The sequence below is a fragment of the Streptomyces noursei genome, assembly GCF_001646665.1.
In the GTDB taxonomy this organism is placed as follows: domain Bacteria; phylum Actinomycetota; class Actinomycetes; order Streptomycetales; family Streptomycetaceae; genus Streptomyces; species Streptomyces lavendulocolor.
This window is the reverse complement of sequence record NZ_LWBU01000279.1, coordinates 482,946-540,616: the sequence shown is the minus strand read 5'-3', so window position 1 is coordinate 540,616 and position 57,671 is coordinate 482,946. Positions and strand designations below refer to the sequence as shown.

41 protein-coding genes and 2 pseudogenes (2 of these 43 cut by a window edge) are annotated in these 57,671 nt (G+C 73.7%); 23 read left to right on the top strand and 20 right to left on the bottom strand.

All coding sequences use genetic code 11. The features are described 5' to 3' along the window. Positions 1-1,478, bottom strand: partial view of a hydrogenase maturation protein gene (locus A4V12_RS21005; RefSeq protein ID WP_064070870.1) — the 5' portion only. It extends 247 nt beyond the left edge of the window; only the first 1,478 of its 1,725 coding nucleotides appear in the window; the start codon lies at positions 1,476-1,478; its stop codon lies beyond the left edge, outside the window. A 264-nt stretch (positions 1,479-1,742) separates the two neighbouring features. Here A4V12_RS21005 and A4V12_RS21000 point away from each other — a divergent pair, with 264 nt between their 5' ends. The 5 genes from A4V12_RS21000 to A4V12_RS20975 all read left to right on the top strand — a co-directional run bounded on the left by A4V12_RS21000 (position 1,743) and on the right by A4V12_RS20975 (position 10,947). Then, positions 1,743-2,126, top strand: a complete 384-nt coding sequence (locus tag A4V12_RS21000) for a hypothetical protein (RefSeq protein ID WP_064070869.1) — start codon at positions 1,743-1,745, stop codon at positions 2,124-2,126. Between the two features lie 454 nt (positions 2,127-2,580). Continuing rightward, entirely contained in the window at positions 2,581-4,041 is a 1,461-nt protein-coding gene (locus A4V12_RS20995; protein ID WP_064070868.1) for a sigma-70 family RNA polymerase sigma factor, read from the top strand. A 177-nt stretch (positions 4,042-4,218) separates the two neighbouring features. Further along, complete coding sequence (locus A4V12_RS20990; protein WP_064070867.1) at positions 4,219-6,600, top strand: non-reducing end alpha-L-arabinofuranosidase family hydrolase; 2,382 nt, start codon at positions 4,219-4,221, stop codon at positions 6,598-6,600. Between the two features lie 42 nt (positions 6,601-6,642). Beyond that, positions 6,643-8,832, top strand: a complete 2,190-nt coding sequence (locus tag A4V12_RS20985) for a carbohydrate-binding protein (RefSeq protein WP_064070866.1) — start codon at positions 6,643-6,645, stop codon at positions 8,830-8,832. A 501-nt stretch (positions 8,833-9,333) separates the two neighbouring features. Beyond that, positions 9,334-10,947: a serine/threonine-protein kinase gene (locus tag A4V12_RS20975; RefSeq protein ID WP_064070864.1), complete on the top strand. Its 1,614-nt coding sequence runs from the start codon at positions 9,334-9,336 to the stop codon at positions 10,945-10,947. Between the two features lie 15 nt (positions 10,948-10,962). On the opposite strand, the gene A4V12_RS20970 is transcribed toward A4V12_RS20975, so the two are convergent. After that, positions 10,963-11,676 (bottom strand): B3/B4 domain-containing protein, encoded by a 714-nt coding sequence (locus tag A4V12_RS20970; RefSeq protein WP_064070863.1) that lies wholly within the window; start codon positions 11,674-11,676, stop codon positions 10,963-10,965. A 137-nt stretch (positions 11,677-11,813) separates the two neighbouring features. Then, positions 11,814-12,650 (bottom strand): EamA family transporter, encoded by an 837-nt coding sequence (locus A4V12_RS20965; RefSeq protein WP_064070862.1) that lies wholly within the window; start codon positions 12,648-12,650, stop codon positions 11,814-11,816. Positions 12,651-12,776: 126 nt separating this feature from the next. Between A4V12_RS20965 and A4V12_RS20960 the strand changes: the two genes are divergently transcribed. Together A4V12_RS20960 and A4V12_RS20955 are read left to right on the top strand one after the other, a co-directional pair. Next, a complete protein-coding gene (locus A4V12_RS20960) occupies positions 12,777-13,361 on the top strand; it encodes a helix-turn-helix domain-containing protein (protein ID WP_064070861.1) in 585 nt (194 codons plus the stop codon). Positions 13,362-13,536: 175 nt separating this feature from the next. Continuing rightward, positions 13,537-14,748, top strand: coding sequence for a serine hydrolase domain-containing protein (locus A4V12_RS20955; RefSeq protein ID WP_064070860.1), 1,212 nt, complete (start codon positions 13,537-13,539; stop codon positions 14,746-14,748). A gap of 99 nt (positions 14,749-14,847) precedes the next feature. Here the strand turns inward: A4V12_RS20955 and A4V12_RS20950 are convergent, their stop codons facing one another. Beyond that, positions 14,848-15,525 (bottom strand): hemerythrin domain-containing protein, encoded by a 678-nt coding sequence (locus tag A4V12_RS20950; RefSeq protein WP_064070859.1) that lies wholly within the window; start codon positions 15,523-15,525, stop codon positions 14,848-14,850. A gap of 230 nt (positions 15,526-15,755) precedes the next feature. Between A4V12_RS20950 and A4V12_RS20945 the strand changes: the two genes are divergently transcribed. From A4V12_RS20945 to A4V12_RS20930, 4 genes are all read left to right on the top strand, one after another. Then, positions 15,756-16,712, top strand: coding sequence for a Rieske 2Fe-2S domain-containing protein (locus A4V12_RS20945; protein ID WP_079137199.1), 957 nt, complete (start codon positions 15,756-15,758; stop codon positions 16,710-16,712). Positions 16,713-16,950: 238 nt separating this feature from the next. Next, positions 16,951-17,325: a hypothetical protein gene (locus A4V12_RS20940; RefSeq protein WP_064070858.1), complete on the top strand. Its 375-nt coding sequence runs from the start codon at positions 16,951-16,953 to the stop codon at positions 17,323-17,325. A gap of 190 nt (positions 17,326-17,515) precedes the next feature. Continuing rightward, positions 17,516-17,863 carry an ArsR/SmtB family transcription factor gene (locus A4V12_RS20935; protein WP_064070857.1) on the top strand — a complete coding sequence of 116 codons (348 nt, stop codon included), beginning with the start codon at positions 17,516-17,518 and terminating at the stop codon, positions 17,861-17,863. A gap of 229 nt (positions 17,864-18,092) precedes the next feature. Next, a complete protein-coding gene (locus A4V12_RS20930; protein ID WP_064070856.1) occupies positions 18,093-19,508 on the top strand; it encodes an amidase in 1,416 nt (471 codons plus the stop codon). Positions 19,509-19,522: 14 nt separating this feature from the next. On the opposite strand, the gene A4V12_RS20925 is transcribed toward A4V12_RS20930, so the two are convergent. Further along, complete coding sequence (locus tag A4V12_RS20925) at positions 19,523-23,827, bottom strand: nSTAND1 domain-containing NTPase (protein WP_064070855.1); 4,305 nt, start codon at positions 23,825-23,827, stop codon at positions 19,523-19,525. Between the two features lie 34 nt (positions 23,828-23,861). Then, positions 23,862-24,233 carry a CU044_2847 family protein gene (locus A4V12_RS20920; protein WP_064070987.1) on the bottom strand — a complete coding sequence of 124 codons (372 nt, stop codon included), beginning with the start codon at positions 24,231-24,233 and terminating at the stop codon, positions 23,862-23,864. Between the two features lie 260 nt (positions 24,234-24,493). On the opposite strand from A4V12_RS20920, the gene A4V12_RS20915 reads away from it, so the two are divergent. Further along, a complete protein-coding gene (locus A4V12_RS20915) occupies positions 24,494-25,513 on the top strand; it encodes a LacI family DNA-binding transcriptional regulator (protein ID WP_064070854.1) in 1,020 nt (339 codons plus the stop codon). A 70-nt stretch (positions 25,514-25,583) separates the two neighbouring features. Here the strand turns inward: A4V12_RS20915 and A4V12_RS20910 are convergent, their stop codons facing one another. The 3 genes from A4V12_RS20910 to A4V12_RS20900 all read right to left on the bottom strand — a co-directional run bounded on the left by A4V12_RS20910 (position 25,584) and on the right by A4V12_RS20900 (position 28,936). After that, positions 25,584-26,543 (bottom strand): carbohydrate ABC transporter permease, encoded by a 960-nt coding sequence (locus A4V12_RS20910; RefSeq protein ID WP_079137196.1) that lies wholly within the window; start codon positions 26,541-26,543, stop codon positions 25,584-25,586. Further along, a complete protein-coding gene (locus tag A4V12_RS20905; RefSeq protein ID WP_064070853.1) occupies positions 26,540-27,538 on the bottom strand; it encodes a carbohydrate ABC transporter permease in 999 nt (332 codons plus the stop codon). Before A4V12_RS20905 ends, A4V12_RS20910 begins: the two co-directional genes overlap by 4 nt. Before the next feature lie 81 nt (positions 27,539-27,619). Then, positions 27,620-28,936: an ABC transporter substrate-binding protein gene (locus tag A4V12_RS20900; RefSeq protein WP_064070852.1), complete on the bottom strand. Its 1,317-nt coding sequence runs from the start codon at positions 28,934-28,936 to the stop codon at positions 27,620-27,622. A 280-nt stretch (positions 28,937-29,216) separates the two neighbouring features. Between A4V12_RS20900 and A4V12_RS20895 the strand changes: the two genes are divergently transcribed. Further along, positions 29,217-31,682 carry a glycoside hydrolase family 2 protein gene (locus tag A4V12_RS20895; protein ID WP_064070851.1) on the top strand — a complete coding sequence of 822 codons (2,466 nt, stop codon included), beginning with the start codon at positions 29,217-29,219 and terminating at the stop codon, positions 31,680-31,682. After that, positions 31,679-32,707: a LacI family DNA-binding transcriptional regulator gene (locus A4V12_RS20890; protein WP_064070850.1), complete on the top strand. Its 1,029-nt coding sequence runs from the start codon at positions 31,679-31,681 to the stop codon at positions 32,705-32,707. Before A4V12_RS20895 ends, A4V12_RS20890 begins: the two co-directional genes overlap by 4 nt. 129 nt (positions 32,708-32,836) lie before the next feature. On the opposite strand, the gene A4V12_RS20885 is transcribed toward A4V12_RS20890, so the two are convergent. The 4 genes and pseudogenes from A4V12_RS20885 to A4V12_RS20870 all read right to left on the bottom strand — a co-directional run. Continuing rightward, positions 32,837-33,823 carry an acetylxylan esterase gene (locus tag A4V12_RS20885; RefSeq protein ID WP_064070849.1) on the bottom strand — a complete coding sequence of 329 codons (987 nt, stop codon included), beginning with the start codon at positions 33,821-33,823 and terminating at the stop codon, positions 32,837-32,839. Between the two features lie 318 nt (positions 33,824-34,141). Further along, entirely contained in the window at positions 34,142-35,767 is a 1,626-nt protein-coding gene (locus A4V12_RS20880; protein ID WP_064070848.1) for a cellulase family glycosylhydrolase, read from the bottom strand. A 355-nt stretch (positions 35,768-36,122) separates the two neighbouring features. Beyond that, entirely contained in the window at positions 36,123-37,385 is a 1,263-nt protein-coding gene (gene manA / locus A4V12_RS20875) for a mannose-6-phosphate isomerase, class I (RefSeq protein WP_064070847.1), read from the bottom strand. Between the two features lie 283 nt (positions 37,386-37,668). Next, positions 37,669-38,595 (bottom strand): annotated as a pseudogene (locus A4V12_RS20870) (ROK family protein); the annotation flags it as partial. A gap of 220 nt (positions 38,596-38,815) precedes the next feature. Here A4V12_RS20870 and A4V12_RS35385 point away from each other — a divergent pair. Continuing rightward, positions 38,816-39,482 (top strand): annotated as a pseudogene (locus tag A4V12_RS35385) (family 1 glycosylhydrolase); the annotation flags it as partial. A 192-nt stretch (positions 39,483-39,674) separates the two neighbouring features. On the opposite strand, the gene A4V12_RS20860 reads toward A4V12_RS35385, so the two are convergent. Then, a complete protein-coding gene (locus A4V12_RS20860; RefSeq protein ID WP_064070845.1) occupies positions 39,675-40,565 on the bottom strand; it encodes a LysR substrate-binding domain-containing protein in 891 nt (296 codons plus the stop codon). A 126-nt stretch (positions 40,566-40,691) separates the two neighbouring features. Between A4V12_RS20860 and A4V12_RS20855 the strand changes: the two genes are divergently transcribed. Further along, the gene (locus tag A4V12_RS20855; RefSeq protein WP_064070844.1) at positions 40,692-41,738 is read left to right on the top strand and encodes a hypothetical protein; all 1,047 of its coding nucleotides are present in this window, start codon (positions 40,692-40,694) and stop codon (positions 41,736-41,738) included. Positions 41,739-41,803: 65 nt separating this feature from the next. Here A4V12_RS20855 and A4V12_RS20850 read toward each other — a convergent pair whose 3' ends face one another. Next, positions 41,804-42,787, bottom strand: a complete 984-nt coding sequence (locus A4V12_RS20850) for a helix-turn-helix domain-containing protein (RefSeq protein ID WP_199831334.1) — start codon at positions 42,785-42,787, stop codon at positions 41,804-41,806. A 130-nt stretch (positions 42,788-42,917) separates the two neighbouring features. Here A4V12_RS20850 and A4V12_RS20845 point away from each other — a divergent pair, with 130 nt between their 5' ends. Next, on the top strand, positions 42,918-44,351 hold the full coding sequence (locus A4V12_RS20845; RefSeq protein ID WP_199831333.1) for an aminopeptidase P family protein: 1,434 nt from the start codon (positions 42,918-42,920) through the stop codon (positions 44,349-44,351). Positions 44,352-44,547: 196 nt separating this feature from the next. Here A4V12_RS20845 and A4V12_RS20840 read toward each other — a convergent pair whose 3' ends face one another. After that, entirely contained in the window at positions 44,548-45,504 is a 957-nt protein-coding gene (locus tag A4V12_RS20840) for a quinone oxidoreductase family protein (protein ID WP_064070842.1), read from the bottom strand. A gap of 296 nt (positions 45,505-45,800) precedes the next feature. Between A4V12_RS20840 and A4V12_RS20835 the strand changes: the two genes are divergently transcribed. Beyond that, positions 45,801-46,601 (top strand): hypothetical protein, encoded by an 801-nt coding sequence (locus A4V12_RS20835; RefSeq protein WP_064070841.1) that lies wholly within the window; start codon positions 45,801-45,803, stop codon positions 46,599-46,601. A gap of 35 nt (positions 46,602-46,636) precedes the next feature. Here A4V12_RS20835 and A4V12_RS20830 read toward each other — a convergent pair whose 3' ends face one another. Together A4V12_RS20830 and A4V12_RS20825 are read right to left on the bottom strand one after the other, a co-directional pair. Next, positions 46,637-47,620 (bottom strand): phosphatase PAP2 family protein, encoded by a 984-nt coding sequence (locus A4V12_RS20830; RefSeq protein WP_064070840.1) that lies wholly within the window; start codon positions 47,618-47,620, stop codon positions 46,637-46,639. After that, positions 47,602-48,507, bottom strand: coding sequence for a YihY/virulence factor BrkB family protein (locus tag A4V12_RS20825; RefSeq protein ID WP_064070839.1), 906 nt, complete (start codon positions 48,505-48,507; stop codon positions 47,602-47,604). Before A4V12_RS20825 ends, A4V12_RS20830 begins: the two co-directional genes overlap by 19 nt. A 178-nt stretch (positions 48,508-48,685) precedes the next feature. Here A4V12_RS20825 and A4V12_RS37625 point away from each other — a divergent pair, with 178 nt between their 5' ends. After that, on the top strand, positions 48,686-48,841 hold the full coding sequence (locus A4V12_RS37625; RefSeq protein WP_159028882.1) for a hypothetical protein: 156 nt from the start codon (positions 48,686-48,688) through the stop codon (positions 48,839-48,841). Positions 48,842-49,188: 347 nt separating this feature from the next. Next, a complete protein-coding gene (locus tag A4V12_RS20820; RefSeq protein ID WP_234372265.1) occupies positions 49,189-50,046 on the top strand; it encodes an arylamine N-acetyltransferase family protein in 858 nt (285 codons plus the stop codon). On the opposite strand, the gene A4V12_RS20815 is transcribed toward A4V12_RS20820, so the two are convergent. Beyond that, positions 50,007-51,584, bottom strand: a complete 1,578-nt coding sequence (locus A4V12_RS20815; RefSeq protein ID WP_064070838.1) for a mucoidy inhibitor MuiA family protein — start codon at positions 51,582-51,584, stop codon at positions 50,007-50,009. The genes A4V12_RS20820 and A4V12_RS20815 overlap by 40 nt on opposite strands. Before the next feature lie 7 nt (positions 51,585-51,591). Continuing rightward, the gene (locus A4V12_RS20810; RefSeq protein ID WP_064070837.1) at positions 51,592-53,661 is read right to left on the bottom strand and encodes a DUF4139 domain-containing protein; all 2,070 of its coding nucleotides are present in this window, start codon (positions 53,659-53,661) and stop codon (positions 51,592-51,594) included. Positions 53,662-54,044: 383 nt separating this feature from the next. Here A4V12_RS20810 and A4V12_RS20805 point away from each other — a divergent pair, with 383 nt between their 5' ends. The 3 genes from A4V12_RS20805 to A4V12_RS20795 all read left to right on the top strand — a co-directional run. Beyond that, positions 54,045-54,470 (top strand): peptidoglycan-binding protein, encoded by a 426-nt coding sequence (locus A4V12_RS20805; RefSeq protein ID WP_079137193.1) that lies wholly within the window; start codon positions 54,045-54,047, stop codon positions 54,468-54,470. 234 nt (positions 54,471-54,704) lie between these two features. Continuing rightward, a complete protein-coding gene (locus tag A4V12_RS20800) occupies positions 54,705-56,858 on the top strand; it encodes a S1 family peptidase (RefSeq protein ID WP_064070835.1) in 2,154 nt (717 codons plus the stop codon). Between the two features lie 326 nt (positions 56,859-57,184). Further along, on the top strand, positions 57,185-57,671 hold the 5' portion of the coding sequence (locus tag A4V12_RS20795; RefSeq protein ID WP_064070834.1) for a DNA/RNA non-specific endonuclease. Its footprint extends 1,397 nt past the window's final position; only the first 487 of its 1,884 coding nucleotides appear in the window; its start codon is at positions 57,185-57,187; its stop codon lies beyond the right edge, outside the window.

Genomic DNA, 57,671 nt, shown 5'->3' with positions numbered 1-57,671 from the left:
GCCATCCCGGTGACCTCGGCCGTGAAGCGCGAGGGGGCGCACTCGACCACCCGGTCGACGAGGCCGACGTCCTGGGCATGGGCGGCGGTGACCGGGAGCGCCTCCTCGGTGAGCTGCTCGGCCATGGCGGCGCCGACCCGGCGGGGCAGGCTGTAGGTCCAGTACTCCGAGCCGTACAGCCCCATGCGCCGGTAGTGCGGGTTGAGCACGGAGCCGGAGCGGCACCACACCTCGTCGGCGGCCAGGGCCAGCATGACGCCCCCGGCGGCGGCGTTGCCGCCGATCGCGCTGACGACGAGGCGGTCGGTGGTGGTGAGGATCGCCTCGACGAGGTCGTCCATGGCGTTGATGTTGGCCCATGACTCGGCAGCCGGATCGGCCGCGGCCTCGATGACGCCCAGGTGGATGCCGTTGGAGAAGAAGTCCCGGCCACCGCCCAGGACCAGCACGGTGGTGGGCCGGGCGCACGCCGCCCGGTAGGCGTCCAGCAGACGCCGGCAGTGCTCGGTGGACATCGCGCCGCCCGGGAACGAGAACGACAGGACGCCCACCGGGCCGTCCTCCCGGTAGCGGATGTCCGACCAGGTGCTGTCGTCGTCGGCGGGTGGGAGTGCGGGGGAGGGCAGCTCGGGCAGGCCGGCCAGTTCCGGGCAGCCGCTCAGCGCGAGGGTGGCGGGCAGCTTGCAGGCGCGCGGAGCGCCGGGTCCGGTACGCGCCCGCAACTCGGGAATCCACACCGCCCCGTCGGCGGTGGCCCGGCAGATTGCGCCCGCCCGGGTGGCGAGCAGCTCGCCCGGGCGGCCGCGCAGCCCGCGCTCGGGGTGGCCGCCGTGGAGGAACCACTCCCCGCCGAGGAGGTCGTCCAGGACACCTGGCTGGGAGTCGGCGGCACGCAGCGTGCGCAGCACCGAGTCGGTGCTGTCGTCGGCCCACGCGATACGGCGGGCCGCCTGGCGCATCGGGGGCCTGGTGCGCGCACCCGCCGCCTTGGGGAGGGTGCCCTGGTCGAGGGGAACGTACCGGCCGGAGGCGAAGCGTTCGACCGCCAGGAGCACCGCTTCGACGGCGGCGTCGGCCAGTTCGTTGCGATACAGATCGCTCTTGGCCACCGGCGGGACGGGGAACGTCGCCGTCGCCCAGACGGGCCCGGCGTCCATCTCCTCCTCCGCCTGGAGCACGGTGACGCCCCACTCCCCGGCAGCCTCTTGGACGGCCCAGTCCAGGGAGGACGGCCCCCGGTCGCCCACGGGGCCCGGGTGCACGATCAGGCAGGTCCGGGCTGTCCACACGTCACGTGGGACGACCGCCTTCAGCATGGGCGCCACCACCAGCTCGGGCGCGTGCCGGCCGACGGCGGCACGAACGTCACCGCCATGGCGTGTCACCTCGACGGCGACGGTGTGCCCCCGCTCGCGCAGCTCGGCGTGCACGCGCTGGGTGAGACTGTTGTAGGCACTGGCGACGAGCAGGATGCGCATGGCGACCCTCCCGGGTGCGGCGGTCGGTGGTGACGCGAACCGGCTGCCTGAGATGGTCCGGCACGGGCTCACCGGGCCGTCGACACGAATCCCGCGCATCACTCGTAAGGGTCGCGGTTCGTGCCACATGGTCGGTAGGGACAGCCGTATGGCCACAGACCTCCGGACCTGGTCGATATGCCGATTTTGCGGGGAAGTGGAAAAATTTCTACTGCCATGGCACGGGAGACGTGCCTCCACCGCAGCGGACAGGCAGGTCGGCGCATGCCCAAGGAACAGAAGCCATCGGAGCCGTCACACGGCCAGGGGGCGAGCCGGCACAAGGGATCCGAGCACCACGGTTGGTCCCCCGACGTCGACGAGACCCGGCAGCAGGAGAACCCGAGCGCCCGCCGCTCCTTCCGGCCACAGGACGCCCCTCCGCCCGGCCCGGGCCGCAAGACCTCCAAGGAGGAGCGCGCCTCCGTGCCCGGCGACGAGGCCGAGAGCGGCACCACGCGGGGTGAGGAGTACGGGGAGAAGTCGGAGAAGGGCATGCGGGACACCGGCCGCAAGGGCCGTTCCGGACGTCCCTCCGGAACGAAGGATGACACCGCGTTCACCGGTGTCGACCCCAACGACTCCGAGAGCGGCCCCCGCCAGGGCTGACGCCCCGACCCACCCGGCCCACCGAGACGGCCGGCCCGGCCGGCAACCGCGCGGCCCGGCGCGGAACGCGGCGCCGGGCAGCTGAATGCAGCCGCGGGAGTGGCCGGCCTTGGGGGGACTGCCCGGAAGGGCGCACATCCCCTGACGGCGCCCTTCGCGATGTCCGGCAGAGCGCTCGCGACCAGCGCAGAAGCGCGGCGCGAAGCGCTTGAGCGCAAGGCGTGAGTCCGACGCTGCCCGAGCATGCCGCCTTCGCAGCGCGCCGGGGGAAGCCGACGTCTTCCGATGACGTCGCATGCTGAAAGTGCGGCGATTCCGGAGCCCGCCGAGAAAGGCGACTGCCCCGCACGTCGCATGATCGTCACCCCGGGGGGACGACGTCGTGGTCCACACGTTTAGGGTGATCCGCCGAACTCGGCGGATCACCCGCCTGAAGAAGATGGGACCAGGACTCATGGACGCGGATCACGTGGAGCTGGTCGTCGCGGCGCAACGCGGTGACGAGCGGGCGCGCGAGGAACTCGTCTCCGCATATCTTCCGTTGCTGTACAACATCGTGGGACGGGCGCTGAACGGCCATGCCGACGTGGACGACGTGGTCCAGGAGACGCTGCTGCGCGCGGTACGCGACCTGCCCGCCCTGCGGGCTCCGGAGAGCTTCCGCTCGTGGCTCGTGTCGATCACGCTCCGGCAGGTCACTACGTACTGGCAGCGGCAGCGCACACTCGCCGATCGGACCGCGCTCATCGACGAGGCGCTCCCGGTGCCGGACGCGGCCCCTCTGGAGGACACGACGATCCTGCGGCTGCGCATGTCGGACGAGCGCGGACAGGTGGTCGAAGCCGCCCGTTGGCTCGACGAGGAACACCGGGTGCTCCTTTCGCTGTGGTGGCAGGAGTGCGCCGGACTGCTCAGCCGCCAGGACATCGCCGACGCGACCGGCGTCGGCGTCTCCCACGCGGGAGTTCGCCTGCAGCGCATGCGCGAGCAGCTGGAACTGAGCCGGACGATCGTCGCCGCGCTGGCGGCCGACCCGCGCTGTCCGGGCCTGAGCGCGACCGTCTCCGGCTGGGACGGTGCGCGAACGTCCGTGTGGCGCAAGCGGATCGCTAGGCACACGCGCGACTGCGCGACATGCAACGCGACGGCGGCCGAGCGGGTACCGGCCGAGTTGCTGCTGACCGGCCTCACGCCACTGGCCGTGCCGGCGGCGCTCCTCGGGGCGCTGGTCGCCAAGGGCTTGCTGTCGGGTACGACGGTGACGACGGCAGCAACCGCGAGCGCCACGGGTACGGCGGCAGGGGGCGGCGCTCTGCTCGGCAAGCTCCACGCGGTGACCGCCCATCCGATCGCGGCCCTCGCCACCGGTGCGGTGCTCGTCACCGGGACCGCCACGTACGTCGCCTGGCCCGAACCGGAGCACCGGACGCCCGTCGTCACCGCCGGGCCGACGGCCGGTACGCCCACCCCGGCTCCCTCGGCCACGCCGTCGCCGTCGGGCCCGGCCGTGGTTCCGCTGGGCGTGCGGTCCCTGGAGTCCGTGGAACGGCCCGGCCAGTTCCTCTCGCACGACGGCGACTTCGCGACCCTCAGCAGCGTTCGGGCCACCTTCACCGTCAGCGAGGGGCTCGCGGACAGCCGGTGTGTCACGTTCCGGGCGGCCGACGGCCGCTATCTGCGCCACCACTATCTGCGGCTGCGCCTGAGCGCCGACGACGGCAGCCGGCTGTTCCGGGAGGACGCCACCTTCTGCCCGCGCCCCGGGACGGTCGACGGATCGGTGACTCTGTACGCGCACAACTACCCGGGCTCCGCCCTGCGCCCCCGCGACGGATCGATCCGCCTCGACGGCTTCAACGGCACGCGTGCCTTCACCGGCCAGGCCTCTTTCGTCGTCCGCGCGCCGCTGACGTGAGCGCAGGGACCTGACGTCACGACCGCGCCCCGCATTACGCTTTTCCGCTGCGAGATCCGTCACTGCGCGGGCGCGCACATTTTTCGTTACGCCGTCCCGCCGTCCCCGGCCTCCTCTTCAGGGGCGCCCATTCACGGGCTCCCCCGCTGACCTGTCCCCTGAAGAAGGCCACTCCCCATGACCAGACACACCGACGAACCCCGGAAGGGCCTGCACCGCCTCCGCCGGCCCCGCCGGACGCTGACGATCGGCCTGACGGCCTCGGCGCTCGTGGCCGGTGTCGTGACGTTGCTTCCCCACTCCGCCGGGGCCGCGAGCCTGCAGGCCGAGGCGTCCTCGTCGGGCCGGTACTTCGGCACCGCGACAGCCGCCGGCCGGCTCGGCGACGCGACGTACACCACGATCGCGGACCGGGAGTTCAACATGATCACCCCGGAGAACGAGATGAAGTGGGACGCGATCGAGCCGTCCCGCGGGACGTTCCGGTTCGGTGCCGCGGACCGGATCGTCGCCCACGCCCTGGAGCGCGGCCAGCGGTTGCGCGGCCACACCACGGTGTGGCACTCGCAGTTGCCGGACTGGGTGAACGCGATCAAAGACCCGAGCACGCTGCGCAGCGTCACGAACAACCACATCACCACCACCATGGGCCGCTACAAGGGCAAGATCTACGCCTGGGACGTGGTCAACGAGGCCTTCCAGGACGGCGGCAGCGGTGCGCTGCGCGAGTCGGTGTTCAAGAAGGTGCTCGGCAGCGGCTTCATCGAGGAGGCGTTCCGCACCGCCCGCGCGGCCGACCCGGCCGCGAAACTCTGCTACAACGACTACAACATCGAGGACTGGTCCGCCGCCAAGACCCAGGGCGTGTACCGCCTGGTCAAGGACTTCAAGGCGCGTGGTGTCCCCATCGACTGCGTCGGCTTCCAGAGCCACTTCGGGGCGGGCGGCCCGCCGGCCGGCTTCAGGACGACCCTCGCCAACTTCGCCGCCCTCGGCGTCGACGTGCAGATCACCGAACTGGACATCGCCCAGGCGTCCCCCACGCACTACGCGAGTGCGGTCAACGCCTGCCTCGGCGTGAAGCGCTGCACCGGGATCACGGTGTGGGGAGTCCGCGACAGCGACTCGTGGCGCGCGGACGAGAAGCCGCTCCTCTTCGACGCGGCCGGCAAGCCGAAGCCCGCGTACGACGCCGTCAAGAAGGCGTTCGCCGCCGGGTCGGGCACGACCCCGGCCGACCCGGGCGACGGCACCGGTGAGATCAAGGGCGTGTCCTCCGGCCGCTGTATCGACGTCCCCGACTCCTCGACCGCCAACGGCACGCAAGTACAGCTGAGGGACTGCAACGGGCAGGCGAACCAGAGCTGGACGTACACCGCTGCCAAGCAGCTGAAGGTGTTCGGCAACAAGTGCCTGGACGCGAAGGCGAAGGGCACGGCGAACGGCACCGAGGTGGTGATCTGGGACTGCAACGGCGGCACGAACCAGCAGTGGGACATCAACACCAACGGTTCGATCTCCGGCGTCCAGTCCGGCAAGTGCGTGGACGCGATCGGCGCCGGCACGTCCAACGGCACCAGGATCCAGCTGTACACCTGCGCCGGCGTCGGCAACCAGAAGTGGACCGCCCCCTCCGGGTCGGCCGGTGGCACGTGCGCGCTGCCGTCCACGTACAAGTGGAGCTCGACCGGCGCCCTCGCGCAGCCCGCCAACGGCTGGGCCTCGCTGAAGGACTTCACCCACGTCCCTTACAACGGCAAGCACCTCGTCTACGGGTCGATGTGGACGGGTACCTCGTACGGCTCGATGGCGTTCGCCCCGTTCACCGACTGGTCCGGCATGGGGACCGCAACGCAGACGAAAATGAACCAGAACGCGGTCGCGCCCACCCTCTTCTACTTCGCGCCGAAGAGGATCTGGGTGCTGACGTACCAGTGGGGGGCTTCGCCCTTCAGCTACCGCACCTCCGCCGACCCGACCGACCCCAACGGCTGGTCCGCGCCGCAGCCCCTGTTCACCGGCAGCCTGCCCGACTCCCGGACCGGTCCGATCGACCAGACGCTGATCGGCGACGACCAGAACATGTACCTCTTCTTCGCCGGTGACAACGGCAAGATCTACCGGGCGTCCATGCCGATCGGGAATTTCCCCGGCAACTTCGGCTCGTCGTACCAGACGGCCATGAGCGACACGGTCAAGAACCTCTTCGAGGCACCGCAGGTCTACAAGGTCCAGGGCCACAACCAGTACCTGATGATCGTCGAGGCGCGGGGCGCCAACGAGAACCGCTACTTCCGCTCCTTCACGGCGGCCAGCCTGAACGGTACGTGGACCCCGCAGGCCGCCACCGAGTCCAACCCCTTCGCGGGCAAGGCCAACAGCGGTGCGACCTGGACCAACGACATCAGCCACGGTGACCTGGTCCGCTCCAACCCGGACCAGACCATGACCGTCGATCCGTGCCGCCTCCAGCTGCTGTACCAGGGCAAGTCCCCGAACTCGGACGCCCCCTACGACGCGCTGCCGTACCGGCCGGGTGTTCTGACCCTCCAGCGCTGAGCCGTTCCACAGACAGTCACCCGCAAGGAGCACACCTACCCCATGAACATCTCTCCCCCCACCCGCACGGGCTCCCGGCGGCGCGGTCTGCACCGTCGCCGCCGGGGCGCCATCGCCCTGCTGCTCGCGGTGCCCGCCGCGGCCGTGCCGTACCTGCTGCTCACGCAGGACGAATCCCGGGCCGCGAAGGCCCGGCCGTCCGCGGCGGCACCGTACACGTGGAGGAACGCGCAGGTCGTCGGCGGCGGTTACGTCTCGGGCCTCGTCTTCAACCAGCGTGAGCGGGGGCTGCTGTACGCCCGCACCGACATGGGCGGCGCGTACCGCTGGGACGCCCGCGCCGAGGAGTGGATCCCGCTGACCGACTGGCTCGGCGAGAAGGACTGGAACCTGCTCGGTATCGATTCCCTCGCCACCGACCCCGTCGACCCCGACCGGCTCTACCTCGGCGCGGGCACGTACACCAACGACTGGGCGGGCAACGGCGCGATCCTCCGCTCCACCGACCGCGGCCGCACCTTCCAGCGCACCGAGCTGCCGTTCAAGCTCGGCGCCAACGAGGACGGCCGCGGCGCCGGGGAACGCCTCGTCGTCGACCCGTCGAACCACTCGAACCTGCTCCTCGGCTCCCGCAAGAACGGGCTGTGGCGGTCCACCGACTACGGTGCGACCTGGCGTCGGGTCGAGTCCTTCCCGGTCAAGGACGGGGCGGGCAGCGGCGCCGGCATCACGTTCGTGACGTACGGGCCGAAGGGCGGCAACACCGTGTACGCCGGTGTCGCCGACAGATCCACGTCCCTCTACCGGTCGACCGACGGCGGAGCGACATGGCAGGCGGTCGCCGGGCAGCCGAAGGGCCAGCTGCCACAGCACGGTGTCGTCACGGGCGACGGCACGCTGTATGTGACGTACACCGACAACCTCGGGCCCAACGGCGTCACCGGCGGCTCGGTCCACAAGTACACGCCGCGCGGCGGGGGCTGGAAGGACGTGTCCCCCTCGCAGGGCTCGTACGGCTTCTCGGGACTCGCGGTCGACCCGCGCAAGCCGTCCACGGTGATGGTCACGACGCTGGGCCGCTGGTACCCCGAGGACGAGATCTACCGAACCACGGACGGCGGCTCGACCTGGAAGGCCCTCGCGGGCAAGTCCGTACGGGACGCCTCCGGCGCGCCGTACGTCGGCACCCACACCGGTCACTGGATGACGGCCCTCGCGATCGACCCGTTCGACTCCGGGCACGTGCTGTACGGCACCGGCAACGGGATCTGGCGGAGCGAGGACGCCGATGCCGTGACGAGCCATTGGACCGCAGGGGCCAAGGGTCTGGAGGAGACGGCGATCCTCGACGCCATCGCTCCGCCCGGCGGCGCGACCGTCCTGACCGCCATGGGTGACCAGGGCGGATTCCGCCACGTCGATCTGACGCGGGTGCCGTCCGGGCGGATGAAGAACCCGCTGATGAGCAACGGCACCGACATCGACTACGCCGCGTCGAAGCCGTCGGTGATGGCGCGGGTCGGTACGGGTGGCGCGCAGGACGGCGCCTACTCCACCGACGGTGGCGTCACCTGGCGGGGCTTCGCCGCGGAACCGGTGGCCGGCGCCCACAGCGGCCGTATCGCCCTCGCGGCGGACGGCTCCACGCTGGTGTGGACCCAGTCCGGGCAGTCCCCGTACCGCTCGACGGACAGGGGAGCGACCTGGTCGAAGGTGCGGGGGCTCGGCACGGGGGCAGAGGTCGTCGCCGACCGCTCCTCCGCCCGCACCTTCTACTCCCTGTCCGGCGGCACCCTCCACGCCAGCACCGACGGCGGCGCGACCTTCACCGCCCGCGCGACCGGCCTGCCCGCCGACGGCCGCCTCAAGGCCCTCCCGGGCCGGGCCGGCGACCTGTGGATCACGGGCGGCGGCAAGGGCCTGCTCCACTCCACGGACGGTGGCCGCACGTTCACCCGGCTCACCTCGGTGACGTCAGCCTCGGCGGTCGGCTTCGGCAAGGCCGCGCCGCGCGCCTCGTACCAGACGCTGTACCTGATCGGCACGGTCAACGGCGTCACCGGTGTCTTCCGCTCCACCGACAAGGGCGCCACCTGGACCCGCGTCAACGACGAAGCCCACCAGTGGGGCGCCATCGGCAGTCAGGGCGTCGTCACCGGCGACCCCGACACCTACGGCCGCGTCTACATCGGCACCAACGGCCGCGGCCTCCAGTACGGCGACCCGTCCTGACCCCCGTGCCTGATCCGTGACCGCGGGCCGCCCTCCTGACCGAGGCGTCATCACAGGTCAGGAGGGCGGCCCGCGGCGTATCCGACTCCTACCGGCGCCTCCTGGACCTCCCCATGGCGGTTCCCACCAAGATCGCAACGATGGCCACGGTCAGCAGCACGATGCCCGCCGTGCCGCTCGGGAACCAGATTGCGGCCTGCTCGCTCATGGATGCCTCCACGGTCGGTCGCTTGCACGGTGCTCGGCCAGACAGGGGCGCCACCACCGGACCGAGCGCGTCGGTGAGGCAGTGGCGGAACGTGCCCCCGGTGGTCATGGAGTTCAAGGTGCCCCCGGGTTCCCGGTCGAATCCCCGGTCGACCCCGCCGGCACCCTTCGCCGTACGCGTACGGATGGACATGGCGCGGGAGCGGCCCAGCTCAGCGGCGGCCGCGCGGCCGTCTAGGCTGCTGTGCCGGGCCGGCCCGCCGGCCGTTCGGGATCAGGGGGGACGACAGTCCGATGAGCAGCACCACCGAGGTGTTCCAGCCGCTCCAGGCGGACGACCCTGCCGCCGTGGCCGGTTACCGCCTCGCGGCCCGGCTCGGCGCGGGGGGCATGGGCCGGGTGTACCTGTCGCACACCCCGGGGGGCCGCCCGGTGGCGATCAAGGTGGTGCGGCCGGAACTGGCGGACGACCCGGCCTTCCGGCGGCGCTTCCGCAGGGAGGTGGAGGCGGCCCGCCGGGTCAGGGGCGCCTACACCGCGGAACTCGTCGACGCCGACACCGACGGAGCACCCCCCTGGCTCGCCACGCTGTACGTGCCCGGGCCGTCCCTCACGCAGGTCGTCGCCCGCCGCGGTCCGCTGCCCCTGCCCGCCCTGTTGTGGCTGACGGCCGGTGTGGCCGAGGCACTCCAGGCCGTCCACGCCGCGGGGATCGTGCACCGGGACCTCAAGCCGTCCAATGTGCTGCTGGCCGCCGACGGTCCACGAGTGATCGACTTCGGCATCTCGGTCGCCGCGGACCTCTCCTCGCACACCGCCACCGGTTCCACCGTCGGCACACCCCACTTCATGGCCCCCGAGCAGGCGACCGCCGGTGACATCACCCCGGCGACCGACGTCTTCGCCCTGGCCCAGACCGTGGCCTTCGCGGCGCTGGGCGAACCGCTCTACGGGCACGGCATCGCGCCCGCCGTGCTGTACCGGATCGTGCACGAGGAACCCGCCCTGTCCCGGCTGCCGGAGCCGCTGCGCCCGCTGTTCGCCCGGTGCCTGGCGTCCGATCCGGCGGCGCGGGTCACGTTGGCGGAGGTCGTCGAGTGGTGCCGAGAGCGCCTGGACGCGGACGCCGGCCCGGGCGCCGGGGGCGGGGGCGCCGGTCCGGCCGTCTGGCGCGAGGTGGCCGGGCCCGTGGCGGCCGCTCCGGATCCGGTGCGCACCCCCGCGGCGCCGTCGACCGAGGCCGCGACGCTGCTGCTGGAGCCCGCCCGACGGCGGGCGCACCGGCGCCGTACCGCGCTGATCGCGGCGGCGGCCGTGACGGCGGGCGCCCTGGCGCTGACGGGCCTGACGTGGCTCGGCGGGGACCGGTTCGGCCTCGGCGGGCGGGCCGGCGACACACCCGCCTCGACCCCCGGCGCCACCAAGTCCGCAGGGGCCGCGGTGCGCCCGTCGGGCACCCCGCCGACCACCGGCGGCACCCGGCCGGCGGCGGCAGCCGCCCCCGGCGTCTCCCCGGCTCCGGGCGCGACCATACGGTCCCCGGTGTGGCTCGACGGGAAGAACTCGCTGAGCCTCCGCGAGCCGATGCTGCGCGAGGACCGCGCGGGCGACATCCGCCTCGACTGCGAGGAGGACGCCGACTGCGCGCTGCGCGGCGACAGGACCGTGTTCCTCCAGCTGTTCAACGGCAAGGCCGCCTCCCTCGACGTCTGCCGCCACTTCCTCACCGGCGCCACCGGCAGCGAGTACCGCACCTGGTCGCTCGCGGCGGCCGGCGACGGCACCCAGCTCTGCGCCCGGAACGCCTCCGGCGACATCGCCGTCCTCACCATCCAGGTCAAGCAGACGGCCCTGCGGGAAGCCGCCTTCCTGCAACTGGGCATGCACGTCTGGAGGGACGCGGCCTGAGGTCCGCCGGGCGGGTCAGGCGGTGGCGGTGGCCCGGGGGTGCCGCGCGTCGAGGAGGTGCACGGCGGTCCGGGCCGCGTGCGGGGCGAGCAGGGCGCGCAACTCCTCCGCCGCCGCGTCGAGGAGGTGTCCGTCGCGGTCGGCGTGGAGGGTTTCGAGGACGAAGACGACACGGGTGGAGTCCTCGGTCACGCGGGTGCGGTGCGCGTCCCGGTGGTTCCAGTGGCGGGTGAGGATCCCGGTGGTGTCGGCGTAGACGATCTCGCCCGGTGCGGGGTGCTCCACGGTGCCGGGTTCCCCGAGCGGGGTGAACGTCTCGTGCCCCTCGGCGTGGCGGATGTCGACGTCACCGGTGACGTGGTCGAGGTCGAAGGCGCCGGCGGGCAGGCCGTGCCGGACGGAGACGGCGTTGTAGGAGTCGACCGCCGGGCTGATGCGCGGGAGGGCGGCCTTCTTGGCGAGCCGGCGGCCCAGCGCGTCGACGCTGGGGCGGACGCGGCGCGGATTGGTGCCGAAGGACCGGTAGGCGGTGTGCCATGCCTCGATGCGGGGGTCGGTCTCGTCGGCGGGCCGCCAGGTGCCGTCGGCGAGCCCGCGTTCGAGCCGCTCGACGGCGTCGGCGGTGTGCGGCCACGGCTCCCGGCCGCGCAGGCCGGTGGCGGTGACCAGGGCGATGCGCGTACCGGGGAAGGCGTCCGCGACGGCGGAGGCGATGCGGAAGACGGTCATGGGGCTTCTCCGTTCGGGTGGGCGTACGGGGAGGTGGGCGAGGCGTCCCGGGCAGCGGCGCGGACCTTCGGGACCGGGACCGGCCCGTGACGGCGCCGCCGGGGTGCCGGCGGTCGCCGCGGCCGCCACGGTGGGGGTCAGGTGAGGGCGAGGAGGCCGACCGCGACGGCGGCCGTGCCCAGGCCGACGAGCTGACCGCGGTGGATGCGTTCCGCCAGCACACCGCGGGCGAGCAGGACCGTGCCGGCCGGGTAGAGGGCGGTGATGACCGCGACGACGGCGAGGTCGCCGCCGCGGGCGGCGAGCAGGAACAGCAGGTTCGCCACGGAGTCCAGCACGCCCGCCGCGGCCGACATCGCGTACGCGGGCCGTTCGGGGCCCAGCCGGCGGAACATCGCCACCGCGGCCGCGAGGGTGACGGCCGACGACACCGCCCGGCCCACGATCAGCGGCGCCACCCCGCTGTCGGTCGGTGCCTGGTGCAGGAACACCAGTTGCAGGGCGATCGCCGCGCCTGCGCCGAGGGCCAGCAGCAGGGCCGTACGGGAGGGGCGGGCCGATCCGGCGCCGTGGCCCGCGCTGACCAGCACCACCGCGACCAGCGCGAGGGGCAGGCCCAGCAGCCCGGCGGCGCCCAGGTGCTCGCCCTGGAGCAGGCCGACCCCGACCGGCAGCATGGCGGACACCAGCGCGGTGACGGGCGAGAGCACGTTCATCGGACCGATCGCCAGGGTGCGGTAGAGCAGGACGAACGCGGCGGCCGACGCGACCCCGGACGCGGCGCCCCAGACCAGCACCCCGGTGCCGAACGAGGCGCCGAGGAACGGCCACAGCAGGAGTTCGACGACGAGGGAGGCCGGAGCCGCGACGAGGACGGTCCGCAGGACGTGCGCCTTGCGGGCACCGAGTCCGCCGAGGAAGTCGGCGCACCCGTAGGCGAGGGAGCTGCCCAGGGCCAGCAGCAGAGCGATCACGGTACGTACATCCCTTACGATAGCTGTGGAACGACCGAACCGTACATTGAACCGACCGTGCGTTGTCAACCAAACGACCGGGCGGTGCAGTGGAATGGTCTGTCACGCGATGAGGAGAACGATCGAATGGCCGAGGCGGAGGAAGCCCTGCGGACCCTGGCGCACAACGTCAGGACGGCCCGCCGGCGCGCCGCGCTGTCCCTGGACGAACTCGGCCGCCGCGCCAAGGTCAGCAAAGGCGCCCTGGTCGGCCTGGAGAAGGCCCAGGGCAACCCCAACTTCGCCACCCTCGTCCGGCTTGCCGACACCCTCGGCGTCTCCGTCTCCGCCCTGCTGGAGGGCCCGGCCGAGGGCCGCGTACGGGTCGTGACCGCCGACGCCGTGATGCCGCTGTGGACGGGGGCGCGGGGCAGCGAGGCGCGGCTCATGCTCACCACGTCCGGCCCGGCCCCGGTCGAGGTCTGGCGCTGGCGGCTCGAACCGGGCGAGGAATACCCCAGCCACCCGCACCAGGCCGGGGTCGTCGAGACCGTCAGCGTCACCTCCGGCCGCATGACCCTGGTGGTCGACGGTGCCGAGCACCCCGTCGAGGCGGGTCAGACCGCCACGTTCGACGGCGACGCCCCCCACACCTACCGCGGCGACGGCACCGAACCCTGCCACCTGGTCATGACCGTCCACCTGCCGCCCGGCCCCGCGTCCACCGCCTGAACCGAGAGCCGGCCGCCCGGTCCGCACCGGCCGCCACGAACGCCGGGCGGCCGGCCGCCCCCATGGCGCCGAACGAGTGGACTTGCCGCACCGCCGGGCAGGCGGGACCCCGCGCCGCGGGACCGGGATGTTGATGTGGCCGTCCGCTTCCCCGTACCGGAAAAGGCGCCCCCACATGCGACGCATCCTCAACCGCCGGCCGCTCGCCGCAGCCCTGCTCGCGGCGTCCGTCCTCGCCCCCCTGGCGGCGACACCCCCCACCGCGGTGCACGCCGCTGCCGCCGACCGCCACGGTGACGACACGTGCCGCCACCACTGCGGCCTCGGACCCGAGCTGACCGCCCGCCTGGACAGGACGATCGAGAACGTCCGCAAGCAGGCCCGTATCCCGGGTGTCGTCGTCGGACTGTGGATGCCGGGCAAGGGGCAGTACGTCCGGGCGACGGGCGTCGCCGACACCCGCACCCGCGAACCGATGGCCGTCGACTCCTACGTCCGGATCGGCAGCGAGACCAAGACCTTCACCGTCACCGCGCTCCTCGAACTCGTCGACGACGGGCGGGTCCGGCTGGACGACCCCATCTCCCGGTACGTCGCCGGTGTCCCGAACGGACACCGGATCACCCTGCGGCAGCTCGCCGGCATGCGCAGCGGCCTGTTCCCGTACACCGCCGACCCCGACTTCATCCAGGAGCTGGAGAGCGACCCCGGGCGGCACTTCGGCCCGCACGAGGTGCTCGCGTACGGCTTCAAGCACCCGAACACCTTCGCGCCGGGCAAGGCGTTCCAGTACTCCAACACCAACCTCGTCCTGCTCGGCCTGGTGATCGAGAAGGTCAGCGGCCACCGGCTCGCCGACTTCATCCACCACCGGGTCCTGCGCCCGGCCCGCCTGCACCACACACTGTTCCCGCGGGACGGCGCCGAGTTCCCCGAGCCGCACCCCCGCGGCTACACCGACCAGACGCCGACCGGCGCCGTCGTGGACGCCACGGACTGGAACCCCAGCTGGGCCTGGGCGGCCGGCGCGATGATCTCGAACCTGCACGACCTGCGGCGCTGGGCGAAGATCCTCGCCACCGGCGAGCTGCTCGGCCCCGCGACCCAGGCCCAGCGGCTCAAGACGCTGCCGACCGGCTTCCCCGGCACCAGCTACGGCCTCGGGATCTTCGACGCCAACGGGTGGATCGGCCACAACGGATCGATCCCCGGGTACGAGACCGTGACCGTGTACCTGCCGTCGCGCAAGGCCACCATGGTCATCATGATCAACACCGACGCCCGCCGGCAGGGTCAGGAGCCGTCCACGCTCCTCGCCCGTGCGATCACCCAGGTCGTCACCCCGGGCAACGTCTACGACAGCAAGGCCGTCTCCCCGCGCGGGTGAGGAGCCACCTTCCGCCGGCCCCCGGCCTACGGACCACCCCTACCGGCGACCGGTGACCGGTGACCTCGACCACGTCCCGACGGCCGTCCGTCGTCGGGGTCAGCGCCCCCTTCGGAGACGGTTCGCGATCAACCAGCCGGCGCCGAGGCAGGCGGCCGTCACCGCGAGCGTCCTCCCGGCCGGCACCCTTGTGCCGGCCGGGAGGAGGTCCCTGATCCGGTCGACGGCGCTCAGCGGTACGCCCAGGACGGCGTTGGCCGGCGGCCTGCGGGGCACCACGGAGTGAGGGCGCGTCGGCGCGGTGCGGCGCACCGTCTCCCACGCCGAGCCCAGCCGGCGCAGCCGCGCCCTGTCGAGGCACTCCTGAAGCCGCGGCAGCAGCAGGTCCTCCTCGTCTCGGATGTCCTGCCGGATCAGGGCGAACGCCTCGGCGGTCAGCTCGTCGTGGCGGGGGTCGTCCGGGCCGATCGTCTCCAGCTCCGCGACCAGGTCGTTGATCCGCTGGTGCTCGCTCTCGACCCTCGTCGTCAGCTCCTCCCCGTCGCTCGCCAGACGGCGCAGGGCCGGCCACAGGACGGTCTCCTCGGCGAAGGCGTGGCTGAAGGTGAGCTGCAGGACGTCCCTGAGCGTCCGCCGGCGCTCCTCGGCCGGCCCGCGGCCCGACTCGTACAGGGTCATGAGACGGTCCAGTTCCGCGTGGTCCCGGCGCTGCCTGGCCAGGACGCTCGCGTCGCCGCCGAGCTGCTCGACGCTCTGTTCCGCGATCGACCGGTGCATGATCAGCCTCCTTGCTCGGTGCCCGAGCGGCGCCCGCGCCCGTGCGCCCGCCCCCGGCACTCCGCCGACTACCCCGCGGGCACGCCCCTAGGCGCGCCGCGACTCGCACCGCGACTCGCACGCGCACGGCGCACCCGTCCGCGCGCCGGGCACGGCCCCGTCCGTACACGGGCCACGGGCCCGCGCGACCCGGCCGGTTTCCGTGCGGCCCGGAGGGCTACCCGTGCGCCATGGACGCTTCCTTCACGAGTGGCCGCGCGGGAGCAACCGCGCGGCGGTTGCTGCCGTCGTCCGAGGGCCCCGGGCGTGTCCTTCGCGGTGTGGACCGGCTGGAGCGGTGGCAGGGCGCCGACCGGCTGATCGACGCCGTACGGACCGCGGTACGGGCGGTGCCCCTGGGGGCCGGCCGGGACGTGCTGCACGGGCGCTGGCTCGGCCACCCGGTGCACCCCCTGATGGTGCAGGTGCCGATCGGGACGTGGCTGTCGGCCGCGGTGCTGGACGCTCTGCCCGGCCACCGCAGGGGCGCTCGGGCGCTGATCGGTGTCGGCCTGCTCGCGGCGGGCCCGTCGGCGGTCGCCGGCTGGACGGACTGGGCCGAGCTGCCCAAGGAGCAGCAGCGTGTGGGGCTGGTGCACGCGGCCGGCAACATCACGGCCGTCGCCCTGTACGCCGCCTCCTTCGCCGCCAGGTCCCGCGGCCGCACCGCGCGGGGCAAGGCGCTGGGGCTGGCCGGCCTGACCGCGGTGGGCCTCGGCGGGGCGCTGGGCGGCCACCTCGCGTACCGCCAGGCGGCCGGCGCCAACCACGCCGAGCAGGTACCGCACCTGGTGGAACCCGGCTGGCACCCGGTGGGCGACCTCGCCGACCTCCCCGTGGGCCACGCGGTGCGGCGCCACGTGGGGGAGGTGGCGGTCATGGTGGTCCGGGAGCCGGGCGGCACCGTCCACGTCCTGGCCGACCGGTGCAGCCACATGGCCGGACCACTCTCGGAGGGCGAGATCGCCGACGGGTGCGTGCGCTGCCCCTGGCACGGCAGCGTGTTCCGGCTGGCCGACGGCTGGAACGTCAAGGGCCCCGCGACCGCGCCCCAGCCGTCCTTCGACACCCGGATCGTCGAGGGCCGCCTGGAGGCACGGCTCCGCCACCTCGGCGAGACCGCCGCGGAAGCCGCCGACGCCGCCTGACGGGCGCCACGGGGGAGTACCCGCACGTTCGGCGGCCTCGTGGCGGCGCGGGGCGCACAGCACCCGTACCCCGGCGCATGGGTCATTGCCCGATGCTAGGGCACGGAAGATCGAGTGCTGCCGGAGTTCTCGATATTCCCCCGACTCCCCGCGACCCGTGGGTAGCGTCTGCGGCCATCACCCGGCCCGGGTCCGAAGCCGGCCCGGGGGTCGTCGAGCACACAGGGAGTGGGAAACGATGTTGACTGTGGAAACGTCTCTGAAGGAGGCGATGACCTCGATCGAGGGGAGCCTGGGGGCCGCTCTGGTCGACTACACGAGCGGGATGGCGCTGGGGACGCTGGGCGGGAGCAAGGACCTCGACCTCGGAGTGGCGGCGGCCGGGAACACCGACGTGATCCGGGCGAAGGTGCGCACCATGGAGATGCTGGGCCTAAAGGACGACATCGAGGACGTGCTGATCACCCTCGCACGGCAGTACCACCTCATCCGGCTGCTCAAGGGCCGCGGGGGCAACGGCATGTTCCTGTACGTCGTCCTGGACTCGAGCAGGGCGAACCTGGCCATGGCGAGGCACCAGCTCAAACGCATCGAGGCGGAGCTGGAGCTGTAACCCTCTTCGCGTTTCGGGACCCTGCACGCCCATGAGTTGCAGAAGTTTTCAACTCAGCACATCAGAATGTGAGCAGGCGAGGGCCGGTCCGGGCCGGGAGACGGGAGGATGGCGGAGCTGGGCGCCGAGGTACCGGCAGGTCCGGCCGGCAGCCCTTGGAAGTGGTCGAATCGGGTGGGAGTGTTGTCGCATGCAGGTGCCGCTGTACCAGGCCAAGGCGGAGTTCTTCCGCATGCTCGGACACCCGGTCCGGATCCGCGTTCTTGAACTGCTGCAGAACGGTCCCGTGCCCGTACGCGAACTGCTGAACGAGATCGAGATCGAACCGTCCAACCTCTCCCAGCAGCTTGCGGTCCTCCGGCGGTCGGGCATCGTGGTCTCCATCCGCGACGGTTCCACCGTCAGCTACGCCCTGGCCGGCGGCGACGTGGCGGAGCTCCTGCGTGCAGCTCGGCGCATTCTCACCGAGCTGCTGGCCGGGCAGAGCGAACTGCTCGCGGAACTCCGTCACACCGATACCGCCGCGCCGACGAGTTAGCCCGGGGGCCCCGACGCGCCGGGAGCACGGTGGGCGCGTACGGCCGCCGTACCGGATGGTGACTCAGGATGGACGGAACAGGGCCCGCAGTGTCGTGGCCGGGCACCTGCCCGGACGCAGCCGCTGCGGGCCCGATCTCGATCTCGAACACCCTCCGCGGGCCCTCGCCTGTTACTCGTCGGTACGCCATGATGGCGAGACCATCCACACGGCCGGGGCTGAGGTAGCGGTGACGACTTTCGAGGAACGGACCAGAGTGCACGTCTTCCGGGACGACGCCCTGGGGGAGCACGACGCCGTCGGTCTGGCCGAGGCACTCCGGCGGGGCGAGGTCTCCGCCGCCGAGGCCGCCCGGGACGCGGCCCGGCGCGTGCGGGAGGCCGAGGCGCGCCTCAACGCGGTCCAGGTCCACCTGGACGCCCCGGAGCCGTCCGTCACCGGGGCGGGCGGTGCCTTCGCCGGGGTGCCGACCTTCGTCAAGGACAACATCGACTACCTGGGCCTGCCCACGGGCCACGGCAGCGCGGCCTTCACCCCGAGGGCCGCGCGGCGGCACGCCCCGTTCGCCCGGCAGTTCCTGAGCAGCGGCGTCACCGTACTGGGCAAAACGCGGCTGCCCGAGTTCGGGTTCAGCCCGACCACCGAGTACGAAGGGGCCGAACCGGTCCGCAACCCGTGGGACACGGACCGCTCGGCGGGCGGTTCGTCCGGCGGCAGCGCGGCGCTCGTCGCGGCGGGAGCCGTGCCGATCGCGCACGCCAACGACGGCGGCGGGTCGATCCGCATCCCCGCCGCGTGCTGCGGGCTCGTCGGCCTGAAGCCGACCCGCGGCCGGGTCCTCGCCAATGCCCAGAGCCGCCGGCTCCCCATCGACATCGTCTCCGACGGCGTGGTGAGCCGTTCCGTACGGGACACGGCCGCCTTCCTCGCCGCCGCCGAGACGTACTGGCGCAACCCGAAGCTGCCGCCCCTGGGCCTGGTCGAAGGCCCCGGGCGGCCGCTGCGCGTCGGGTTCCTGGTGGACTCGCCGAACGGCGTCCGCGCCGACGCCGCGACCCGGGCGGCCGTCACGGAGACGGCGGCGACGCTCGAACGGCTCGGCCACACCGTGCAACCGGTGGAGCTGGCCATCGACCCCCGCTTCACCGCCGACTTCCTCACCTACTGGGGCCTGCTGTCGTTCCTCATCGGCGCCACGGGCCGCACCCTGGGCGCGGACTTCGACCGGCGCCGCATGGACGGCCTCAGCCGGGGGCTGCGCGAGACCTATCTGCGCGACTGGCAGGGCACCCCGGGCGTGCTGCGCAGACTGAGGCGTACGAGCCGGGCGTACGCCGCCGCGTTCCGCGGCCTCGACCTGATCCTGTCACCCGTACTGGCCCACACCACGCCGCCGATCGGCCACCTCAGCCCGCTCGTTCCCTACCCGGAGCTGATCGAGCGGATCATCGCGTACGTCGCGTACACCCCGCTCAACAACGTCGTCGGGACGCCGTCGATCTCGGTGCCCGCCGCACGCACGACGGAGGACGGACTGCCCATCGGCGTCATGTTCTCCGGGCGCCCGGGCAGCGAACGGACCCTTCTGGAGGTCGCGTTCGCCCTGGAGGCCGACCGGCCGTTCCGCCGCGTCCAGGACGTCTGACCGGTCGGCGGGGGTCAGGCAGGACAGATGCGGGGCGGCAACCCCTGGTACACGCCCCGGCGTTCGTCCTCGCCGAGGTCGCGGCCCATCACCTCGCAGACGTGCTTCTTCCACAGCGCGGGGTCGAGGCGGAGCATGTCCACCTCTCCGCCGCGCTGCAATCGCAGCAGCGTCCTGCCGTCCTTGGCGGTGGAGAGGAAGTGCTGTTCCTCGGCGAAGTCGTACGACTCGCTGCGCCGCAGGTCCGTCAGCCGCAGGAACCGCACGGACGTACCGGCGGCCAGGAAGAAGTCGGAGCTGTCCGCCACGAAGCCGGCCTGGTACTGGCCGGACTTCAGTGGTCCGACCGGCCCGACGAGGCGTTCCGGCTCGCCCTTCCCGGGCGGGGGCACCGACCACAGCTCCAGCATGTCGCCCTTCGTCTTGGCCGCCGCGTACCGCCCGCTCGCGTCGGGCACGGCGTTGACGATGTCCGAGCCGAGTGTCAGACGCAGCTCCCGGTTCTCCCGGCCCGTCCGCAGGGCGACGGCGTAGAGGGTCGGGTCCCCGTCGACCAGGATGCGGACGTGGCCCGGTTCGGGGTGCCCGCCCAGGAAGAACCGGGTGGACTTCTTTCTGTTGAGTCCGAGGCCGGCCACGTCGAACGGTTTGGACAGACGTTTTCCGGTGCGGGCGTTCCAGTGCTCGATGCGCGTGCCGGAGACCGTCACCAGCTCGTTCTCGGCGGGGAACATGTACTCCACCGGCTCCTTGGGCTTCCCCGAGCCGTCGAGGGGCGGCATGGCGGTGGTGATCTCCGAGACGAGACGCAGGGACGGGACCTCGCGGACGGCGACCCGGTCGCGGCCGACGAGGTCGGCGACGAGCGTCTCGGCACGGTTGACGAACAGGTCCCGGGTCTCCTCCGGAGCGGTCGCCATGTCCCTCTTCACGGACGCGAGGATTTTCAGCTCCCCGGTCCGTTCGTCCCCCAGGCCCTCGCTCGTGTCGATGACCGCCAGCCGCTCGCCGTCCTCGCCGAGGTGGACCAGCGCGCGGGTGCCGCGGGCGAGCAGCACCGGATGACTGTCGACGTTGCTGAGGGGTCCGAGAGCCAGCGGGTAGCCGGTCACCGCGGTCTCGTCCCAGATGACCATGGTCGGTGCCCCGGGGTCCCCGACGAGGGGCAGGTCGGACAGGAGCGTGGTCCTGGGCCCGATGAAGGGCTTCACCTTGTGTCCGGGGCGCCTGTCGACCATGTGCCACTCGCCCAATCCGCGCACCGCGTACTGCTCACCCGTCGCGCTGATCGCTATCGTGTGGCACCCCGTCTCCACGTCGTGGCGGTGCAGTTCGCGGCCGTCCGCCACGCGGATGAGACGGTACCCGGCGCTGCTCACGGTCGCTCCACGCCGGCACACGGCGAGGGTTGTCCCGTCGGCGGACATGCCCAGCTGCGCGACACGGGAATCCGTGTACACCCCGTCCGCCAGCGCACGCGTCCGGCCCGTGCGGGTGTCGATGGCGTCCATCGAGGACAGCTGGAGCGTTTTTCCGGCGCGCTGGGCCACGACCGTATGCACGTCAGGGCCGTACCACACCCTCTCGATACCAGGCCCGGCCACGGGCACTTCCCGCCGTTCCCGCTTCACCAGGTCCCACACCCACAACTGCCGGTCGGCCTTCCCTCCGGGCTTCTCGGCCACGTGGACCGCGGCCACCCGGGTGCCGTCCGGGGAGATGGCGGCGAGGCCGACCGAGTCGGAGAACATGCTGTCGGGCCCCTCCAGGGCCGGCCCCCGGATCGTGTCCGCCCTGCCCAGCACGGCCTCGTCGTCCTTCGCCCCGGGATCCACGTCGCGCCAGGTGACCTGTCCGTCCGCGACGTACGCGATGCGCCGGCCGTTCGCGCTGACCATGGGGGCACCGGCCTTCGCCGGGAGCCGCAGGGGCAGGCGCCGCACCTCGCCCCCGTCGCGGAGGAACAACGTCGCCCGGCCCTCCTCGGACGTCACCAGCGTCACGGAGCCGTCCGCGCTCATGGCCAGCGCGTCGATCTCCCCCTCGGTGCCGGTCAGCACCCACCCCGCGTCCTTGAACCGGTCGTAGCTGCGCAGCAGGGCGCTGCGGGCCTCCTGGGTGGGCGCGACGTCGTACGCCGCCACCGCGGCCAGCGCCGCCTGCCCCGGATCCTTGGCCGCCATCTCCTCGGAGAGGCTGGCCAGCGCCCGTGACCGCGACTCCGCCTCCCGCTGCCGGTTGACGTCCGCCTGCTGGATGAGGAAGGTGCCGAGCCCCACGATGAGCGCGAACACCCCGGCCACCGCCGTCCATGCGGCCCGCAGCCGTGCCCGGCGGGTACGGTGCCGGCGGCGCGCGAGGGCGAGGAAGCTCCGCTCCTCCCCGGTCAGCTCCTCCTCCCGGCCGGCCGACCACCGCTCCGCCGCCGCGAGTTGCGACCGGCCGGGCAGCAGGTCGGGGGACCGGCCCGCGCGTTCCCACCGCTCACGGTCGTGCGCCAGCTCCGCCCGGCCGGCCAGGAACGCGCCGTCGGCCTTCACCTGCCGCCGGAGCGCCGGCCACGCGGTGATGAGCGCCTCGTGGGCCAGCTCGGCGGTCTCGGGCTCCGTCTCGCCGCCGTGCAGCACGAGCAGCCGCCGGTCGGCGAACGACCGGGCGATCCGCCACCGGGTCTCGCCCGCCTCGGCCCGGGTGAGCCGGCGGCGCAACGGGCTCTCGCTCCCGGGCAGCACGCGGACGAGACCGGTGAGGAGCCGCAGCGCCTCGTCCTCCACGTCCTGCCGGTCGCCGACGCACTCCCGCCAGGCGCGTTCCGCGTGGAGTTCGAGGGCTCCGGTGACGCCCTCCATCTCCTCGTACGCCGCCGCCCGCAGCCGCCCGCCGGCCCGCTGCTCCCACAGCTGTTCGAGGACGAAGCCGAGGAGGGGCAGGACTCCCGGATCGCCACCCGCGTCGTCGAGGATGCGCCGGTCGAGACCGGGGTCGTACGCCACGGCCGGGATCCGCTTCAGCGGTTCGACGACCACCTCGGTCAGCTGCTCGCGGGTCATGGGCGTCAGCGGCAGCGGACTGCCGCCCAGCAGCGCGGGGCCGAGCCGGGGGTGCCGGAGCACGGTGTCGACGAAGTCGGCCCGGAGCGTGGCCAGTACCCGCGCACCGGCCGGCGGGCGCTCGGGGAAGAGCAGGTCGACGGCCTGCGCGACCTCGGCCTCCGTACGGTCCAGGAGGGCCTCGGCCTGGTCGAGGACGACGAGGAGCCTGCCGGAGGCCGTTCCGCGGACGCGGTGGAAGGTGTCCGCGAGGCCCTTGGCCGCGAGCCACTTCTCGATGGTGTCGGCGTCAGTCGCCCGCGGCGGCGATCCGTACCGCCCGGTGCGGACGGCCTCGTACAGCTCGGTGGCGAGGGCGGTACGCGGGGAGGCGACCCGCCCGGCGTCGATCACCAGCACCTCGTACCCCGCCTGCCGCATCCGTGGCACCACGCCGGCCAGGGCGAGGGACGACTTGCCCGAGCCGGACGGGCCGTAGAGCGTGACGGCCGGCCGGTCGCCGTGCAGGGCCCGGACGACGTCCTCGATGTCGCCGTCCCGGCCGAAGAAGACGTCCGCGTCACCCTCCTGGAAGGTGGCGAGGCCCCGGAAGGGGGTGGGGGGCAGGACGACGTCGGCCAGCTGGGGAAGCTCCGCGATCAGGGTGCCGGTGCGCAGGACGAAGGCCTGCCGGCCCTCCCGTTCGGACTGGGCGGCCACGACGAGGCCGACGGCCGCTTCGAGGTCGTTGTCCCAGACGGGGCTCCCGCTGAAGCCCCGCACGATGTGCGCGGTCTGCCCGTCGGCGCGGGACAGCTGGACCCAGCCCTCGCTCGTGGACCCGCTCAGCTTCCCCCGGAACCAGATCTCGCCCGGCTCGCCGCCCGTGAAGCCCACCGCCCGCGCGCCGTGCTCCCAGACGCTCCCGGGGTCGGCCATGGGCAGCGGGCGGACGCCCGGCACGGCCTCCCGCAGCCGCAGCACCGCCAGGTCACCGGTGCGGTCGGCCCGGGTGGGGATCCAGTGCTCGACCAGCCCGGTGCGGCGCGGGAGCCCGGGGCGGCCCGCCGGCCGCCCGGCCAGCGGGAACTCGATCGTGACCTCGGTCCCCCCGGGCACCGGTTCGTGCCGCGGCAGGCCCAGCGCGTCGGACACCACGTGCGCGCAGGTCAGCACCAGATCGGGCGCGACCAGGGCGCCGGCGCCGGCAGCCTCGCCGTCCATGTCCGTGATCCGGGCCACCGTCGCGGCCAGGATCTCGTCCGCACTGCGCTGTTCCGCCCCCGTCACCGGCGACCTCCGGGTTCATGAGGGGCCCGTCCGGTCACGCCCCCTGCGGAGTATCGCCAGTCGCGTCCCGCGCGTCACTCCTGTTCCAAGTCAATGTGACGGTGAAATTCGCCGAAGTCGCGGTGGTGGCGATGACGACGTCCGCCTGGGCGGACAGGGACACCCCGAACTCCAGGGTCAGCTCGTCCGGCGCGTTCGCCATGCCGCTGAACCGGTCGACGAAGCTCTCGGCGACCGGCCGCACGGTGTCCAGCATCTGCCCGAAGGTCCGCTCGGCCCGTGCGACGGCACGCCCCCCGCGGCCCACCCGGACCAGGTCCTCCTCCCGCTCCCGTATCTGCACGCGGATCGTTTCGTCGCTGCCGTCGCCCAGGGGCACTTCGACGTGGACAAGGCGTTCACTCATGGCAACCTCCAGCAGCCGGGAGCTGGCGATCATAACGAAGTCACCCGCCCTTCCGGGAACGGCAGTTGAGGACGGCGCGCACGGCCGCCGAACCGCGGGGAACACCCGCCTCCCGCCGCGCGCGACCGCCGTCCGCCCGCGGCGCGTCCCGGGCGGGCCCGGGTCCCGGGCACGGCCCCCGCGCGGACGGCAGCCCGCCCGGGGGCGGCCGGTAGAGTCGGTGCGGTACGAAGAACCAGCTCAGGCCCAGGGGGTGGCGTGTGAAGCGTCCGACGATGGCGGACATCGCGCGCCGCGCGGGCGTCTCCAAGGTCGCCGTGTCCTACGCCCTGAACGGCCGGCCCGGCGTGTCCGAGGAGACCAGGGCGACCGTCAAGGCCATCGCCGAGGAGCTCGGCTGGCGGCCCAACAACGCCGCCAGGGTCCTCGGCGGGGCGCGCGCCCGGGCGTTCGGCCTGGTCGTGCGCAGGCCCGCGCGGACCCTCGGTGTCGAGCCGTTCTTCATGGAGTTCGTCAGCGGCATCGAGGGCGTGCTGTCCGCCCGGTCGTACGCGCTGATGCTCCAGATGGTCGAGACCCATGAGCAGGAGAGCGCGGTCCACCGGCGCTGGTGGGGCGAGGGCCGGGTGGACGGCGTGTTCCTGGTGGACCTGCACTCCGCGGACACGCGCGTACCGGCCGTCGAGGAGATGGGCCTGCCGGCGGTGGTCGTGGGACCGCCGGAGACGTCCGGGTCCCTGCCCTCGGTGTGGTCCGACGACGGCGAGAGCGTGCGCGAGATCGTGCGCTACCTGGTCACCCTCGGCCACCGGCGCATCGCCCGGGTGGCCGGCCCCGCCGAGCTGGCCCACACCGCCGAGCGCGACGCGGTCATGCTCGACGTGTGCCGGGAGGCGGACCTGCCCCGGCCGGCCGTCGTCCACACCGACTACACCGGTGACGAGGGGGCACGGGCGGCGCGCCGCCTCCTGATCGGACCGGACCGCCCCACCGCCATGGTCTTCGACAACGACATCATGGCGGTGGCGGCCCTGTCGGTGGCCCAGGAGCTGCGCCTCGACGTCCCGGGCGACCTGTCCATCGTGGCCTGGGACGAGTCGCCCCTCACCCAGGTCGTCCGCCCCGCGCTGTCCGCCGTGTCCCGCGACATCCCCGCCTACGGGGCGCACGCGGCGGAGGCGCTGCTCGCCCTCGTGGCGGGGGAGCACGTCGCCGACGTGCGCGAGGGGTACGCCCGGCTCGTGCCCCGGGGGAGCACGTCCCCGCCCCGCACCGGCTGAGGCCCCGCCCCGCACCGGCTGAGACCGCGCGCGGCACCGCAGCACCGGCTCAACCGGCCGGTTCCGGGCCCTACTTGGTGGCGCCCTGCGCGAACCCGTTGTAGATCCACCGCTGGAGGAGCAGGAACACCACCAGGGTGGGGATGATCACGAGGATGGCGCCCGCCGAGATCGCCTCCCAGTGCGCCCCGAAGGGACCCTTGAAGCGGAACAGCGCGGTGGAGATGGTGCCCAGGTCCTCCGAGTGCAGGTAGAGGAATGGGATGTAGAAGTCGTTGTAGGTGGTGATCCCCTTGATGATCACGACGGTGGCGACGGCGGGCTTGAGCAGCGGGAAAATGATCTTCCGGTAGATGGTGAGGGAGTTGGCGCCGTCCAGCCGGGCCGCCTCGTCCAGGGAGACCGGGATGCCCCGGATGAACTGCAGGAAGATGTAGACGGAGACGATGTCCGTCCCCATGTAGAGCAGGATCGGTGCCCAGCGGGTGTCGACCAGCTCGAAGCCGTTGACGATCTGGAACGTCGCCACCTGCGTGGTCACGCTCGGTACGAGCGTCGCGACCAGGAACAGGGCCATCACGAGCTTCTTGGCGCGGAACTCGAACCGGTCGATCGCGTACGCCGTCATCGAGCCGATGACCACGGTGCCGCCGATCGAGAAGAACAGGATGAACGCGGTGTTGCCGAAGGCGGCCGGCATATGGCCGTCCGTGAAGGCGGTGACGTAGTTGTCCAGGTTCAGCCAGTCGCCGGGCAGGGTGAGCGCGTTGCCGTCGGCGACCTCCTCGGACGTCTTGAGGGAGGTGAGGAGGACGACGGCCAGCGGCAGCAGCACCACCGCGGTGGCGGCCAGCAGCGAGACGTAGGTCAGCGCGGTGCCGACGGGGAAGCGGCGCCGGCCGGCCGGGGCGGGTGCTCGGACCGGGGCCGGGGCGGTGGGGCCCGCCGGGGAGCCGGCGGAGGCACCGGGCGGGGAACCGGCCGGGGAGCCTGCGGGGACGGCCTGGGCGGCGGTCGGGTCCGGGGTCATACGAGGTCCACCTTGTCGTCGGGCACGAGGCGGCGCTGGATCCAGGTGATCAGGAGGATGATCGCCAGCAGCACCACGGCGGCGGCCGAGGCCAGGCCGGTCTTGTTGAACTGGAAGGCGAGCTTGACCGTCTGGATGACGAAGGTCGAGGTGCCGGTCGCGCCGCCGGTCATGATGTAGGGGATCTCGAACACCGACAGGGAGCCGGAGATCGCCAGGATGATGCTCAGGCTGAGCACGGGTCTGATGCTCGGGGCGATGATGTGCCGGAACTGCTGCCACTTCCCCGCGCCGTCGAGCTCGGCCGCCTCGTACAGCTCACCGGGGATGGACTGGATCGCGCCGAGGAACAGCACGAAGTTCAGCCCGGTGAAGCGCCATACCGAGACACCCGCCAGCGACACGTTGGCCGACGTCGGATCGCCGAGCCAGGCGTGATCCGTCCCCACCCCGAGCCGGGCGAGCACGGAGTCGAGCGTGCCGCCGTCCTGGAAGAAGTAGAGGAAGACGAAGCCGATCGCGACACCGTTGATCAGATAGGGGAAGAACAGGATGCCCTTGAAGAAGTTGCGGAAGCGCAGGTCGAAGCTGAGCACCGTCGCGAAGTAGAGGGCGACGGCTATCTGGAGGACGGAAGCGGCCAGGTAGTAGCCGCTGACGAAGAAGACCCGGAAGAGTTCGGGCCGGGTGAAGATCTGTACGTAGTTGTCGACGCCCGTGGCGTTCCGGTCGGGGCTCACACCGTCCCAGTCGGTGAAGCTGTACGAGACCATGCTCGCCACCGGGACGTAGGTGAACGTGATCAGAAGGGCCAGCGGCGCCGCCAGGAACAGCCAGGGCGTCATCCGCTGGAGGGGGGAGTGGCGCCAGGAGCGCCCCCGGGGCGTCCGGCCCTCCGGGTGCCGCGCGCCGCGCCCGGTCCGGCGGGCCTTGCCGGGCGGACGCTGCGGGCCCGCCACGGTGGCCCGGGAAGCGGTGTAGGTCGTCTCGGTCATGTCGGCCTTTCGTGTCCGCGGAAGCGGGAGGACGTGGGGCCCCGGCCGGTCGTGCGCCGCCGGGGCCCGTGGCCCGCCGGGTCAGGAGCCGGCGGTCTTCGCTGCCTCGTCCCACCTCTTGTCGAGGTCGGCGAAGTAGTCCTGGAGACTGCCCTTCTGGGCCCCGCGCGCGATGTCGATCAGCTTCTGCCGGTAATCGGGCTTGTTGAGGCCCAGTTCGGCGGCGTTGTCGATCGCGTTCACCGGCCCCGTCTGCGCCTCCGACCGCTCCACGAAGGTGACATCGTTGTCAACGAAGTCCTTGAGGGTGGCCGGCATGGGAGCCGCCTTCAGCGTCGGCACCGCGCCCTCCTTGTCCGAGTAGCCGGACTTCCCGGTGAACCAGTCGATCCAGGCGCGGGCCGCCGGCTTGTTCCCGGAGTGGATGCTGACGGCCTGCTGGTAGTCCGAGACGAGCGTGGCGCAGAACTTCCCGTCCTTCTGGGCGGGGAAGGGCAGGAACCCGATGTCGTCCGGGGAGCCGCCGGCGTCCTTCGCCGCCCCCTGCATCTGGGTGATCGCCCAGGAGCCCAGCATCATCGCGCCGACGTCGCCCTTGGCGAGCAGCCCCTTCGAGGTCTCCCAGTTGGTGGTGGTCGGGTCCTTCTCCGACAGCCCCCGCTTCACGATGTCGTGCAGCAGCGTGTCGACGGTGCGGAGTTCGCCGCCCTCCTTCCACGGCGAGACCGGGCCCGACAGCTTGTCGGTGGCCTTCGCGTCGCAGGTCACCGACCCGACGTTGGAGGTCCACTGGACCAGCGGCCAGCCGTCCTTGAAGTTCGTGTAGTAGGGGACGGCGCCCGTCCTGTCCTTGACCTTCTCCAGTGCCGCGGTGAACTCCGCGGGCGTCCTCGGCCACTGGGTGACACCGGCCCTCTTCCACAACGCCTTGTTGTGGACGAAGCCGTTGGCCGTGCCGAACTGGGCTATGCCGTAGACCTTGCCGGCCACCTCGGTCTTGTCGCTGAAGCGGTACAGGCGCGACAGCTCCTCCTTCGGCCCGAGGGGGGCGAAGAACTTCGGGTAGTCGTTCTTGGCGACCACCGCGGGGATCATCAGCACGTCCCCGTACGCCTTGGTGTTCATCCGGATCTTGACCTCCCCCTCGTAGTCGGTGATGCCCTCGAAGGACACCTTCACCTTGGGGTGGGTCTTGTTGAACTCCTCGGCGTACCGCTTCATCGTGCCGTTCTGCACCAGGTCCGTGCGGTGGGTCAGGACCTTGATCTCGCCCGATACGGCACCCGGGTCCGCGGGGGCGGCCGCCGCCCCGCCGGCGGCGCCGCCTCCGCTGCAACCCGCCACGGTCAGCGTCGTGACGGCGAGAAGCACGCCGGTGAGCGTCCTGGTCTTCCCCATGTGCCCAACTCCTTCAGGGTTACGGCTCAGGTCTACGGGTGGGATGTCGGCACTATGTCAGCCGGAGATGAACCGGTAAAGTGCCGGTTTCCGGCGCGATGCCCAATCGTTACCGACGCCCCTTCCCAACCTGTCATATCCACCCCTGGTGCGGCTGTTGTGTGCACAGGTGGCTACTGAACCGAGCTTTACCGGTTCATGGACACGGAGGGGTGATCCGGTTAGGTTGACCCGCGTCGCACCCGCACCCCGCCCCGTGAGGCGATTGGAGCCGCACACCATGAAGGACGTCACCCAGCTGCACGACGGCTGGAGCCTGCGCCACGACGACACGCTGCTCCCGGCACGCGTGCCCGGCTGCGTTCACACCGATCTGCTGGCCGCGGGCGTCATACCCGACCCGTACGTCGGGCAGAACGAGACCGCGATCGCGTGGGTCGGCGAGCAGGCCTGGTCGTACGTCACCGACCTGGCCCACGACAGCGCGCACGAGCGGACCGACCTGGTCTTCGACGGCCTCGACACGGCCGCCGCGATCACCCTCGCCGGCGAGCCGCTGGGGCGGACGCGCAACATGCACCGCACCCACCGCTTCGACGTCACCGGACGCACCGGCACCCTGGAGGTGCGCTTCGCCTCCGCCTACGACGAGGCCGCCGCCGTCCGTGCCGTCACCGGCGAGCGGCCCAACGTCTACCCCGAGCCGTTCCAGTACATCCGCAAGATGGCCTGCGGCTTCGGCTGGGACTGGGGCCCGACCGTCGTCACCGCCGGCATGTGGCGCCCCGTGCGGCTCGAACACTGGTCGACGGCGCGCATCGACCGGGTCCGCCCGCTGGTCACGGTCGACGGCGCGACGGGCCACGTGGAGGTACGGCTCCGGGTGGAGCGCACCGGAAGCGGCGCCGGCCGCCCGCTCACCGCCCGCGCCACCGTGGCCGGCCGGGACACCGAGGCCGTCTTCACCGGCGACGGCACCGTGCTGCGCCTGGAGGTGCCCGAACCCCGGCTGTGGTGGCCGCGCGGCCACGGCGGCCAGCCGCTCTACGACCTCGACGTGACCCTGCTCGACGACGGGGCCGTCCTCGACACGTGGCGGCGCCGGATCGGCTTCCGGACCGTCGAGATCGACCGGAGCGCCGACGCGCACGGCACCGGCTTCACCTTTGTCGTCAACGGCGTCCCGGTCTTCGCCCGCGGCGTGAACTGGATCCCGGACGACGTCCTGCCCTCCCGCGTCACCCCCGAGCGCTACCGGGCGCGGCTGGCCCAGGCCGCGGACGCCCACATCGACCTGGTCCGGGTGTGGGGCGGCGGCATCTACGAGGACGACGTCTTCTACGACGCCTGCGACGAACTCGGGCTGATGGTCTGGCAGGACTTCCTCTTCGCGTGCGCCGCCTACCCCGAGGAGCAGCCGCTGCGCGGCGAGGTCGAGGCCGAAGCCCGCGACAACGTTGTCCGACTGATGCCCCACCCCAGCCTCGTCCTGTGGAACGGCAACAACGAGAACCTGTGGGGCTTCCGCGACTGGAACTGGGAGCCCGGCCTCGCCGGCGACTCCTGGGGCGAGGGCTACTACCTCGGCCTCCTGCCCAGGATCGTCGCCGAACTCGACCCGACCCGCCCCTACACGGCCGGCAGCCCCTGGTCCGGCTCCTGGGACCACCACCCCAACGACACCCGGCACGGCACCCACCACTCCTGGGAGGTGTGGAACCGCCAGGACTACGCCGAGTACCGGGCGAGTGTCCCCCGCTTCGTGGCCGAGTTCGGCTGGCAGGCACCGCCCGCCCTGGCGACCCTGCGCCGCGCCCTGCCCGGCGAGGAACTCGCCCCCGACTCGCCCGGCATGCTGCACCACCAGAAGGCCGAGGACGGAAACGGCAAGCTGAACCGGGGCATCGCCCGCCACTTCCGGCTCCCCGAGGACGACTTCGACCGCTGGCACTACCTGGCCCAGGTCGTCCAGGCCCGCGCCGTCGGGGCCGGCATCGAGCACTGGCGCGCCCACTGGCCCCAGTGCGCGGGCACGGTCGTGTGGCAGTTCAACGACTGTTGGCCGGTCTCCTCGTGGGCCGCGGTCGACGGGGACGGCCGCCTCAAGCCCCTCCACCACGAGCTGCGCCGGGTGTACGCCGACCGCCTGCTGACCCTCCTGCCGGGCGAGGACGGCCCGGTGCTCGCCGTCGACAACCAGTCCGCCGAGCCCTGGCGCACCGCCGTGACCCTGCGGCTGCTCGACGCCGACGGCGGAGCCGTCCGGGAGGCCGTCGTACCGGTCGGGGCCGCAGCGCGGTCCGTGGCCCGGACGCCGGTCCCCGAGGAGCTGCGCCCCGCCCCCGGGTCGTCCAAGGAGTTCCTGGTCGCGGACGCGGACGGCCTGCGCGCCGTCCACTTCCCCGTACCGGACAAGGAGTTCGCCTACCCGCCCGCCCGCTACGACGTCCGCGTCGAGGACGTGCCCCTGCCGGACGGGCCCGACGGGCACGACGGGTCCGACGGGTCCGGGCGGGAGTCGGACGGGCCGGCCGGGCGGGCCGGTGCGGTCGACGTCGTGGTGACCGCGCACACCCTCGTCAGGGACCTGCTGCTGCAGGCCGACCGGCTGGCCCCCGGGGCGGTCGCGGACACCGGCCTGCTGACCCTGCTCCCCGGCGAGGAGGCCCGCATCCGGGTGACCGGCTGCGGCGGGGTGGAGGCCGCGGCCGTACGCGCCGCGCTGTTCAGCGTGGACCCGGCGTGAACCCGGCCGCCCCACGCGTCACCATCAACGACGTCGCCGCCCGGGCAGGCGTCTCCAAGGGCGCCGTGTCCATGGCGTTCAACAACCGGCCGGGGGTCTCGCGGGCCACCCGGCAGCGGATCTTCGACGTCGCCCGCGAACTCGGCTGGTCCCCGCACCAGACCGCGCGCAGCCTCTCCAGCCGGCGGGTCGACATCGTCGGTCTGGCGATCTGCCGCCCCGCCAGGCTGCTCGGCCTGGAGCCGTTCTACATGGAGTTCATCTCCGGCATCGAGAGCGTCCTGGCGGAGCGGTCCTGCTCGCTCCTGCTGCGCCTGGTGCGCGACCTCCGCGAGGAGATCGCGCTGTACGAGGGGTGGTGGCGCGGCAAGATGATCGGCGGCGCCATCCTGGTCGACTTCCACGAGAACGATCCGCGCGTCCCCCCGCTGCGGGCCGCCGGGCTCCCCGCCGTGGCGGTGGGACACCCGTCGCTGACGGGTGGCTTCCCCTCGGTGTGGACGGACGACGCGACGGCCGTGGCGGAGGCGGTGCGCTACCTCGCGGCGCTGGGCCACCGGCGCATCGCCCGGGTGGGCGGCCCGGCCGGCCTCGGGCACAGCGGCATCCGTGGCGCGGCGTTCGAGGCGGCGATGGCCGGACTCGGCCTCGACGGCCGCCGCCAGGTGGCCACCGGCTTCGCCGGCGAGGAGGGCGCCCGGGCCACCCGTGGCCTGCTGCTCGCACCGGACCGTCCGACGGCGATCGTGTACGACAACGACATCATGGCCGTCGCGGGCGCGGCGGTGGCCGCCGAGATGGGGCTGACCGTGCCGGACGACGTGTCGCTGCTGGCCTGGGACGACTCGCAGTTGTGCCGGCTGACCCATCCGCCGCTGTCGGCGATGAGCCATGACGTGCACCACTTCGGCCGGGAGGTCGCCCGCACCCTGTTCGGGGTGGTCGACGGCTCGTGGGAGGGATCGCTCCAGGTGCCGACGCCGTCGCTGACGCCACGGGGGTCGACCGCACCGCCCCGGCGCTAGGGGGTGTCCGCAACGTGTCGGCGTCCGTCCGGAGGGCGGGCCGGGCGAGACCTCGCGGACACGACCCGGCGGTCGCACACCACGGGGCCGTGCCTCCCCCCGGGAGGCGCGGCCCCGACCGGTGTCCGGTCACGTCCGCCGGGCGGCGGGTGCGAGACCGCGTTCGCGCAGCCAGCGCAGGTGCTCGGCGGCGGTGGCGCCCCGCCCGCCGCCGTGGTCGGCGAAGGGCCACTCCCGCAGGGCCTTCTCCCCGGCGTACCGGTCGAAGGCGGCGTGGACGGTGGACGGCGGGCAGACCGGGTCCATCAGTCCGGCGCTGAAGAGGGCGGGGGCGGTGGCGCGGGCCGCGAAGTGCACGCCGTCGAAGTAGCCGAGGGTGGCGAAGACCCTCGCGGGGTCGCGCCGCGGGTCGTGGCGCAGGTGGTCCACCAGCTCGGTGTACGGGCCTTCCGTCGCCGTTTCCGCGCCGCGCCGCATGTGGCACAGGAACGGTACGTCCGGCAGCGCCGCGGCGACGGTCCGGCCCGCCAGGCCGGCGACGGCCAGGGCGAGTCCGCCGCCCTGACTGGCCCCCTGGACGACGATCCGGGCGGCGTCCACGTGCGGCAGGAGGCGTGCCGCGTCCACCGCGCGGACGCAGTCGGTGATCAGGCGGCGGTAGTAGTGCTCGTGGGGGTCCTCGATGCCCCGGGTCATGAACCCGTTGACCCACTGGGTGCCGGCGCCCGCGTGCGCGTCGGGCGTGTCGTGGCCCTGCCCGCGGCTGTCGACCACGAGATGGGCGTAGCCGGCCGACGCGTACAGCAGGTGGTCGGTGGGGAGTCCGCGCCCGCCTCCGTAGCCGATGTAGGTGATGACGGTCGGCGAGGGCCCTTCCGCCTCCGAGGGGACGACCAGCCACCCGGCGACGGGCTGCCCCTCCCAGCCCGGGAAGCGGACGTCGTACACGTCGACGGTGACCAGCTCCGTGTCCGTGACGGGGGTCAGGACGGGTTCTCCGCCGACGTCCCTCGACCGTCGCAGGGTCCCGGCCCAGAAGGCGTCGAAGTCGCCGGGCTCCTCCGGGAGCCGGGCGAGGCCGGCCGGGTGTCCCACGGGCAGATCGGTGTACGGCATGGTTCGCGGTTCCTTCGTGCGGGTGCCGGCCGCGGTGCCGGGGGCGGGGTGCGGCCGGGCCGGTGCGGGTGGTTCGGTGCCGGTGGTCTGGGGCCGATGGTTCGGGCGGGGCGGGGCGTGCGGTGGGGGAGCGCCGGCGGGTGGTGCGGGGTGTGGAGATTCGGGGGGCGGGGCGCTGCGGGGTGCTGGGGCACTGGGGGTACCGCGGGGTGCCGCCCCCGCCGGTGGCAGGCGCCGGCGGGGGCAGCGGTCCTTCCCGTACGGGCGGGGCGGCGGGAGCCCGTCGTCCTTCCCGTACCGGCGGGAGCGGTCCGGCGGTCAGCCCTTGGCGCAGGCGGTGCCGTTGAGGGCGAAGGCCACGGGGACGCCGTTGCCGCCGGTGGAGCTGCCGTTGAGTCCGAAGCTCACCGTTCCGCCCGCCGGGATGGTCCGGGTCCACTCCTCGGGGGTCGCGAGCAGCCGGCTGCCCTGCTGGACGACCTTGGCGTTCCACGCGGAGTTGAGCGTCTGGCCGCCGGGGAAGGCGAACTCGAGCTGCCAGCCCGCGATGTCCCGGCTGCCGGTGTTGCGGATGTCGACGTGGGCGTTGAAGCCGCCGGTCCACTCCTCCAGGCGGTAGGAGACGGCGCAGCTGCCCGCGGTAGGGCCGCCGGTGGTGGTGACGGTGACCGCCGTGGAGCGGGGGGAGCGGTTGCCGGCGGCGTCACGGGCGTAGACCGCGAAGGTGTGGGCGGTGGACGGGGCGAGTCCGGTGACGGTGGCGCCCGGGGTGGCGGTGGTGGTGACGGGCGTCTCCCGGGTGCCGTCGACGCGGACGACGTCGTAGGCGGTCACCCCGGTGTCGTCGGTGGCCGCCGCCCACGTCAGCCGCACGCCCGTGGAGGTCACGTCCGACGCGGTGGGACGGCCGGGGGCGGTGGGGGCCCGGGTGTCGCCCTCGCCCCCGGTGCCGTACACGCTCGCCTCGCGAGAGGTCTGCTGGATGCCGTCGGCGCCCTCGAAGAGACGCCGGCCCCACGCGGACAGCCGGCTCGCGTCGAAGTCGGTGGCGAGGTCGAGGTACTCGACGCCGCCGCCGTTGCCGCTCCAGGACCAGCCGAGGTAGCCGAGGTTCAGCTGCCGGGCGGCCGCCATGATGGCGTCCTCGTCGGGGTTCCCGTCCGAGTGGTCGTGGCCGAACTCGCCCACCACGAGCGGCAGTCGGCGCGAGACGAACCGGCCCAAGTAGTCCTGGACCTCCGCGGCGGTGTCGAAGACGCCGTACATGTGGACCGAGAAGACGGTGTTGCGCTGCGGGTCGGCGGCGAACACCGCCGGTGCGTCGTCCCGCATGGTGAAGGACCAGTCCTGGCCCCAGTTGGGGGCGTCCGCCATGAGGGTGTGGGTGAATCCGGCGGACCTCAGCCGGGTGATGGCGCGGGAGGTGTCCGCCGTCCACGCGGTGTGGCCGACGTTGCCGTGCGGCTCGTTGCCGAGGTTCAGGACGACGTACTTCTCCTGCCCCTTGAGCGCGCTCTGGACCTCGATCCAGTAGTCGACCGCCCGGTCGAGGGAGACGGCTCCGCTCTGCTCCCCGTACCCCGTGGTGTCGTGCGCCTCCAGGACGCAGACGAGATGGTTGGCCCGGCACTGGCCGACGACCTGTGCGACGTCGGCGGCGCCGTTCTTCGTCCAGCGGTCCCCGGTACTGAGCACGACGCGCGCCGAGTTGGCCCCGAGGGCCTTGGTGTCGGCGAGCGCCCGGCCGGTCCGGGCGGCGTACCAGGCATGGGCGTGGTTGACGCCCCGCATGACGAAGTCGTTGCCGTTCGCGTCGAGGAGGCGGCCGTCCCGCACGTGGAAGCCGGTGGCCGGTTCGGCGGCCTGTGCCGCCGGTGGTCCGGTGAACATGGTGGCGGCGACGGCCAGCAGCGCTCCCGCCGCGGTGGCCAGTTTCCTGCTCATGGGGTGCTCCCGATTCGGTGGCGCGCACGCCGCGTCGGTGCACTTCGCGGCGTGCGGCTTTCCTGATGTGGAGGATGCGGTGCTGCTGCCGGCTCGACGGGACATCTCCTGCGGCGGGGGTTCTCCCCGCAGCCGTCGGGCGGTGCGCGTACGGCGTCGGGGCCGGCTGGTGTCCCGCCGCCCGGTGCCGTTCTCGCGGCTCGCACCGGGCAGCGGGGGAATGGCGCCGCACCGGCCGCGCGATGCGCGCGACCCGGTGCGTGCGACGGCCGTTCGAACGGCCGTCACGGCGACTGAGGAGAGGCTAGAACCGTGCGACGGCTGAGGACAAGGGAATCAACGGAACCGGTTAAGTTTAGTGGCCGGTCCGGTTGCGCGGGTCGCCGGGCACGCCGGCGGTGGCGCGGAACAACGTCCCCTCGCCCGACACGTCCACCCGCTCCCAGGCGGGTACGTAGACGGCCTGGCCGGGCCCGATGCGCAGCGTGGCGCCGGCGGACGTGAGTCGGGCCCCGCCCCGGGTGCACAGGACGATCTGGGGGGCGCCGGAGTCCAGCGGCCTCGGCCGTGAGCGGGACCGGGCCGGGGCGCCCAGTTCGATGCGCGAGAGGCGGAAGTCGTCGACGGGGGCGGGGTACACGTGCTCGTCGCCGTCGCCGTCGCCGTCGCCGTCGCCGTCGGCCCGGGGCGCCAGGGGAGCGGTCGGCAGTGCGCTGAAGCGGACCACCTTCAGCAGCTCGTCCCGGTCGACGTGCTTGTCCGTCAGACCGCACCGCAGGACGTTGTCCGAGCCGGCCATGACCTCCACCCCGAGCCCGGAGAGGTACGCGTGCGGAACCCCCGCGCCGAGGTACAGGGCCTGACCGGGGGCGAGGACGAAGTGCCGCAGCATCAGCGCGGGCAGCAGTCCCGGATCGCCGGGGTGGGCCCGGGCGACGGCCAGGAAGGCGCCGAGGTCGCGCCGGTGGGGGCCGTCGCGCTCCGCCTCCCGGACCGCCTCGCGGGCGAGCGCGCCGGCGACCTCGGCGACCAGCCCGGGGGGCGGCGACAGGAAGGCGGTGAACACCTCCCGCAGCGCCGCCTCGTCGTCCCTCGCGCCGCGCAGCGTCGCGGCGAACGGGCGCAGGCCCGGCACCTCCAGCCGGTCCAGCAGGTCGGCGCACCGGCGGGGCGTCCGGAACCCGCACAGCCCCTCGAACGGCGTGAGGGCGACGATCATCTCCGGCTTGTGGTTGCCGTCCCGGTAATTGCGGTGCGGCGCGTCCAGCGGTACGCCCATGGCGTTCTCCACCGCGAAGCCCGCCGCCGCCTGCGCGAGGTCGGGGTGGACCTGGAGGGAGAGCGGGGCGTCGGCTGCGAGCAGCTTCAGCAGGAAGGGCAGCCGGGGCCCGAACCGGCGCAGGCCGGCCGGGCCGAGTTCCCGTGCGGGATCGGCGGCGATCACGCGGTCGAGCGGCAGCGTGCCGCCGTCGCGCACGACCCGGGAGGGGGCGGCGGGGTGGGCGCCCATCCACAGCTCTGCCTGCGGCTCGCCGGTGGGGGCCACGCCCATCAGCTCGGGTATCGCGGTGGTGGAGCCCCAGGCGTAGGGCTGGACGGTGTTGAGGAGGAGGTCCATGAAGGTGTGCGTTCCTGGCTTCCTGGCGTAGGGGAGGGGCGGGGGCGTGTCCGGGACGTCCGCCGGCTCGGGGCGGACACCGGCACATCGGGGGCACTCCTCAGGAGGCGGCCGGCAGTTCGCGGGCGCCCCGCCCCGCCGCTGCGTCGCCATTGGCGGTTGTGGTGGTCGTCGCCGTGCCGGCGGTGGTTGGGGTGCCGGCGGTCGTGGCGGAACCGTCCGTTGTGGGGGTGCCCGCGGTCGTGAGGGTGCTGTCCGTTGCGGGGGTGCCCGCGGACATGGGGGTCATGGCGGCCGCCGCGGCTGCCGCGCCGATCAGACCGGCGTCCAGAGCCAGTTCCGCCGGGACGACCGGGACGTCGCGGGCGAAGTCCAGGACCGCGTACCCGCCGAGATGGCGGCGGAGCGGGCCGAACAGCGTCTCCCCGGCCTGGGCGACGCCACCGCCGATCACCACGAGGTCCAGCTCCACCAGGGTGATCGTCGCGGCGATACCGGCGGCCAGCGCCTTCGCGGCACGGTCGTACGCGGCCAGTGCCCGCGCGTCCCCCTCGCGGGCGGACGCGGCCACGGCCGCCGCGGTCGGCGCCATCCCCGCGGGCGGTGCCCATCCGGACTCCAGCGCGTGCGCGGCGATGGCCGTACCGCTGGCGAAGCGCTCCACGCAGCCGCGCGCCCCGCACGGGCACAACGGGCCGTCCTGCTCCACCGTGATGTGGCCGATGTGGCCGGCGTTCCCCGAGATGCCCGCGTGCAGCGATCCGTTGAGGACCAGGCCGCCACCCACTCCGGTGGAGACCACCATGCACAGCGCGTTGTCCACGCCCCGGGCCGCTCCCTTCCAGTGCTCGGCCGCCGTCATCGCGACGGCGTCGCCGACCAGCACGGGCCGGATGCCGGATGGCAGGCCCGGATGGGCGCGGACCCGCTCCACGAGCGGGAACGCCCGCCACGACGGGATGTTGACCGGGCTGACCGAGCCGGTGACCGTGTCGACGGGCCCGGCACTGCCGATGCCCAGGCACGAGAGACCGGACCACTCCGGGTGGGCCGACAGCTCGTCCAGGACGGCATCCACCGCCGCCATCAGTTCGTCCGCCGAACCCCTCGCAGGGGTGGCGCGCTGGCCCCTGGCCACCAGGCGGCCGGCGGTGTCGACGAGCGCGCCGGCGATCTTCGTGCCGCCGATGTCGAGGGCTCCGTACACCATCGTGCAGACCTTTCGTCACGGTGAATCCGAGCTTGGGCCCGCCACTGTGCCGTGCCTTTGACAACGTTGTCCAGTAAACCAGTTCAGTTAAGCCCCGGTTTAGTAAAACCCGCCCCTATTCGCCCGGACGGGCTGGACGGCGGGCATGGAACGCCTTCAGGCTCGTCCCGTTCCACCGGCCTTCCGGCGTCCCTTCCTCCCGAACAAAGGGCCCCGCTCCATGAGTGAATTCCCCTCCCTTCCACCGGATTTCGCATTCGGCGTCGCGACGTCCGCGTACCAGATCGAGGGCGCCGTGTCGGAGGACGGACGCGGGCCGTCGATCTGGGACACCTTCTGCCACCGACCCCGGAGCCGTCCTGGACGGCGGCGACGGAACCACGGCCTGCGACCACTACCACCGCCACCGCGAGGACGTCGCCCTCCTCGCGAACCTGGGGGTGGACACGTACCGCTTCTCCGTGGCTTGACCCCGCGTGCAACCCACGGGATCTGGAGCGGCGAACCCCAAGGGCCTCGACTTCTACTCACGGCTGGTGGACGACCTGCTGGCCGTCGGTATCACCCCGGCCGTGACGCTCTACCACTGGGAGCTCCCGCAGCCCCTCGAGGACGCGGGCGGCTGGCGCGCCAGGGACACGGCGGCACGCTTCGCCGACTACACGACCCTGGTCGCGGACGCACTGGCCGACCGCGTCCCCCGCTGGATCACGCTCAACGAGCCGTGGTGCAGCGCCTTCCTCGGCCACGCGGGCGGTGAGCACGCCCCGGGCCTGCGCCTGGGCACCCCGGCACTGGCGGCGGCGCACCACCTGCTGGTCGGTCACGGCCTGTCGATGGGCGCCCTGCGCGCGGCCGGGGTGCGCGAGGCGGGCATCGCCCTCAACCCCGTCCTGCGCGCGGCCGGGGTGCGCGAGGCCGGCATCGCCCTCAACCTCACCCACGTGTCGGCGGCCACCGGCGCCCACCCGGGAACGACGGGCACGACGCCGCCCAGGACCGGCGGCCGTGGCGCGGCTCACGTCACGAGCCGGGGACGGCCGGACCGGGCGGGCCCGTGCGACGACCCGTGCGGCCGCTCACTCCCCGGAGTGCCAAGCGGCGCGGATGTGGTCGCGCAGCCAGCGGTGTGCCGGGTCGGCGTCGTTGCGGGGGTGCCACGCCATGGCCAGGGTGAGCGGCGGCAGCGGCAGCGGCACGTCGAAGGTGTGCAGGCCGAAGGCCTGGGCGGCCGTCGTGGTGGCCAGGCACACCACATCGGTCTCGCGGCACAGCTGGAGCGCGGCCGGCCAGCTCGGTACGACGGCGACGACCCGCCGCCGCAGGCCCAGGGCGGTGAGGGCTTCGTCGGCCGGCCCGCGCACCCGGCCCTGGCGGGAGACGCCGATGTGCTCGGTGGCGGCGAACGCCCGGGGAGTGACCCGCGTCCGTGCGGCCAGGGGGTGCTGGGGCCGTACGGCGCCCACGAGACGGACCTCGCCCAGCGTCTCGGTGCGGATCTCCGGGGCGGGCGCGCCGATGACCCCGACCTCCACGTCCACCAGCCCCTCGCGCAGCGCGGGGGTGCCTTCCAGGCTCTCCGGCAGGAAGCGGAGCGTGACCCCGGCCGCCTCGCGCGCCACGGCGGTGACCAGCCGCGCGGCGAGTCCGGCCAGCAGCAGGTCACTGGCCTGGACACCGAACTCGCGTACCAGTGTGGCCGGATCGCCGCCCGCCTCCGGTGCCAGCAGCCCGCGGGCCTGCCCGACCACTTCCCGTACCCGGGGACGCAGCTGGACCGCGCGGGGCGTGGGCACCAGTCCCCGTCCGGCCCGTACCAGAACCGGATCGCCCAGCACGGCGCGGATCCGGCCGAGCGTACGGCTCATGGCCGGCGGCGACACCCGAAGGCGGGCGGCGGCAGCGGTGACGCTCTCCTCCTCCAACAGGGCGTCCAGAGCGACGAGAAGGTTCAGATCGAGCGATTCCACCGTATGACCCTCCTCACACCGGCCCGGCTCCCGCGCCGGCGTGACCTCATGCATTGCTCGGGACGCAAAGACCCTTTAACAACATTGCACTGGAGTCAACGCTCGTCCGCCCGGAGGCTGCGGCGTATGACCCGTACACACAACGACGTTCTGGCCGTGGTGAGCCAGAGCGGCCCCACGGTGACCTTCTTCGACACGGCGACCTACGCACCCCTCGGTGAGGTGACCGTCCCCGGCGAACCGCACGAGCTGTGCTTCGACCCCGCCCGGCGGCGGTTGTACTGCACCATCACCTACCGCGGCGGCTATTACCACGCCCACACCGGACCCGCCCACGAGATCGCCGTCATCGACCCCGACCGGCGGCGGGTGACGGACGTCGTCGACCTGTCCCCGCACCGAGCGCCGCACGGCATCGCGCTCGACCCGGCCGGCGCGCTCCTGTGGGTCAGCGTCGAGGCCCACGACACCCACGAGGGTGGCCTGCTGGCCCTGGACGCCGACACCCTGCGGCCGGTACGCCGCATCCCGGTCGGGGCACCCGGACCGCACTGGTTCGCCCTCACCCCGGACGGCCGCCGGGCCTACACCGCCAACAAGGAAGCACCGTTCGTGTCGGTCGTCGACCTCGATCGGGCGCTGCTGGTCGACCGTGTCCCGCTGCCCGGCGGCAGCGAGGGCATCACGGTGTCCCCGGACGGACGCCAGGTTTACGTGGCCGGGCCCAAGGCGACGTTCGACGCAGCCCCCGCCCACGGGGCCGGGGTGGCAGTCATCGACACGGCCACCGGCACCGTCGTACGGACACTGCCCACCGACGACGTCGTCTTCCCCGTCCACGCGACGTCCACCGGCCTCCTCCTGGCGGGCGAACTGCGCAGGACCGCCGGTGAGTCCGCGCTCGGCGGCCAGAAGGCGGGCGTCCTGCACATCCACGGCGCCTCGGGCCGGCACGGCCGTGTCCCGGTCGGTGCCTTCCCCCTGACCATCGCCTCCTCGCCCGGGGGACGGTACGCCTACGTGGCCGCCGTCTCCTCCAGCACCGTGACGGTGGTGGACCTCGCCACCGAGTCGGTCGTGACGACACTCCACGTGAACCGAAGGGGAGAACCGGGCGCACACGGTCTCGCCCACATCCCCTCCCGCCTCGCGCGGCCGACCGCGCCGCACTGACGCACGCGGGAGCCGCACTCCGGGACGAGGTCCCGCCGCGATCGCGGACACACCCCCCGCAGCGGTCACAACCACCCGTTGCGCTGGGCGTGCAGGGCCATCTGGAAGCGGTTGGCGGCGCCCAGCCGGGCCATGAGGACCTGGAGGCGGCGGTACAGCGTGCGGCGGCTGACGCCCAGTTCGCGGGCGATCACGTCGTCGCTCGCGCCGCCCGCGAGGAGCCACAGCAGACGGCGGTCCCCGGGCGGCAGGCCGCCCGGGCGGGTGGTGCGGCCGTGGAACGGGAGGGCGTTGAGCCAGGACTGCTCGAACAGCGCCATGAGGGCGGAGAGGAGGCCGCACGGCTGCACGACGAGCATGGTGTTGTGCACGTCCGCCTCCTTGATCGACAAGGACACGAGGGCGTACGCATCGTCGATGATCACCAGCTTGACCGGTACCGACGGGAGCACCCTGGCCTGTTCGCCGGCCCGGACGCACGGTTCGACGACCTCCTTCAGGTGCCCCGGGTGCTCCAGCGACTCCCGCGAGTACACGACCCGCTGCGTCACCCCGCGCGCGAGCGTGGCCAGCGCGTCGTCCGTGGCGCCCGGCAGGGGGAAGTACGGCGGTGACTCGAACTGCCGGATCTGCTCCCGCGCGCTCGCCCAGGCCTGCCGGATCCGCGGACCGATGGCCTCCCCGGTGACGACCTCCACGAGATCGTCGTTGTACGCGGCGAGCCGCTGCCGGCGGAACGTCTCGAACGCGCCGCCGACGGCGATGCGCGACTCCTCGATCTCGGTCGCCCGGTGCCGGGCGAGGATCTCCAGACCGGCGGCCGGCGGCACCGGGGCGACCACCTCACCGCCCTCCTCGGCGGCACTGGCCAGCCCGGCGTCCACCAGGGCCCCGTACGCCGTGGCGAGTTCGGCGCCGTCCAGACCGGTCGCGGCCGCGACCGCCCGCAGCGGGGCCGGGGCCAGTTCGAGCAGCGCCAGGTAGACCCGGGCGGCCGTCGGGTCGACGCCCAGCAGCCGCAGGGCCTCGCCGAGTCTCGCGTTCGTCATGCGTCGCATTATCGACGGCTCCGCCCCGCCGCCGTGTCCGATCCGTGCCAGTGGCACAACCGGGCACCACGCGGTCGCGGAGCCGGATAGCGTGCGCGGGCCGCCGGCGCCCGGCGGCACGCAGCAACCCATGCGGAAGAAGGTGCACACCGTGGCGAAAGGCCGCAAGAACGGTCTCTACTCAGGCATCTCCGAGGAACTCTCCGCCCTCATGCGAACGGGATGGGCGGACACCGAGCGGCGCGACCTGCGGCTCGACGAGCAGGCGCCGTACGCGGCCCGCCGCCGCGCCCGGCTCTCCGCCCGCTTCCCCGGCGAGCGCCTGGTCGTCCCCTCGGGGAACCTCAAGGTCCGCTCCAACGACGACCTCTACCCGTTCCGGCCGTTCTCGGGCTACGTGCACATGACCGGGGACCGCGCGCGGGACGGTGCCCTCGTCATGGAGCCCCGCGCGGACGGGGGCCACGACGCCTACTGCTACCAGCTGCCGAGGGACGGCAGGGACACCGACGAGTTCTGGACCGGCGCCACGGCGGAGCTGTGGACGGGCAGGCGCCGCTCCCTCGCCGAGTCGGAGGCGGTCCTCGGACTGCCGTGCCGGGACGTGCGCACGGCGGCCCGTGACCTGGCCGCCGCCTCGGGAGCACCGACCCGGATCGTCCGGGGTGTCGACCCCGCCCTCCAGGCCGCCGTCACGACCGACGAGGAGCGCGACGCCGAACTGGAAGAGGCGCTCGGCGACCTCCGGCTCGTCAAGGACGACTGGGAGATCGCCCAGCTCCGCGAGGCGGTGGACGCCACGGTGCGCGGCTTCGTCGATGTGGTCGGGGACCTGTCCACGGCGGTCGCGTCGTCGGAGCGGTGGATCGAGGGCACCTTCTTCCGCCGCGCGCGGCTGGAGGGCAACTCGGTCGGCTACGGCTCGATCTGCGCCGCCGGCGAGCACGCCACGATCATGCACTGGACGGACAACGACGGCCCGGTCCGCCCGGGCGACCTGCTGCTGCTCGACGCGGGCGTGGAGACCCGCACCCTCTACACCGCCGACGTCACGCGCACACTGCCGATCAGCGGCACCTTCACGCCCCTCCAGCGCGAGGTCTACGACGCGGTGCACGAGGCGCAGGAGGCGGGGATGGCGGCCGTCAAGCCGGGAGCCGCGTACCGCGACTTCCACGAGGCGGCCCAGCGGCACCTGGCGGCGCGGCTGGTCGACTGGGGTTTCGTCCCGGGCCCGGCCGAGCGCGCCTACGAACTGGGCCTCCAGCGCCGCTTCACCATGGCGGGCACCGGCCACATGCTCGGCCTGGACGTCCACGACTGCGCGCAGGCCAGGAACGAGGAGTACGTCGACGGGGAGCTGGAGCCCGGCATGGTGCTCACCGTCGAGCCGGGCCTGTACTTCCAGCCGGACGATCTCACCGTGCCCCAGGAGTGGCGCGGCATCGGCGTCCGGATCGAGGACGACCTGCTCGTGACCGGCGACGGCCACGAGAACCTGTCGGCGGGCCTGCCGCGCTCGTCGGCCGACGTCGAGGACTGGATGGCCCGGCACGCGGGCTGAGCCCGGCGAGGCGGGGACCGGCGGCACGTGGGGCGCACGGGCCGGAGGACGGCCGGCCGGGGGACCGGCCGCCGTCGTCCGGCCCTCCCGCCGCGTCGTCCGGGGGGCCGGCCGTAGTCCGGGCCTCCCGCCGCGTCGTCCGGGGGACCGGCTGCCGTCGTCCGGGCCTCCCGCCGCCCCGGCCCGCCGCCCGGCCTCAGCGCGAGGTGTCCAGCACCAGCTTGCCGACCGTCCTGCGGGCGCGGAGGTCCTCGTGCGCACGCGCCGCGTCGGACAGCGGGTACACGCCGCCGACCTGCGGCGACAGACGTCCGTCGCCGACCATGTCGAGCAGCTCGGCCATCGGCTCCCGGTACATGCCGGGCCGCGCGACCGCGTGCATCAGCCAGAACCCGACGACCGCCCGGGACCGGCCCATCAACTGCGCGGCGTGCACGGGCTGCGGTGCCTGGCGGCTCGCCATGCCGTACGTGACGAGGCGGCCGAACGGCGCCAGGGCGGCGAGGGACTCCTCGAAGACCGGGCCGCCGGTCATCTCCAGGACGACGTCGACCTTCCTGCCCCCGTTGGCCTCCGTCAGCCGGTCCTTCAGCCCTTCCGCGGCCCCGTCGACGGCGACGTCCGCACCGAGGGAGAGGGCGAGCTCCCGCTTCTCCGGGGTGGAGGCGGTCGCGATGACCCGCCCCGCCCCGAACGTCTTCGCGAGCTGGACGGCGAGCGACCCGGTGCCGCCCGCGGCGGCGTGCACGACGACCGACTCGCCCGCGGCCATCCGCCCCGACGTGCGCAGCAGGTGCCAGGCGGTGAGGCCCTGCACGATCAGTGCCAGGGCCTGTCCGTCGCTCACCGCATCGGGGACGTCGATCGCCAGGTCCTCCAGGACCGACGCCTTCTCCGCGTACCCGCCGTAGTTGTCCGCGAGCGCGACGACCCGCCGCCCGTCCTCGGTACGGCCGACCACCTCACCGCCCGGAATCATGGGAAGGGTGGTACGGGACAGGTACGAGTCCTCGACCGCGTGCGTGTCGGCGTAGTTGACGCCCGCGGCCGAGACGTCGATCAGCAGGCGGCCGGGCTCCGGCCGCGGCTCGGGCACCTCCACCAGTCGCAGCACTTCCGGCCCGCCGAATTCGGTGACGTGGATCGCACGCACGGTCGCTCCTCACTTCCCTGACGTTGTCCCGCGGTCGCTCCCGCGGAGCCCCTCGCGGTCACGTTCCCATCAGGCGAGGAAGATTACCAACCGCTCAGTATGTGAGCTGCGCCACTAGAGTCCCCTGCTCGAAGTGCGGCCGCCGCCGGACGGCCCCGCGGCAGACTGGGGGACCGGAACTCATCGCCCGGCGCCCGGGGTGCCCGCCGACACTTCCGGACCGTCCGCACCTCCAGCCCGCCGGGGTTGCTGGTCTCCGCGCCGGCGCACACCGACACGAGGGGGAGGAAACGGACATGGGGCGACAGGATCTGGCCGACGCGCTGGATGCCGAGATGATGCGGCTGCTGCTGCCGGAAGCCGCCGTCCGGGCGCTCGGCGCCTGGTCCGCGGGGCCCGGGGCCCGGTACGCGTCCGGCTCCGGTGACCACGCCGTGGCGTACGTCCCCGTGCACTGGTCGGGCGTCGAGCCCTGGCCCGACGGGTTCGCCGCGAGGACGGACGGCCGGATCGCGACGGTCGACCGGGCGCAGGCGCGGACCGCGGTGCAGCGGGCGGCGGCGCGGGGCGAATGGGAGAAGGCCCTGGTGGCCTCGTACGTCTGGGGGCAGGGCCGGACGGGGTACGGGCCCCACCGGCTGGCGGAGATCCTCGCCGGGCCGGGGGTCGCCGACGCCGTGGCGCACGCCGACCGCCACCTCGGGGAGGCCGGCGCGGTCGCGGCCTACCAGGCGCTGCGGGGCACGGTGAAGGGACTGGGCCCCGCCTTCTTCACCAAGCTGCTGTACTTCCTCGACCGGCGGCCCCACACCCCCGGCGGCGCACCCCGCGCGCTGATCCTGGACCAGCGGGTCGCGCGCGTCCTGCGCGTCCACGCCGCGCGGGTGGGGCGGGAGAGCGGTGTGCCCGACGCGGCGGACGTCGCGGCCTGGATCTGGTCGGACACGGGCTGGACGTCCCACCGCTACGCCGTGTACCTGCGGTTCATGACGGCCGCCGCCGACCGGGCGGCCCGCGCCGGCACAGGCCGGCCGTGGTCCCGCCCCGACCTGCTGGAGCTCGCGCTGTTCGAGGGTGCCTGGGACCCGGCGGCGTGACCGGCCGGGGGAGGGCGGAAGGCGCCCCCCACCGCTCACGGCTCCCGCCCCGCCCCGTCCGGTCCTGGCCCGTCGCCCCGGGAGCCCCCGCCGCCCGCCGCCTTTGCCGCTCGCCGGCCGGCCGCGACGCGCACGTCGTCACCGCCCGGTTCCCGGCGCGGCCCGCGGCGGACCGTACGCACGTCCGTCCGCGCACCGGCGGACGGCCCACCCGGCACACGGTCCGGCGCCCACGCCCGTACCCCTGCCCACGACCGGCCCGGCGCCGCTCCCGGCGCGCGCTCCGGCCGCCGCAGGGGCGGGGACAGCAGTGCGCGCGCCATGACGAGCAGGACGCCCGCGCCGTTGACCAGCCCGCCGACCACGTCGCTCGGGTGGTGCATCCCCCCGTACAGCCGCGACACCGCCACCGCCGGCGGCACCATCAGCAGCAGACCGGCGGCCACGTACCGCCAGGGCCCGCGCAGCCGGGTCACCGCCAGGGTGGCCAGCCCGCCGTAGAGGGCGAGCGAGGCGCCGACGTGCCCGGAGGGGAAACTGGAGGTGGGCGGGGCGGGTTCGAGGCGCGGCACGTCCGGCCGCGGCCGCTCCACGCACACCGTCACCAGCAGGAAGAGGGCCGACTGCGCGGCCACCGACCCCACCAGGAACAGCGCCTCCGGCCAGCGGGGCGCGCGCGGCAGCACGATCAGCGCGACCACGCACACGACCGTGACCCCGATGACGCTCTCCGTGGACGCGACGAACGTCAGCCACTCCGACACCCCCGTGGCCGTACCGCCGCGCCGGGCGGCGAACCACCTGCTGACCGCGTCCTCCGCCGTCAGGGGCGGGTGGTCCGCCGCCGGGCCCGTGACCAGCAGGCCCGCGCCCACCATCAACAGCCCCAGCACCGGCAGCAGCGCCAGTGGGCCGATCCGTCCGGCGCTCCCGCCGTTGCCCGTCGTCATGGGCGTCTTGTTGCCCGTCGCGCCACGGGTGAACCGCGACGGCGAGCGGTTCACGTCGCCGAGGAGCACGGATCGGGCCTCCGCGGCCGCCCGTCACGGGCGAGCTCCGCGTTGAACTGCGCGCCGGCCAGCAGCACCACGTGGGAGACCCACAGCCACACGAGGAACGCCACCACACCGGCCAGGGAACCGTAGAGCCGGTCGTACGTCGCCACGTGGGCGGCGTAGAACGCGAACCCCAGCGACGCCAGCAGCCACAGCAGCACCGCCAGCGCCCCGCCGGCCACCGTCTGCCGCACACCGCGCGACTCCGGCGGTCCCGACCGGAAGAGCAGCAGGACCAGGGCGACGCCCACCCCGAACAACAGCGGCCACTTCAGCCCCGCCCAGACGAGGGCGGCCTGATGGTCCGTCCCGGTGCCCCGGCCGATGGCCCTCGCGACCCGTTCGGCGGCGGTCAGCGTCAGCACCCCGCTGACCAGCAGGGCCAGCACGGTCGACGCCCGCAGCAGGATGGCGGGGAGCGTCCGCCAGGCGGGACGACAGTCGGGCACGCCGTACATCGCGTGCAACGCGCGCCGGAACACGGCCAGATAGCTGGAGGCGGACCACAGGGCGGCGCCCGCCGTCAGCACCACCAGCACCCAGCGGACCGACGGTTCCTCCCCGGAGCCGCCCAGCGCCTGTGCGAGCACCGGACGGGCCGTCTTCGGCACGAACGCCCCCAACTGCGCGACGACCTCCTGCGGGGAACCCGTGCCGAGCAGCGCCAGCGAGAAGACGAGCACCAGCAGGCCCGGGAACACCGCCAGCACGGCGTAGTAGGTGAGCGCCGCCGCCCAGTCGGTCAGATCGTCCTCCCAGACGGCGACCGGCGTACGGGCCATGGCCCTGGCGTACGCCCCGGGCTCGCGCCGACCGGGCGCCGAACCGCTCGCGGGGACACCGATCGTCATGCAACCACCGCTCCGTTCCGGCCTGCCGTCACCCGGCCGCCGCCCCGGTGGGGACGGTACGGCAGGGAGTCACCTTCCTGCTGCCCCGCGGCGCCGATGTCACGCTTCGGCCCGGCGCGGCGGGGGGCGGAGGAGCCGCCGGCTGATTCCCGGCCGCCGAAACGGTGAGGAGGAGACCATGACGACACCCGACGCGCGTACGCGTACCAGGTTGCAGGAGCTCGAAGACCGGCTCGGCGAGCGGACACCGCCCCCGCTCGACGGCCAGACCCGCATCCCGCTGCCCCCGCCCGCGACGCCGGACGGCGAGGACGACGACTCCGGCACACCATGACCGTGCACCGTGCCGGCGGGACGCCGGGGCGGCCGGCCCGCGCCCCGCGCCCGCAGTGGCGCGGGCCGTCCCCCGGCGCCCGGCCCGTACGCTAGCGGCGCCCGGTTCGCCCGGCGGGCCCGGCTTCCGGCCGGTACGTCGTGGGCGCGCGGCCCGTACGTGTGCGTCGGCCCCGTACGACATCCCCGGCCTCCGGCCCGTACACGTGCGTCGCCGGCGCCAAGTCCGTGCGACGACCCCGCTCTCCCGCCCGTACGACCCGGCTCGCGGTCCTACGTCCCCGGGCCTCCCGCCCATACGTCTCCAGCCGCATGACAGGCCGTCGGGGGGCCTCGAAGATGGCCCCCATGAACACCGTCCCCGACACCCGCGCCCATCTCGACCGCATGGGCGCCCCGCGCCCCTCCCGCCCCGACGCCGCAGCCCTGCGCGAGCTGCACCTGCGGCATCTGCTGACCGTGCCGTTCGAGAACCTCTCCATCCACCTCGGCGAGGAGATCGTGCTGGAGGAGAAGGCGCTGCTCGACAAGATCGTGCACGGCCGGCGCGGCGGTTTCTGCTACGAGTTGGGCGGCGCCTTCGCCGCGTTGCTGCGCGACCTGGGGTTCCGGGTGGCGTTCCTCCAGGCGCGTACCGTCGACGGCGAGGGCCGCCTCGGGATCCCGTTCGATCACCTGGCGCTGCGGGTGGAGACGGACGACGGCACCGGGCCCTGGCTCGCGGACGTCGGGTTCGGCGACCACAGCCACTACCCGCTCGCCCTGGAGGAACGCGGGGAGCAGCAGGACCCGGGCGGGGTGTTCCGCGTCGCCGAAACGTCCGAGGGCGACCTGGAGGTGCTGCGGAACGGGAAGGTGCAGTACCGCGTCGAGGTGCGGCCGCGGGAGCTGTCGGACTTCGAGGCCGGCGCCTGGTACCACCGCACCTCCCCGGCCTCGCACTTCACCCGCTCCCCGGTGTGCTCGCTCCTCACCGGGGACGGCCGCGTCACCCTCAGCGGGCGCAAGCTGGTCACCACCGCGGACGGGCGGCGCACCGAGCGGACGCTGGAGGGCGACGACGAGATCCTGGCCGCCTACCGCGACCTGTTCGGCATCGTCCTGGACCGGGTGCCGGGCGGGCCGGGGGCCCCGCGCGGTCACGCGGGCGGGGGCCCCGGCACCGGTCAGAGCCCGGCGACCCTGCCGGCGGCCGCGAGTTCGTAGACCAGCGTGACGGTGCGCCGGCCGGCGGGCGGGAGGGTGACGTTCCACCGGGCGATGCCTTCGGCGTCGATCGCGTCGGGCGCCGGTGAGCAGGCCTGCGTGCGCAGCCGCACGTCCACCGCGGACGTCTCGGAGACCGGGATCCGCTCGCGCAGGACGACCACCCGGTCCCCGGTCTCCCCGGGGGCGGAGAACCGGGACAGGTGCAACCGCACCGTGCGGGTGACCACGGTCCGCTGCATGATGCCGGTGGCGTCGCGGGTCTCCTCGGTCTCCCGGACCACCCCGTGGTCGTCGCAGCTGCCGAAGGCCAGCTCGACGGGGGCGCCGGGAGCGGTGAACTCCAGCGTGCCGCGGCCGGCGAACCCGCTGCCGCGGACCAGGTCCACCGGGCCGGCGAGCAGCGCGTGGCCGGACAGATTGTCGCACCGCACCACCTGGGTGACCAGCGGGGACAGCTCCGGCGAACACGCGTACTCCCGCACCGCCGCCGCGGTGAAGGCGGACAGCGGCACCCGGTGGGCGCGGCCGTCCGACGGCACGGACACCGGCGCGGGGGAGTGCAGCACCCGTGCCTCGCCCCCGTCGTCCACCCCCGGCAGGCCGAGCACCGGGGCGGGACCGAGGTCCGCGATCTCCTCCTCGCGCACCTCGACCTCGACGGTGCGCCGCTCGGCCGCCGACCGGTCCTTGAGCGTCAGCCGGTCCTCGTCCAGCCGCGGCGGATCGGTCGCCAGCGCCGACCGGGCCGTCGACAGCGTCAGCCGTACGCCCGACCAGTCCTCGCCGGTGCGCTGCCAGACCATGGCGTCGGTCTCCAGCGTCAGGGAGTCGCCGTCCAGCACGGCCCGGTAGGCGGGCCGCCACAGCGCGCACGCGGTGAGGTGGCTCACCCGCAGGCGGACCGGCCCGGCGGTCGCGGCCTCCACGGTCAGTTCGACGTGGCCGACCAGCTCGGCGGGCTCGGACTCGGCGAGGTCCACGGCCTGCCGGGCCTCCCCGAGCTCGGCGGCGAGGCCGGTCAGCCGTGCCTCGGCGGCACGCAGCTGTTCGCCGTACGTGTCGCGCTCCTGGTCCACCCGGTCCAGTTCGCGCGCCCAGCGGGCGGTCGCGGTCTCCCCGGCGCCCGCGCCCTCCCCGATCTCCCGCAGCAGGTCGGCGGCGAGGCGGCCGAGGACGTCGAGGCGGGCCCGCAGCCGGTCGCGCCGCCGCCCCACGGCGACCCGCTCCTCCTCCAGGGCACGCACCCGCCGCTCCAGGGCGGAGTCGTCGGCGGACGGCCCCGGCCCCCGGGGCGTCCAGGTCCGCACGATCCGGGCGTCCAGCACGGTTGCGGCGTGCCCGGCGGCCGGCTCGGCGTGGAGGGTGCGGTCGACCACCAGGGCGCTCACGGGCCCGAGGCGCAGCCGCTGTACGCCCGCCTCCAGGTCGAGGACCACCTCGCGCTCGACGTGGGCGCGGTCCTCCAGGCAGGTGACGGCGGTGACGGGGAGGGCGACCGGCTTCGGTGCCGTGGTCGTGCGTGTGTCAGCGGTCATGCGTGTGTCAGCTCCTGCGGTTGCCGCCGACCAGGGCCTTGCCGGCCGGGATGCGGATCTCGTAGCCGCCGTCGAGGGCGGTGGTGCCGCCGGCGGGCAGCTCCACCCGCCAGATGCGGGTGCCGGGGGCGTGGTACTCGGGTCCCGTGCCATTGTCGGGCGCCGTCCAGTCCGCCCGTTCCTCGATGCGGACGTCCGGTTCGGAGGTGACGGGCACCCGTTCGCGGACCTCGACCGTGACGGGCCGCGCCAGCCGGTTGGCCAGCTCCACGTGGACCTTGTGGTCGAGCACGGTGGTGTTGTTGCGCAGGCCGGACGTCGACTCGTGCACGTTCGTACGGCGGGTGACCCGGACGCCCTCGGCCGGCCCGAGCCCCACCCGGCGCACGGCGCCGGCGGCGAGCGTGGGCAGCGCGGCGGTCAGCAGGTGGTCGTCGTCGACGGTGACCTCCACCGGCCCGGCCAGCAGGGCCTGGTCGGTGGCGTTGGAGAGCACCAGCGTCGCGTAGACGGTCTGCTCCACGGACGGCACGCACAGGTACTCGGTGCGCAGTCCGACCGGGATCTCACCCACGGTGACGGTGTGCCAGGTGCCGTCCGAGGGGATGTCGGCACGGGCGGCGGCGTCGAAGCGGTGGTCGAAGGAGCCCGCCGACTCGCGGGGCCGCACGGCGTGGCCGGGCAGCGGCAGCTCGGCCACCGCCTCGGCCCGGCGGCGGTACTCGGCCGCCACCGCGTCGAACGAGGAGTCGGGGAACAGCCGGCCCCTGCGGCCGGCCCGGTCCTCGGGGCCGCGCAGGACGAGGGACGCGTACTCCAGCTCGGCCCCGCTGGGCCGCGGCGGGCCGGCCGCCGGTGCCGGTGGCGGAACCGGTGCCGGCGGCGGGGCGGCGCCGGGCGGCATGGCCCCGGCGGGGGCCATGGGGGCCATGGGGGCCGGACCCGAGAAGGACCGGGGACGGCCGCGCGGCGCGCTGCCCGGCCGCGCCATGACCGGCTGGGCGGGCGGGGGCATGGCGCCGCCGAAGGCCGCCGGCGCGCCGCCGGGCGCCGGGACGGCCCCGGGGGGCGCGCCGTAGCCCTGCGGTGCGGGAGGCGGGGGCGGCGTGGGCGGCGGTACGGCGCCGGGCGCGGAGCCGCCCGCGGCGGCCACCGGGCCGGTGGATGCCGCCGGACGCGGGGCCGCGTCGTACCCGGTGAACAGGTCGCCGAGCCCCGCGGGCGGCTCGCGCCAGCCGGACGGGGCGGGGGCGGGCTGCCGGCGGCCGATCCGCAGGGAACGCAGGCGCGGCAGGTCGGTGCGGCGCCGCAGGTCGGCGGTGGCCAGGGCGATGCGCACCCCGGTCCAGTCCTCGCCGGTGCGCTGGGCGACCGAGGCGCGCAGCACCAGCTTCCCGGTGCCGTCGCCCTGACGGTGCGTGAGGCGGTAGGCCGGGACCCAGACGGCGCCCGGAACCCCGTACTCCAGCTCCAGCCGCACCTCCTCGCCACCGCTCCCGCCGCTCCCGTCGGTGCCGCCCGGGGTGCCGGCGAGGGTCACGACCGCGCAGACCGTGGTGTCCACGTGGCCCGAGGGCGCGTCGGTGGAGGCGTGGGCGAGCTCGTCCGCGGCGACGGCGAGCTCGTGCTCGGCGACGCCCAGCGCTTCCTCCAGTTCGACGAGGCGCGCGTGCAGCCCGGTCAGCCGGGCGTCCACGAAGTCCGCGAGCTCCAGCCAGGCGTCGACGGGGGTCTCGCGGTGCGGGTCCTCGCGCCTGCGCGGCGGCGGCACCGGGTGCAGGGCGCCGACCTCCTCGACCAGCGCCAGTTGCCGGTCCCGTCGCGCCCGCGCCGCCGCGTGGACGTCACGCAGCCGCTCGACCTCACGGCGCAGCCCGTCGGCCGTGCCGGTGTCGCGGGGTTCGGCCTCGACCTCCACCCGCGCCTCGGTCACGCGCACCCCGGGGGAGCCCAGTACCCGGACCCGCAGGGAACCGCGGTCCAGCGCGCGGGGCAGCCCCGTCACCCTGACCCGGCCGTCGGGCGGCATGCTGCCCGACGCCAGGCGGTGGCAGACCGCGCCCTGCGCGTACACCACGACCGAATCGAGGACCGACCCCCACCGAGATGCCGTCCCAGCCGTCACGTTCTCCGCCCCCCACCGTGTCCTTGGCTGAGCGAAGCCTACGCCCGAGCGGTCCGTGCCCGGGCGCCGAGCCGGTCCCGAGACGGCACGCGCGCTCCCGGAGGCGTCCGGGAGGCCGGGGAAGAATTCGCCGGCCGAAAGGCCCGTGGTCGCCCTTTCAAATATCACCCGGTCAACATGTACCGGTATTACCGTCCGGTATTTCCGATGTCCAGGACGTGGCTGCCCACTGTGCGTCAACTCGCCTCCGACTCAACGAATCGTGGCGCGCGAGCCGTAGAAAAATCACAGTGTGCCCCCATGCGGGCAGGCGTAAAAGTGCCTAGCATAAATACATGGAATCGGAAGGCACGTATTACACAGTGAAGTCGGGCGACACGCTGTACGCACTGGCCCAACGGTTCGGCACCACCGTCGAGCAGCTGCAGGCGTGGAACGACATTCCCGATCCGAACGTCCTCAGGATCGGCCAGAGGCTGATCGTCACACAGGCGCAGTCCCCCTACGTCCCGTTCCCGGGCGCCGCCTGGTTCAAGACCCAACCCCACAGTCCCGTCATCAGCATGATGGGTGCTCGGCTCATCGAGGAGGGGTGCTCGGCGTACGGTCCGGGCGGGCCGCCGGCCCAATGGAACGCGCAGCACCGCGAGTCCTACGCCATGTGGCAGTACAAGCTCGGGTACCGGGGCAAGGACGCGGACGGCTGGCCCGGACCGACGTCATGGAACAAGCTCCGCGTGCCGTACCAGGTCTTCGCCTAGGCAGCGGCCCCGCACAGTTCGGAGAGGAGAGCCGACGCAGGCCCGCATCCCGTCGCATCCGACCCTCCGGGCCGAAGGCGCGCGGGCGTTCGTCCCGCGACCGTGGCACGGTGCCTCCCGCTGGGCGCGTGCCGCGGCGGAACCGCCCGGCGGGAGGGGCCGTCAGCCGGCCCCGGCACGCCGACGGCCACCGGGGCCGGGAGGACATCCCGGAACAGGACCGGAGGGTCGGTCATGGCAGTGACGACCAGCGCACGCGCGGAAGGACTGAAGCAGGCCGAGGCCGCGGCGGAAAGGTACCGGCGGACGAGCGACGAACGCCGGAACGTCGAGCGGCAGATGGACGCCGGGGTGAAGTTCCCCGACTCGCCCGAGGCGATCGCCGTCCGCGCCGCACGGCTGCTGGACCGGCAGGCGGTGCCCGCCGCGGCGGCGGTCGAGAGCATCCGCGAGGAGCACCTTTCGGCGCCCGCGGCGTACGAACGCATCCTCGGGCTCTCCAAGGAGTTGCAGGCGTGGAGCTTCCTGCCGCGCGGTGCCCGCGCCGCGCGCACAGTCGCCCGGATCGTGACCCGGGAGAACGGCCGCGAGCTGCCGATCGGCACCGGCTTCCTGGTGTCGCCGCGGCTGCTGATGACCAACCACCACGTCCTGCCCGACGAGGCCTCCGCACGGCAGTGCCTCCTGGAGTTCGACGCCCAGGTGACCATCGACAACGCCCCCGGCACGGCGACCCGCGTGGAGATCGACCCGGGTACGTTCTTCGTCGCCGACGAGCGGCTCGACTTCGCCCTGGTGCTGGTCCGCCCGCTGGGCGACGGCCGGATGCCGGGGGACGTGTTCGGGTGGAACAGGCTCAGCGTCCAGCTCGGCAAACTGGTCGTCGGGGAACCGGTGAACGTCATCGGCCACCCCATGGGCAGGCTCAAGGAGATCGCCGTCCGTGACAACGCGCTGCAAGTCCGTCTGGACGACTTCCTGCACTACCGGACCGACACCGAGCCCGGGAACTCCGGCTCCCCGGTCTTCAACGACCAGTGGGAAGTGGTCGCCCTGCACCACAGCGGTGTGCCGGAGAAGGACGCCCAGGGCCGCACCCTCCGCAAGGACGGTCAGGTGTGGGAGCCCGGCGACGGCGACGACGCGGTCGCCTGGGTCGCCAACGAGGGCGTACGCATCAGCTCCGTCCTGCGGCACCTCGCCGCCCTGCCCCTCGACCCCGCGCGGCGCGCCCTCCTGGCCGAGACGGGCCCGGACTCCGGTCTCGGGGAGGCCGGCACCGCACCGGGTGCCGCCAATCCGGCAGGCCTGGACGGCAGTCCCGTCGCCGCTGCGCCGGCGTCCCTGGACGGCAGCCCCGCCGCCGCCGCACCAGCAGTCCTGGACGGCGCCCCCGCCACCGTCTCCGCGGCACCCGTGGACGGCAGCCCCGTCGCCGCCGCCCGGGGCCCGGCACGTGCGGGCGCCGTCGAACGCGTCGCCCTGCGTCCGGGGCCGACCGCCTTCGGCGGCCGCCGGCACCTCGTCTTCCTGCACGGCAGGAGCCAGCAGGGGAAGGACACCGAGCTCCTCCGCCGCGACTGGACCGCGGGGCTCAATCACGGCCTCACCCGGGCCGGAATACCCCCGGTCGACCCGGTGGACGCCTGGTTCCCCTACTACGGCAACACCCTGATCGAGGCGCTCGGGGAGCGCGAGTCGGTGCCCCGCCCGCTCGCGGAGACCACCGCTCTCCCGGTGGCGGAGGCGTGCGCGCCCGTGGGCCCGGCCCGGGGCACCTACGAGCAACTCATCGCCGAAGCAGCCGCGAACGCGGACATGCCCCCGCGGGGCGAGGCGGCGGAGGAACGCTTCGGTGCCTCGGTCGTCGGAGCGCTGCAACGGCAACTGAGCTGGCTGGCGGCGAAGACCGACCTGGACGAGTGGGTCATCGCCACGACCCTGCGGGACGTCGCCGCGTACCTCGACGACCCGGAGGTCCGGGAGACGGTCCTCGACACCGTGCTCGCCTCGATGCCCGCCTCCGGCGAGGTCGTCTTCGTCACCCACAGCCTGGGCACCGTCGTCGGCATGGACGTCCTCACCCGGCTGGGGCCGGAGGTGGACGTCGCGCTGCTGGTCACGGCCGGCAGCCCCCTCGGCCTGGACGGTGTCCACAGCAGGCTCCTCGTCGGCGGCCCCAAGCGGCCCGACGGCGACTACCCGTGGATCAACGCCTGGTGCCCGACCGACGCCGTGGCGATCGGCTGCCCGCTCGGCGGGACGTGGGCGGGCGAGCTGACCGACCTGGCCGTCACCAACGCCCGCGACCGGGCGCACGACATCGAGGAGTACCTCACCCACCCCGAGGTGGCCGCCGAGATCGGGCGCCACGTCGGCCACGGCTGAGGCCACCCGCTCCGGTACGTCCGGTGCGCGGCGCCCACCCCGCACCGGGCGTACCGGCCCCCGCGTTCCCCGACTCCGTACGGCCCGGGGCCGGTTGTGCGGTGCGGGCTCGCGCGCCGAGGCCCTTGGCGCGGCCCCGGGAGGTGGACGAATCCACGGCCCGCACGGTGCGCCGGTGCGGTGTCCCCGCCGTACTCCCCGCCGTACGCTGGAAGTACCCACGGAGCGGGAAGCCCGCGCCGTTCGCTTCGGTTCCCACCACCTCCGGAGCCCGTCCCGTTCGACAGGGCCTCCCACGCCTGAACCCCTGCGTGAAGGAGCCCGTGATGGCTGCCAACAAGCGAGTGACCGCCAACCACAGGCCCCCGCCCCCGGGCGGTGGGCAGGACAAGCTGATCGACGACCTGAAGCGTTTCATCCGTACGCGGGGATCGACGTTCCTGAGCGACCCCAACGTGTCCTCGATCGGCATCGGGTACAAGGAGAGGAACGGGCGGCGCGGCAAGGAACTGGCGCTGCAGTTCACCGTCGACAGGAAGGTCCGGCCCGAGGCCATGGAGGGCCTGCGGACCACCGGGATACCCGCGTTCATCGACATAGGCGACGGCATCGAGGTCCCGACCGACGTCGTCCAGCGCTCCTACCAGCCGCACTTCCTCGTCGTGGCCGAGGGGGAGACACCACAGCGCCAGAAACGCCTCACCCCGATGCGTCCCGGAGTGAGCGTGGGCAACGTCAAGGTGTCGGCCGGGACGTTCGGGTGCGTGGTCTTCGACAGGAACGACGGCTCGCCCTCCGTGCTGAGCAACTGGC

What these genes read in the sequence shown, in the direction of transcription:
- A4V12_RS21000 (WP_064070869.1), top strand. Translation starts at nt 1,743, where the DNA reads ATGCCCAAGGAACAGAAGCCATCGGAGCCGTCACACGGCCAGGGGGCG.
- A4V12_RS20995 (WP_064070868.1), top strand. Translation starts at nt 2,581, where the DNA reads ATGGACGCGGATCACGTGGAGCTGGTCGTCGCGGCGCAACGCGGTGAC.
- A4V12_RS20990 (WP_064070867.1), top strand. Translation starts at nt 4,219, where the DNA reads ATGACCAGACACACCGACGAACCCCGGAAGGGCCTGCACCGCCTCCGC.
- A4V12_RS20985 (WP_064070866.1), top strand. Translation starts at nt 6,643, where the DNA reads ATGAACATCTCTCCCCCCACCCGCACGGGCTCCCGGCGGCGCGGTCTG.
- A4V12_RS20975 (WP_064070864.1), top strand. Translation starts at nt 9,334, where the DNA reads ATGAGCAGCACCACCGAGGTGTTCCAGCCGCTCCAGGCGGACGACCCT.
- A4V12_RS20970 (WP_064070863.1), bottom strand. Translation starts at nt 11,676, where the DNA reads ATGACCGTCTTCCGCATCGCCTCCGCCGTCGCGGACGCCTTCCCCGGT.
- A4V12_RS20960 (WP_064070861.1), top strand. Translation starts at nt 12,777, where the DNA reads ATGGCCGAGGCGGAGGAAGCCCTGCGGACCCTGGCGCACAACGTCAGG.
- A4V12_RS20955 (WP_064070860.1), top strand. Translation starts at nt 13,537, where the DNA reads ATGCGACGCATCCTCAACCGCCGGCCGCTCGCCGCAGCCCTGCTCGCG.
- A4V12_RS20950 (WP_064070859.1), bottom strand. Translation starts at nt 15,525, where the DNA reads ATGCACCGGTCGATCGCGGAACAGAGCGTCGAGCAGCTCGGCGGCGAC.
- A4V12_RS20945 (WP_079137199.1), top strand. Translation starts at nt 15,756, where the DNA reads ATGGACGCTTCCTTCACGAGTGGCCGCGCGGGAGCAACCGCGCGGCGG.
- A4V12_RS20940 (WP_064070858.1), top strand. Translation starts at nt 16,951, where the DNA reads ATGTTGACTGTGGAAACGTCTCTGAAGGAGGCGATGACCTCGATCGAG.
- A4V12_RS20935 (WP_064070857.1), top strand. Translation starts at nt 17,516, where the DNA reads ATGCAGGTGCCGCTGTACCAGGCCAAGGCGGAGTTCTTCCGCATGCTC.
- A4V12_RS20920 (WP_064070987.1), bottom strand. Translation starts at nt 24,233, where the DNA reads ATGAGTGAACGCCTTGTCCACGTCGAAGTGCCCCTGGGCGACGGCAGC.
- A4V12_RS20910 (WP_079137196.1), bottom strand. Translation starts at nt 26,543, where the DNA reads ATGACCCCGGACCCGACCGCCGCCCAGGCCGTCCCCGCAGGCTCCCCG.
- A4V12_RS20905 (WP_064070853.1), bottom strand. Translation starts at nt 27,538, where the DNA reads ATGACCGAGACGACCTACACCGCTTCCCGGGCCACCGTGGCGGGCCCG.
- A4V12_RS20900 (WP_064070852.1), bottom strand. Translation starts at nt 28,936, where the DNA reads ATGGGGAAGACCAGGACGCTCACCGGCGTGCTTCTCGCCGTCACGACG.
- A4V12_RS20895 (WP_064070851.1), top strand. Translation starts at nt 29,217, where the DNA reads ATGAAGGACGTCACCCAGCTGCACGACGGCTGGAGCCTGCGCCACGAC.
- A4V12_RS20885 (WP_064070849.1), bottom strand. Translation starts at nt 33,823, where the DNA reads ATGCCGTACACCGATCTGCCCGTGGGACACCCGGCCGGCCTCGCCCGG.
- A4V12_RS20880 (WP_064070848.1), bottom strand. Translation starts at nt 35,767, where the DNA reads ATGAGCAGGAAACTGGCCACCGCGGCGGGAGCGCTGCTGGCCGTCGCC.
- manA (WP_064070847.1), bottom strand. Translation starts at nt 37,385, where the DNA reads ATGGACCTCCTCCTCAACACCGTCCAGCCCTACGCCTGGGGCTCCACC.
- A4V12_RS20855 (WP_064070844.1), top strand. Translation starts at nt 40,692, where the DNA reads ATGACCCGTACACACAACGACGTTCTGGCCGTGGTGAGCCAGAGCGGC.
- A4V12_RS20850 (WP_199831334.1), bottom strand. Translation starts at nt 42,787, where the DNA reads ATGACGAACGCGAGACTCGGCGAGGCCCTGCGGCTGCTGGGCGTCGAC.
- A4V12_RS20845 (WP_199831333.1), top strand. Translation starts at nt 42,918, where the DNA reads ATGCGGAAGAAGGTGCACACCGTGGCGAAAGGCCGCAAGAACGGTCTC.
- A4V12_RS20835 (WP_064070841.1), top strand. Translation starts at nt 45,801, where the DNA reads ATGGGGCGACAGGATCTGGCCGACGCGCTGGATGCCGAGATGATGCGG.
- A4V12_RS20825 (WP_064070839.1), bottom strand. Translation starts at nt 48,507, where the DNA reads ATGACGATCGGTGTCCCCGCGAGCGGTTCGGCGCCCGGTCGGCGCGAG.
- A4V12_RS37625 (WP_159028882.1), top strand. Translation starts at nt 48,686, where the DNA reads ATGACGACACCCGACGCGCGTACGCGTACCAGGTTGCAGGAGCTCGAA.
- A4V12_RS20820 (WP_234372265.1), top strand. Translation starts at nt 49,189, where the DNA reads ATGAACACCGTCCCCGACACCCGCGCCCATCTCGACCGCATGGGCGCC.
- A4V12_RS20815 (WP_064070838.1), bottom strand. Translation starts at nt 51,584, where the DNA reads ATGACCGCTGACACACGCACGACCACGGCACCGAAGCCGGTCGCCCTC.
- A4V12_RS20805 (WP_079137193.1), top strand. Translation starts at nt 54,045, where the DNA reads ATGGAATCGGAAGGCACGTATTACACAGTGAAGTCGGGCGACACGCTG.
- A4V12_RS20800 (WP_064070835.1), top strand. Translation starts at nt 54,705, where the DNA reads ATGGCAGTGACGACCAGCGCACGCGCGGAAGGACTGAAGCAGGCCGAG.